The following is a 56,986-nucleotide window of genomic DNA, read 5'->3' on the forward strand; positions in this document are numbered from 1 at the left end:
GCCAAGGCTCTCGGCGGCGGCACCACGACGGGAGAATGGGGCACCGCCCCGGCCGGGGACATCGTCATCGTGGCCCTGCTGTACGACGGTGTCGTGCCGGCCGTCGCCCAGTACGGAGACGCTCTCGCGGGCAAGGTCATCGTCGACATCAGCAACCCCTTCAATTCCACGTTCGACGGGCTGGCCCACCGCGAAGAGACCTCGATCGCGCGGGAAGTCGATAAGGCCGCCCCGGCCAGCGCCAACGTGGTGAAGGCGTTCAACACCGTCTTCCGCCATGTCCTGGAGAAGGGTCGGCCCGACGTCTTCCTCGCCGGCGACAATGCGCAGGCCAAGGCACGTGTGGAGGCGTTCGTCGAGAGCCTCGGGCTGCGCCCGCTGGACGTCGGCGGCCTGAAAATGGCGCACTGGCTGGAAGGAGCGGGCGTAGTCACGGTGGGCCTCGCCAACCACGGGGTGGGGAACGTGAACTTCGCCCTCAGCATCACCGAACTTCCCGCCTGAGCAAACGATTGACCGAGCCTTTTCGGAGCGGCTGCCGATCGGGGGACGGAGCCGGCGTGAGGGCGGGGTGCGCAACGCACAGGGCTCCCGTGCCGTTGAGGGAGGTGTCCGTAGCCTCGGCTCAGCAGCACAGGAGCCCTGTTGGTTCCCTACGCGGCCGCACTCGACCTCCCGCACACCCTGGCCGTGTGGGTCACGATGCTCATCGTCACCCGTGAGGGTGACAGGCGCTGCACACTCCCGCCGCAGCGGCGCGCACTCATCGCGCCGGTGTACCTGCACCCCACGGCACCCTCGCCCGGATCGCGGCCGGCTTCGGGAAATCCGTCGGCACCGCCCACGCCTACGACCACCGTCACGGGCCTGCTCGCCGACCGGGCCCCGGGCCTGCGGAAGACGCTGCGCGAGTACGGTCCCGAGTTCGTCCTTCTGGACGGCACCCTCGCCGAGTGCGACCGCGTCGGCGGCAGCCGCGCTGATTAACCCGTTCCAGTCGTTCGTGCGTCCAGATCACCCGAGCGGCACGTGAACGTATGGCGTCCACTCATACATGCGGTTGTCCCGGTGCAGGACAATCAACTCGGCCAGGACCGCCCGATTGAGCATGATCGCCACAGCCGGATCATGCCACCTGCCAGCAACGACGCCTCACCCGCTGTCACGCACCAACTCGTTGGTCCGCGGCTTAGTCCGCTGCTGGGTGGCAAGCCGTGCCGGCGGCGGTCCAGGGTCCGCCCGTTCACATCGGCCTGCCGGGCATGGACGTTGTCCGCGATTGCCTTCCGGATGCTGGACGGCTCGCTTCCCCGGGGAGCGGCACCCCGTAGGCTGGGAGGCGCAGCTGGTTCGCCCCGTCCGCCAGGCGGGATGCGTCGTAAGAGGGAACCCGGTGGGAATCCGGGACTGCCCCGCAGCGGTGAGCGGGAACGACCGCCGTCATAGCACTGGGTCCGACGTACAGGGTCTGGGAAGCGACGGCCAGTAGGTGTCTCGTACGACAGAGACGTGCCCGCGAGTCCGAAGACCTGCCACTGCCCGCGTGCGGACCACTCCGTGCGCGGACATTCCGGTGACCTCGTGGGCGGGTCGGCGTACCTGTCGGGCGGATGACCGCGCTGTGCGCGGGATCGTTTCCGTCCGGTTCGGCACCGCTCCGCGCTCGCGTCCGTCTCCGGGATCTCAGGGATTCATCTCGCGAAGGAGATCTCCGTGACAGCGAAGTCCGCAGCCGCGGCAGCACGGGCCACCGTGCACGGCTACCCCCGGCAGGGCCCGAACCGGGAACTGAAGAAGGCGATCGAGGGCTACTGGACGGGCCGCGTCACCGCGGACGCCCTCCGGGCCACCGCCGCCGAACTGCGCCGAAGCAACTGGCAGCAGCTCACCGAGGCCGGTATCGACGAAGTGCCCACCGGCGACTTCTCGTACTACGACCACGTCCTGGACACCACCGTCGCGCTCGGCGCGATCCCCGCCCGCCACCGGGCCGCCGTCGAGGCCGACGCCCTGGACGGCTACTTCGCCATGGCCCGCGGCACCCAGGACATCGCGCCGCTGGAAATGACCAAGTGGTTCGACACCAACTACCACTACCTCGTCCCGGAGCTCGGCCCGGACACCGTCTTCACGGCCGACCCGGCGAAGCAGGTCGCCGAGCTGAAGGAGGCCCTCGCCCTGGGCCTGACCGCGCGGCCGGTCCTGGTCGGCCCGGTGACCTACCTCCTGCTCGCCAAGCCCGCGCCCGGCGTCGCCGCCGGCTTCGACCCGCTCACTCTGCTCGAACGTCTGCTGCCCGTATACGCGGAGATTCTCGCCGGCCTCCGCGCGGCCGGCGCCGAGTGGGTGCAGCTCGACGAGCCCGCCCTCGTCCAGGACCGCACCCCGGCCGAACTGAACGCCGCCGCCCGCGCTTACCACGACCTCGGCGCCCTCACCGACCGGCCCAAGTTGCTGGTCGCCTCGTACTTCGACCGGCTCGGCGAGGCACTGCCGGTGCTGGCCAAGGCCCCGGTCGAGGGGCTGGCGCTGGACTTCACCGAGTCCGCGGCCGCCAACCTGGAGGCGCTCGCCGCCGTGGGCGGACTGCCCGGCAAGCGGCTGGTCGCCGGTGTGGTCAACGGCCGCAACATCTGGGTGAACGACCTGGGGAAGTCCCTGGCCACCCTGGGCACCCTGCTCGGGCTGGCCGGCCGCGTCGACGTCGCCGCCTCCTGCTCCCTCCTGCATGTGCCCCTCGACGCCGCGCCGGAGCGGGACATCGAGCCGCAGATCCTGCGCTGGCTCGCCTTCGCCCGGCAGAAGACCGCCGAAATCGTCACCCTCACCCAGGGCCTCACCCAGGGCACGGGCGCGATCACCGGCGAACTCGCCGCCAACCGGGCCGATCTGGCCTCCCGCGCGAACTCACCCATCACGCGCGACCCCGCCGTACGGACCCGCGCCTCCGCCGTCACCGACGCCGACGCCCGCCGCTCCCAGCCGTACGCCGAACGTGCGGCGGCGCAGCGCACCCACCTCGGTCTGCCCCCGCTGCCGACCACCACCATCGGCTCCTTCCCGCAGACCGGCGAACTGCGCACCGCCCGCGCCGACCTCCGCGCGCGCCGGATCGACACCGCCGGCTACGAGGAGCGCATCAAGGCGGAGATCCAGGAGGTCATCTCCTTCCAGGAGAAGACCGGCCTGGACGTCCTCGTGCACGGCGAGCCCGAACGCAACGACATGGTCCAGTACTTCGCCGAGCAGCTCACCGGCTACCTCGCCACGCAGCACGGCTGGGTGCAGTCCTACGGCACCCGTTACGTCCGCCCGCCGATCCTGGCCGGCGACATCTCCCGCCCCGAACCGATGACGGTGCGCTGGACGACGTACGCCCAGTCCCTCACCTCACGGCCGGTCAAGGGCATGCTCACCGGGCCGGTCACCATGCTCGCCTGGTCCTTCGTCCGCGACGACCAGCCCCTCGGCGACACCGCCCGCCAGGTCGCCCTCGCCCTGCGCGACGAGGTGAACGACCTGGAGCGGGCCGGGACTTCGGTCATCCAGGTGGACGAACCCGCGCTGCGCGAGACGCTCCCGCTGCGCACCGCCGACCGCCCGGAGTATCTCGCCTGGGCCACCGAGGCGTTCCGGCTCACCACGTCCGGCGTACGGCCGGACACACAGATCCACACGCACATGTGCTACGCGGAGTTCGGTGACATCGTCCAGGCCATCGACGACCTCGACGCCGACGTCATCAGCCTGGAGGCCGCCCGCTCCCATATGCAGGTCGCCCGCGAACTGGCCGCACACGGCTATCCGCGTGAGGCGGGCCCGGGCGTGTACGACATCCACTCCCCGCGGGTACCGAGCACCGAGGAGGCGGCCGGACTGTTGCGCGCCGGGCTGAAGGCCATTCCCGCCGAACGGCTGTGGGTCAACCCCGACTGCGGGCTGAAGACCCGCGGCTGGCCCGAGACCCGCGCCTCGCTGGAGCACCTGGTCGCCGCCGCCCGCACGGTCCGTGAGGAACTCTCCGCGTCCTGACGGCCCCGCCAGTCGGCCGGGGGAGGAAGCACGTGGCGTCCTCCCCCGGCCGAGCGCGGGAGCCGACCGGGTTTCCTCGATCGGGCACCCTCCGCCTGGCCGGCCTCCGAGTCCCGCTTGCTACGCTGCGCCTGCCTCTCGTGGGGGAAGCCGGTGGGAATCCGGCGCTGTCCCGCAACGGTGTGCGTGGCCTGCCCAGGTCGCGCGAGTCCGATCACCCACGGCAGGTGTGCGACCCGTCGACCGCCCGCCGTGGACTGCGAGCAGGGACCGCCAGAACCCCCCGGGGTTCTCTGGTGCCCCGCGCGTGCTGCCGGTGGCGCCAACCCCGAGGATGTGCGCCCCTCTTGCCCCGCACCGCCGCTCCCCCTTCCGCCACAGGCGCTCCGCGTGGACACATACCCACTGCGTCTCTGGTCGTCGGACTCACACTCGTGCTGGTCGTCTCGCTGGTGTGCGGGGTGGGGCTCGGAGCGACGGGAATGGGCTGGGGGCAGGTGCTGCGGCTCATGTGGGCCGGCCTGAGCGGCGGAAGCCTGGGCACCGACGACGCGGGGGCCTACACCGTCGTGTGGGAGATCCGCTTTCCACGTGTCGTGCTCGCCGGCGTGGTCGGCGCGGGGCTCGCCGCGGTCGGGGTCGGGGTGCAGGCGTTGGTGCGTAACGCCCTGGCCGATCCCTTTGTGCTCGGCATCTCCTCCGGCGCCGCCGTCGGCGCCAACGCGGTCATCCTGTTCGGCGCGCTCGCCGGCCTCGGCGTCTGGGCGCTCTCCTTCTCCGCCTTCGTGTCGGCGCTCGCGGCGACCTTCATCGTGTACGCGGTGGCCCGCTCCCCGCTCGGGCTCAGCCCACTGCGGCTTGTTCTGACCGGCACGGCGCTCGCCTACGGCTTCCAGGCCATCACGACCGTCATGGTCTTCGGCGCCGAGCGGGGCGAGGCGGCTCGCGCGGCGATGATGTGGCTGCTCGGCAGCCTGGGCGGGGCGACCTGGCCGAAGGTTCCGCCGGCGGCCATGACGGTGCTGGCGGGCTGGCTGTGGCTCAGGCTGCGGGCCGGCGCGCTGGACGCGCTCTCCATGGGCGACGAGACGGCGGCGGCCCTGGGCGTGCCGCCCGACCGGCTGCGGCGTGAACTGTTCGTCGTGACCGCGGCCGTCACGGGCACGGTGGTCGCCGTGAGCGGGGCGATCGGTTTCGTCGGGCTGATGGTCCCGCACCTCGTACGCATGCTCGTGGGCGCGTCCCACACGCGGGTGCTCGCGGTCGCGCCGCTCGCCGGGGCGGTCCTGCTCGTGTGGGCCGACGTGCTGTCACGGGTGCTGCTCGCACCGACGGAACTGCCCGTCGGCGTGGTCACGGCCGCCCTCGGCGTACCCACGTTCCTGCTGCTCATGCGGCGCGGGGGCCATGCGCTGACGGGGCGTTGAGCCCGTGCCTCCCGCAGCACCACCCGTATCTGTCCCCGTACCGATGCTTGAAGTGAAGGAGGAGTTGTGCGGCTCGACGTCGAAGGCGTTTCGGTCGAGGTGGCCGGCACCCGGCTCGTCGACGAGGTCACCCTCGACGTGCCCGCCGGAACCTTTGTGGGCCTCGTCGGCCCCAACGGCAGCGGGAAGTCGACGTTGCTGCGGTGTGTCTACCGGGCCCGACGGCCCGACTCCGGAGTCGTCAGGGTCGAGAGCGAGGACGTGCACCGTATGCGGCCCCGGGCCGCGGCGCGCCTGCTCGCCGCGCTACCGCAGGAGTCGGCGGCGGACTTCGACTTCACGGTCACCGAGGTCGTCGCGATGGGGCGCCTGCCGCACCGCGAGCGCACCGCCGCGCGCGACGGGCAGATCTGTGAGCGGGCCCTGGAGCAAGCCGGGGTGGCGCACCTCGCCGCACGCGGCTTCCTGTCGCTGTCCGGCGGCGAGAAGCAGCGGGTGCTCATCGCCCGCGCGCTCACCCAGGAACCACGCGTCCTGGTCCTCGACGAGCCCACCAACCACCTCGACATCGCGCACCAGCTCGACGTCCTGCGCCGGGTCCGCGCCAGCGGTCCGACCGTGCTCGCGGCCCTGCACGACCTCAATCTCGCCGCCGCTCACTGCGACCGGCTGCACGTACTGGACGGCGGGCGCCTCGTCTCCTCGGGTCCCCCGGACGAGGTCCTCTCCCCCGAGCTTCTCGCCGACGTCTTCCACGTCCGAGCACACCGGGTGCGCCACCCCGAGACCGGCGCCACCCAGTTCCTCTTCGATCCACTGGCACCCTGACCCCCTCTCCGGAAGGCTCCCGTGCGCAAGCTCATCTCCTCCGCCTCGCTCGGCCTCGCCGCCGCTCTCACGCTGAGTGGCTGTGGCGCGAAGGTCGCGTCCGACGCCAAGGCCACGAAGTCACAGGCGGTCACCGTCACCAACTGCGGTACGAAGGTCACCTACGACCAGCGCCCCGAGCGGGTGGTGACCAACGATGTCGGCATCACCGAGCTCATGTTCGCGCTCGGCCTGGAGGACCACATGGCCGGCTATGTCATGCCCGCGGACAAGGGCTCCCTCGACGGCCTGCCGTACAAGGCCGCGTACAACAAGGTGAAGTGGCTCTCCAAGGACCGCATCACCAAGGAGACAGCCCTCGACGCACGCGCCGATCTCGTCTTCGCCGGCTGGAACTACGGCTTCAACGAGAACGCGCTGACGCCGGACGACCTGCACAAGGACGGCATCGACACCTATCTGCTCACCGAGTCCTGCCGCAACGCCCGCACGAGCACCTCGCGCGGCATCATGCCGCCGCTCGACGCGCTCTACACGGATCTGGAGAACCTCGGCCGGATCTTCGGTGTCGAGAAGCGCGCACAGAAACTGATCAAGCAGTACAGGGCAACGGTCGCCGACGTCCGCGCGAAGGCCCCCAAGGGCGCGGACAAGCCCTCGGTCTTCCTCTACGACAGCGGCCAGGACCAGCCCTTCACCTCCGGCCGCTACGCCGCGCCCGAGCAGATCATCAGCGAGGCCGGAGGCGTCAACCTCCTGCACGACCTTGCGGACTCGTGGACGACAGTCGGCTGGGAGACGGTCGTGAAGAGGGATCCGGACGTCATCGTCATCAACGACTACGGCTCCACGAGTGCGGAGCAGAAGAAGGACTTCCTGCTCTCCTACCCACCGCTGCGGAACGTCTCCGCCATCAAGCACAAGCGGATCTACACCCTCGACTACGCCGACCTCGTCGAGAGCCCGCGCAACCCCTCGGCGATCGAGCGGCTCGGCGCCTACCTGCGCCGGGGGGCTGCCGGTTCCTGAGGATCGCGAGGGTTGTCCGTGGTCCGCTCAACAGCCGGTCTCCACCGAGGAGGACGTCATGGTCGGGAGATCCCGTGTGACGGTTCGTGGGTTTCCTCGGCAGGTCGGTCCGCGGGTGCGGGCCAGCAGCAGGGCGACGTCGTCCTCCGACGCCTCCGACAGCACGGCGTCGGGGAGGACGGTCTCCGATTCGCTGCGGGGTTTCATGGTCATCGCCGTGATCACCTCGGTGCAGAGGCACTCCAGCGGGACCTCGGGATGGGCGAGGGCCGCACCCAGCCGGCGCAGCCCGTCGTCGAGATCGGCCTGACGGGACTCGATGAGCCCGTCGGTGTACAGGGCGATGACACTGCCCTCGGGCAGTTCGACGGAGAGGGATCCGTACGAGCTGAGTCCGGTGCCGATCGGTGTCCCGGCGGGCAGGTCGGGGAAGACGACACTGCCGTCGGGATGGACCACCGCGGGCGGCGGGTGCCCGGCCCGTGCCATGGTGCAGATCCGGGTGGCGGGGTCGTAGACGACGTAGACACAGGTACCGCCCATGGCCTGGGACCAGAAGCCGGGCCCCCCGATTTCCTCCCGGTCCTCGCCGCCGTCCTGCTCGGTCAGACGCACCACGAGGCTGTCGAGCCTGGAGAGCAGTTCATGGGGCGGCAGATCCAGCTCGGCGAGGGTGCGGACGACCGTGCGGAACTGTCCCATCCGTGCCGCGGCGTTGATCCCGTGCCCGACGACATCCCCCACCACCATCGCGATCCGGCCGCCGGGCAGGTCGATCACATCGAACCAGTCGCCTCCGACGCCCTCGTGCGTGTCCGCCGGCAGATAGCGCGAGGCCAGCTCCATCGCCGCTCCTCCCTCCAGATTCCGGGGGAGCAGATTCCGCTGGAGTGCGAGCGAGGCGGCCCGCTCGCGGGTGAATCTGCGGGCGTTGTCCAGACTCAGCGACGCCCGTCCGGCGAGTTCCTGGAGCAGCAGCAGTTCGTCCGGGGAGAAGGAATGGGGGTTGTCGGTGCGGACGAACACGGCTTCGCCGAGGAGCGTGCCCCGTGCCTGGAGCGGGACGATGATCAGGGAGTGCATCCCGGTCGCGCGGATCTTCCGCAGCCGGTCCGGGTCCTGGTCGACCCAGGTGCCGGGAGAGGTGTCGAGGACCGGCTCGTAGTGCGGCTCCCGCGAGTACAGAGCGCGGGTGAAGGGGGACGACGAGGGGACGAAGACCGCGTCCCCTATGTTCCACAGGGCCTCCGGTTTCTCCGGATGGATCGAGGCCACCCCCGCGCGGCGGAACACGGGGACACGCTCGTCCGAAGAGGTCAGCCGCTGGAGGGGCTCACCGCCGAGCGGAACCGATTCGGCCAGGTCGACCGTGATGTAGTCGGCCAGCCGGGGCACCGCGAAATCGGCCAGTTCCTGGGCCGTCTTCAGGACGTCGAGGGTGGTACCGATGCTCTTACTGGCCTCGCTGAGCACATGGAGGTGCCGATGGCTGTCGGACCTGCTGATGTCCGCGGCCATGCAGCACACACCCTGGGGCCCGCCGTGCTCATCTTCGAGGCGGAAGTACGTGCAGGAGAACACGCACTCCTCGTCCGTGTCCGGCACGGGCCACCGCTGTTCACGCTCGATCACCGGGACACCGGTCTCGAACACCTGCCGGACCAGGGCCACAACGGCCCTGCTCTCGTTGCCGGGCCACAACTCCGTGAGCACGTGCCCCACCCGCTGGTAGTGCATCAGCCGGTCCCAGCGCGCGGCTTCCTCGTTCCTCCAGAGGTATCGGCCGTCCCCGTCACAAATCGACACCGCGATCGGTGAGCGGGCCAGTGCGGTCCCGAGAGGGATCTGCGGTGGTTGGCGAGGCGATGCCGATGTGACGGTGACGGCCGTAACCGTCACGAACCAGTCCGTTCTGCCGCCGCCGGACAGAGGGAGAGCGTCGATGGACGCCCGGACGCCCGTCCCGTCCCTCCGGCGCAGTGCCGTCGTTCCCGACCATGGCTCCCGCAGCCGTGCCCGCCGGGCCCACTCGGCCCGGCCCCGGGCCGCGAGGCGCGGCTCCAGCAGCCTCGCGGCGGAGCGGCCGACGACCTCCGCGGCGCTGTATCCCAGAAGCTCCCCGGCCCCGTCCGTCCAGCCCGTGACGGTTCCCTGCGCATCGATCGTCGCCGCGACCGCGCTCATCCGAGAGGGCTCCGATGATCCGGCTGGGAAATTGATCACTAACCGGCCTCCCCTCGTCGAAGGCCGCCGCTGGTCGGCCCTCCCCCGGGAGCAGGTGTCGGCATGGACGGCCCGGAGGTTCCTCTCCCGAGCACCATCCGCCGGCCACCGGCGTGGGTGAGGCTTGTCCGGCGACGCGGCTTCGACGTGGGGATCCCGATCACTTCTGACTCGGTCCGCTGACAGGGCTCTGATGCCGGTCGGGCAGGCTGAAGAGCTCGAAAAACACCCGTGCGGTATCGGGCTCGCCCTCCACGGTGAGTTCCCCCGCGGCCATTGCGCGCTCCACCGTCATCCGGCCCCTGGCAAGGACATTGAAGGTCTCCTTGTCGCAGGTCAGCCGAAGATCTGGGGTGATCGGTGCGACTCCGACCTCCACCCGGATCCGATTGCCGTCGCCGTGCAGCCACAGCATCTCATCACCCACGACGAGTTGCGTGAGTGCGTCAAAGTCGACCGCCTCCTCGGGGGCCGTAAGGCGCATTGCGACCATGCGCCAAGCGGTCCGGCTGGTGTACTCCGATGACGGTTCTTCAAGGCCGGCCCCCCAATCCACCAGCGCCTTCAGGACCGGTATCAGAGCTTCCCCGCGTTCGCCCAGCTCATAGGCTCCGATATGGTCCGGGCCGCCCAATGTCGTCCGACGCACGACATGGTGTTTCTCCAAGTGCTTGAGACGAGCCGCGAGAAGGCCGTTACCAATGCCGGGAAGAGCGTTGAGGAGTGCGCCGTAGCGACGAGGCCCCAATACGAGTTCCCGCAGGATCAGCAAAGTCCACCGCTCGCCCAGCACATCGAGTGCGCGGGCGATAAAGCACGTCTGTTCGTAAGACCGGGTCATCGGCTCAAGCCTCCCTGGCGACCGGTGCCGGCCGGAAGCGTCAGCGAATGGTGCCAGACGGGTAACGGCTGAGACAGCGCGACGCAGCCCATCGCATCAATGATGAACCGCCGCACCTGCCCCCAGCACCAGCTCAATTCCGCACCGTTCTCGCCTCCCTTGCACGCGCAGGCATTCTCAACCGTCTCCCTGACCACCGACCGGGCTTCCTCGCCGGTGGAAACCGCGTCCACCACATAAAAATGCCGGACCAGCCGCCCTGCGTCCGAGCTGAGGCACACCTCCACCAGCCACTTGTCCACGATACCCATGAAGCTCCTTCGGGAGTTCAAATTCAAGTGGCCGACACTACTCCTTTCTGCACCACCCCTCGCTCACAATCATCTCTGCGCAGGTGACGGCGACTGCGTACACGAAGACACACGGTGGACCGCGCCATAAGCGCCACGCATCTGTCCCGCCACCATCGGACGGTGACCGGCAATGGCCGGAGAGTGAGGCGCCGAGGCGACGGGAAAGGGGCGACAGAAATCGCACCGAAACTCAACGGGAACCGCTCCTGGACGCTTTTCCGCACACGCTGTGGCCCACCAGGAGCCTGTCGGCCACGGAAATGATGGGAGCGGGTGCGGTCAGAAGTGGCGGGGCAGACGGATGGAGCGGCACGCACGACCCATCGGTGTTCGCCGCACCGCCGTGCGATGTCGTTCAGCCGCCCTGGGACGAGAGCGCCCGACAGCGCCCCCACCAGCCCGACAGCGCCTCCACCATACTGGCGATATGGCTACTACCACCGTGAACCAGGATCAGTCGGATGCGTGGAACGGATACGAGGGCCGGCACTGGGCCGATCACGCCGAGCGTTACGACGCCCTGAACGAAGGCGCGGACGAACTGCTGCTCGACGCGGCAGGCGTCCGGGCCGGCCTTCGTATTCTCGACATCGGATGTGGCACCGGTCAGCTCACCCGCCGGGCCGCCCTGCGGGGAGCCGAGGGTCTCGGCCTCGACCTGTCGGCTCCGATGCTGGAGGCCGCGGCGGACACCGCCGCCAAGGCCGGCCTGGAATCGGTCTCCTTCGTCCGTGGGGACGCGCAGGTCTTTCCGTTTGACGAAGCCGCCTACGACGCGGCCGTGAGCCGCTTCGGTGTGATGTTCTTCGCCGATCCCGTCGCCGCCTTCGCGAACATCCGGCGGGCGCTGCGGCCGGGCGGACGCCTCGCCTTCGTCTGCTCTCAAGGGCACGCCCAGATGGACCAGACGGTGATCTACCGGGCGATCGGCGCCCGCATTCCCGTACCGGACTTCACTCAGCACACCGGGCCCGCGTCCTTCGCGGACCCGGCCAGAAGCCAACAGGTCCTGAGCGAGGCCGGTTTCACCTCCGTCACCGTCGAACCGTTCACCCTGGCGCAGCACTGGGGGGCCGATCCGGACGACGCGGCCGGCTTCCTGACGGACTGGGGCCCTGTCCGCCACTGGATGCGCGAGGCACATGCCGACGACGCCGTCCGCCGCCAGGTGCGCGCCGCCGCGGCCGAGGCGTTCGCCGCCTATACGACGGACGACGGCGTCACACTCTCGGCCCGCGTATGGCGCGTCAGCGCGGACCGCCCCTGAATCGCGTCCCCCACCGAACCCCCCGCGCGGCGGCCCCCTGGCCGCCCGCCCACCGCCCCACAACAGACCGGAGAGCAGCGTCTTTCCGAGCCCCCTTCCCCCTGGACGAGGGCCGCGCCGAACCGGGCGAACAGCGATCGCGCGACGGCCTTCGGCGCCGCGCCTCCCGAGCTCTGGCCCCCGGACCGACAGAAACTGAGGCCCTGGCCTCGGCCGGACTCCCCGGGCAGGCCGTCGAGCAGATCAAACGCGATAACGCGATGAGACCGCTCGCATCCCGCTGGGCCGTCGCGGCAACGCCGACGCCGTGGGTGTGTTTCTCGTTCAGGACGGGGTGACACTGTGGATGTCGAGGGAGACGATGACCGGCCCTTCGGCCGTGGTGTTGTCAGGGTTGCGGGGCACGACCCGTCGTCGGGTGGGAAAGGCGGCGCGGTCGGGAGACCGCCGACGGCGCGCGTTCAGCGCACGACTGGTTCGAGAAGTCGTCGCGGTGTGTTGATCGCGGTGGACACGGGATCGAGATCAGTTTTCGCCGTAATGAATCCGGGTCCGGGTTCGACCCGGATCTCCGCGACCGGCACAGCCGCGCCGCAGTCCTGGCAGCGCCCCTCGTGGTCGAGCGCGCCGCCGTCCTGATCATGGAGGAGGACGCGCTTCGCTCCGTCCGGAGAGTAGAAGGTCTCCCCCCAGTTCATCAGGGCGCGCACAACCGGCCACAGCGCGACACCCTTGGGGGTCAGCCGGTATTCGACACCCGCCGCCGCCTCATCGTCACGAGCGAGCACGCCTTCCTGCACGAGGGCCTTCAGCCGGCTGGTCAGAACGGCGCGCGGAATCCCGAGCTGAGTGGCGAAGTCGCCAAACCTGCGCACTCCGTAGAACGCGTCTCGGATGATCAGGAGCGTCCACCTCTCTCCGACGACCTCCAGCGTTCGAGCGAGCGGGCAGTTCCGGTCCGCGTACGTGTTGGGAAGGGTCATATCCAGATTCTACCAGCAGAGTTCACTCATTGAACTGAGGCATGTTACGGTGTCGAACAGGAGCAGTTCAGTCAGCGAACCGGCTGTGCGTCGAGCTGTCACCTCCTGATGAGGCGCCCCGCCACGCCCACCGGGTCATTACGGGAAGGCGCCCCGCGCCATGAGCAAGATGTCCCCTCGGCGAATTCTTTTCCATTGACCACCTGCCGCGGCGACGGCAGAGACATACAGAAGATTCCCAGGAGGTACGAGTGGCTGATGACCAACGGGTCTTCCTGATCACGGGTGCGGCCGGAAAAACGGGACACGCCGGCGTCGAGTCACTCCTGGCGCGCGGCCATACGGTCCGCGCGCTGGTCCGGCAGGACGACGACCGGGCGCGGTCCCTGGCCGCGGCGGGCGCGGAACCCGTCGTCGGAGATCTGCTCGACCTCGATGACATGAGCCGCGCCATGCGCGGGGTGAGCGGGGCCTACTTCTGCTACCCGATCCGCGAGGGACTGATTGAGGCGACCACGGTCTTCGCGCAGGCCGCGGTGGAGGCGGGCGTCCGGTCCGTCGTCAATATGTCGCAGATCTCCGCCAGGCGTGAATCAAAGAGCAACGCCGCACGCCAGCACTGGCTCAGCGAGCGACTGCTGGACCGGACAGACATGCTCGTGACCCATGTGCGCCCCACATTCTTCACCGCGTGGCTCGTGGACTGGTGGGAACGCAGGGACGGTGAGGGCGCACTGCGGCTGCCGTTCGGACATGGACGCCACGCGCCCGTCGCGGAAATTGACCAGGCACGTGTGATCGCGGCGGTGCTGGCCGATCCAGAACCGCACAACCGCGAGGCCTACACCCTGCATGGGCCGATCGAGATGGATCACTACGAAATCGCTGACGCCGTATCCGGGGAGCTGGGCATTCCAGTCCACTACGAGCCGATCAGTGTCGAAGAGTTCGCAGCCGCCATGACGTCTCGTGGGCTGCCTGCCCACCTGGTCCAGCACCTGAGCAATGTGGCCGTCGATTATCAGCAGGGGATTTTCGCCGGCACGAACAACGTCATCGAGGACATCAGCGGCAGCGTTCCCCTGACGGTGGAGCAGTATGTCGCCGGCCGCAGGGAGGATTTCCGCACCAGCGGCCCCAACTTCGTACCGAGGCCCTCCGCCTGAGCTGCCGCAAGGGCGCAGGTCACTCCGCTCGCGCCCGCCCATTGTCTGTCCGGGCTCGGCCTCGTCCTCTCCCCCCGACCGTTTTGACCGCGCCCCGTCGATGGCCATCGACGGGCCGCGAGAGCTGCCCGTCCGCCGAACGCCGTCAACACCCCACCGCGGTCGGCCGGAGGGCGAACAACAACCGCGGCACCCCGTCGCCGGCTTGTCGGGATCGCTGAACAACACAAACCCATCCGTATGTGATGACGCTCCATGGAGTCGATATGACGCTCTTCACCACCCCCTTCGGTATACGCGCCACAGCCGCGGACGTTCTGGCGGGGGTCGATCTGTCCGGACAACGCATCATTGTCACGGGAGGCGCTTCAGGGCTGGGGACCGAGACGGTCCGCGCTCTCGCCGGTGCGGGTGCGCACGTCACCATCGCCACGCGTAACCCCGCAATCGCCAAGACGATCCTTGAGGAATTCCCGGACACCGAGGCCGTCGCACTCGACCTCGCGGATCTGCGCTCCGTTCGGGCGTTCTGCGACAACTGGGACGGGCCGGTGAATGCCATTGTCGCCAATGCCGGCGTGATGATGCTGCCCACTCATCAGGTGAACGCGCAGGGCTGGGAGATGCAGCTCGCCATCAACTACCTCGGGCACTTCGCCCTGGCGCTCGGGCTGCACACCGCCCTCAAGGCCGCGGAGAAACCTCGCGTGGTCGTCGTCAGCTCCGGTGCACAACGCCTGGGCGGCTTCGACTTCGACGACCCGCAGTTCGAGCGGCGCCCCTACGACCCCCTCACTGCCTACGTGCAGTCGAAGACGGCCGACGTGCTGCTCGCTGTCGGGCTCAGCCGTCGCTGGGCCGAGGACGGCATCAGCGCCAATTCCTGTGAGCCGGGATGGATCCACACCAATCTGTCGCGGCATATGGACAAGGCCACCATGCAGGCGCTGGGCTCCATGGACGACGAGGGGAACCTCATCACTCCCGACTACTTCAAGAACCCCGAGCAGGGGGCCGCCACCAGCACACTCCTTGCCGCCTCGCCGCTGCTGGACGGTGTGACCGGCCGGTACTTCGAGGACAACCACGAGGCCGAGGTCGTCGAAGGCGGCCCCGAGCTGACCATGGCAGGTGTCGCCACGTGGTCGATCGATCCAGCCGCCGCGGACCGACTGTGGGAGTACGCGCTCCCTGTTGTGCGGGATGCCGTGTAGGGGCCGGCGCTCACCGCTCGCAGACGTGGGACCGGGGGCCCGCCGGACGCCGTCGCGCGTCCCCCGCACGGCCGGCCGTTGTGTTCGCCGGCACGTGACGCTCGCGTGATCGCGGCCATTCGCGCCGTCGAGCTTCGAGCCGTGCCCATCCCGGCCCCTCCCCTACCCTCCGATTGAGGAGTCACCCATGTCCAGCCGTATCCGCCTAGGACCCAAGGCGTCCTTCGCCCTCCTCGTCTCCATAGTCCTGACACTGCTCGCGGCGTCCACCGCGCCGACCCCGCTGTACGCGGTCTACCAGCGGGAATGGGGCTTCTCCCCGATCACCACCACGGTGGTCTTCGGGGCTTATGCGCTCGCCGTGCTGGTCGCGCTGCTGGTCTTCGGCCGAGTCTCCGACCACATCGGCCGCCGCCCCATGCTCTTCGCCGCACTGGCCGGGCAGGTTGTCGCGATGGCGGTCTTCAGCACTGCGGACAGCGTGGGCGCCCTGCTCATCGCCCGGGTGATCCAGGGACTCGCCACCGGCACCGCCGTCGGTGCCATCGGAGCCGGCATGCTCGACCTCGACCGGGTACGCGGCGCGCTCGCCAACTCCTTCGCGCCCGTCCTCGGCACGTCCCTCGGCGCCCTGCTCTCCGGCCTGGTCGTGCAGTACCTGTCCTGGCCGACCCATCTGATCTACCTCGGGCTGCTGACCGCTTTTGCCCTTGAGGCCCTGGGCCTGACCCTGATGCCCGAGACGGTGACCACCAAGCCCGGCGCCCTCGCCAGCATGAAGCCCGAGATCAAGCTGCCGCGTGCCGCCCGCGGCCCGGTCGCTGTCGCGGCTCCCGTGATCTTCGCGGTCTGGGCGCTCGCCGGCTTCTACGGAGCCCTCGCCCCGGGGCTGACCGGCACCCTGGTCCACTCCCACAACGCCGTGTACGGCGGGCTGGGCCTGTCCACCCTTGCCGGAGCCGGTGCCGTCGCCGTGCTCCTGCTGCGCAAGGCAGCGGCCCGTACGGTGATGCTCATCGGCGTTCCCGCACTGGTGGCCGGAATCGTCGTCACCTTGGTCTCCATCGGCTCCGGCGCGGGCGGCGCGGCCTCGGTGACCGGGTTCTTCGTGGGCACAGCCGTCGCGGGTATCGGTTTCGGGGCCGGCTTCCTGGTCGGCATCCGGCTGGTGGTCCCCGTCGTCGAGGCGCACGAGCGCGCCGGCGTCCTGTCGCTGCTGTATGTGGTGACCTACCTCGGCATGGGTATCCCCGCGGTCATCGGAGGCGTGCTGGTCGTCCACGGCGGCGGCCTGATAGACACCGCGCGGGAGTACGGCATCGCCGTGATCGTGCTGGCGTTGCTCGCCCTCACCGGACTGCTGCTCAGCGGTCGCAGGCTCCAGCCGGCCGTCACTCCCCGGGTCGTGGTCGCCGATTCCTCCGGCCCGCACGTCCAGAACGTCGCCGAGGCCGGGGCCTCCCCGGCACCTGCGGCCTCGCCGCGCAGCGGCGGCGAGGCGACCTAAACTGAGGGCTGTCCACGTTAGTCAGACCTGTCTGATCAGATGACTGGATGCATTCCATGCCGACCAAGGCCACACGTTCCCCCCGTCCCGTCAAGCCGTCCGCCCGGGACCGGCTCCTCACCGCCGCGAGCGAGCTTTTCTACGCCGAGGGTGTGCACACCGTCGGCATCGACCGGATCATCGAGCAGGCAGGCGTCGCCAAGGCGTCCCTCTACAGCACCTTCGGCAACAAGGAAGGGCTGGTGAGTGCCTACCTCGACGGCCGCCATGCGATTGCCCGGGAACGCGTCGAACGGACCCTGGCCCGCTTCCGCACCCCCCGCGAGCGGCTGCTCGGCGTCTTCGACGAGGTGGGGGAGCAGGTCACGCGCCCCGGCTTCAACGGCTGCGCCTTTGTGGCCGCCAGCGCCGAGTCCCATTCAGGAGGAGCGGTCGAGGTCGCCGCCGACCACCACCGCGCCTGGATGCGCGGCTTCCTCGCCCAGTTGGCCGCCGAGGCGGAGGTCGCCGACCCGGAACGCCTGGCCCATCAGTTGCACATGCTGTACGACGCCGCGGTGCTCTCCGGCCGGATGGACCGCGACCCCTCGGCGGCGACCAGCGCCCGCGACGCGGCGGCCGTCCTCTACGACGCGGCCCCGAAGACCACGCCCGCCACCGCCCGGTTGGTGCCCACGGCTCCGACGGGCGGGGTCGCCCGGTCCGATGGGGCGGCGCCGGTGGAGTCGTGACCGAAACCGCCCGTGAGCCGGCTGGGGCAGCGCCGGTCCGTCGGCTGCCGTGCCCCTGGCGCGGCGGCTGCCCCGGCGGCTCCGGCAGAAGCGGTGGTCAGCGCCGGGAAGCGGCCGTGGAGTACTGATCGGCGGCGATGAGCGAGGCGCCCCGCTCGGCGATGCCGTAGACGGCCGCCATGGTGTTGGCCGCGGAGATGGACGGCATGACGGACGCGTCGGCCACCCGGAGACCGGTGGTGCCGTGTACGCGGAGGTCAGAGTCGACGACGGCCATGGCGTCCGTGCCGATCCGGCAGGTGCCGACGGCGTGCCAGTACGGGCAGTAACTGTCCCTGAGGTAGGCGCGGAGCGCGCCGTCGCCGGTGATCTCCGGACCCGGGTGGACCTCTCGTAGCCGCCACGGGTCCAGCGCGTGTGCCGCGCCGATGTCCCGAGCGATCCGCAGGTTGGTGAGCATTCTGTCGAGATCGAACGGATCGCTGAGATAACGCGGCTCGACGCGTGGGGCGGCGTCCGGTGCCGGGCCCGTGAGCCTGACCGTGCCCCGGCTTCTGGGGTTCATCACGGAGAAGGCGACTGTGTAGCCGTTCTCGGGCCCGAAGTACGGCGGGAGGGGGCGGGCGCTGCTGAACATGATGAATTGCAGGGTCGGGCGCGGCCGGCCGGCCCACGCCGGATACTCCGGGTGCTCGGGATCGGGGATGACTCCGCTCGCCTCGGCGTGGTTGTTCTCTCCTGGTGGCACCGGTCGCGCCGCTTCGTAGGAGACACCGGTGAGCGGGTGGTCGTGCAGATTCGCGCCGACGCCGGGGAGATCGACGACCGTGTCGAGCCCGACCTCCCGGAGATGGGACGCGGGGCCGATCCCGGAGCGCAGCAGCAGTTGGGCGCTGCCGACGGTGCCCGCGGTGAGGACGACTTCCGCCGTGCACCGCGCGGTGCGGACGGCCGCGCCGCCTCGGCTCTGGGCGCCCCGCTCGCCGTACGCGACTCCGGTGCACCGGCCGTTTTCGGTGAGCACCCGGTGCACCTGGGCATCGGTCACGATGGTCAGGTTGTCCCGGCTCCGGACCTCGGGCGTCAGATACGCCCCGGCGGCGGTGACGCGGCGGCCTCGCGCGATGGCCAAGTCGTGCAGGCCGAGCCCCTCTTCGAGACCGCTGCTGGGATCGACGGCCCGGGGCAGACCGGTTTCCCACGCCGCGTCGAGCAGTGCCGCGGTGACGGGGTTGTGGTCGGCGGCGGCCCGTACGGTGACGGGGCCGTCGGTCCCCCGGGCGCCCGCGTCCCGTCCGATGGCGTTCTCGGAGCGCTTGAAGAAGGGCAGAAGGCCCTCGAATCCCCACCCCTGAGCGCCTTCGTCGGGCCAGACGTCATAACCGCTGCGGTGCCCACGCACAAACACCATGCCATTGATGTCGGTCGAGCCGCCGAGCCCGCTTCCCCGCGACAGCATGGTGGGGCGCTTGGTCATCTCGTCGAACACCAGGTCGCCGCAGTCGCCGGGGCCCCCGATCAGGTCGGTCCAGGCGCGGGGGACGGTCGCCTCTTCCGGTATGTCCCCGGGTCCCGCCTCGACCAGCAGAACGCGTGCCGCGGGATCTTCCGAGAGCCGTGCGGCCAGTACACACCCGGCTGTTCCGCCGCCGACGACGATGTACTCGTATTCGCGCTCCGCCTGTCGCACCACTGAACCCTCCGGTTTCCGCGGCTCCCGCACCGCTCCCCGAGGCTTGAACGGACATTCCAGCCCACGAGCTGTCCCGTAAGCCCTGGCGGGCTCGCGGCGACGGCATGCCGCCGCGGTGTCGGAACGCCCCCGTACGCCCAGTATGAGGACGCCCCGCCGCCTTCGCCTTGCGACCCACCACATCGGCACGGGGCGCGCCGTCCCGCCGGACGCGGTCGCTTCCGCTCAGCGTATTCAGCTAACCGGATGGTTGGCAACAGGTCGATCGACCGCTCCCGGCTTGGCATTCTGCGGGACTCGGGCATGCGACTAACCGTCTAGTTGACATACGGAGGGCCTCTCGCTTCAATTCAACTATCCGGTTGGTCGACAGGACCGACCGGGTGCGGCCCGATGGGCGGTGCGTGCCATGACGTGGTCATGGCCGTGCGTTCCACCAGCGAAGAATGGGAAGAAGCAGATGCCTACGAAGACCGCCCGGCGCCCCCTGGGACGCATCCTCGGCACGACCGCGGCGCTGGCCACCGCAACGCTGGTCGTCACCGCGTGCTCGTCCCCCGCCGCCACCACATCCGCGGCATCCGGCGCCGCGCCGACGCCGGAGCGGCCCCGCGTCGGGGTCATCCTGGGAGGCGGCGGGGAGAGCGGGGTCGCATGGGAAACCGCCGTGCTCGCCGCGCTGAAGGACAAGGCGCGGCTGACCCGCGACAACGTCGATGTCGTCGTCGGCACCTCCGCCGGCGCGATCGCCGGGGCCTACTTCAGCGCGGTGGACGACCTCGACCAGGTCGTCGAAGCCCAGCGGGCCGGGAAGGGCGTCTCCGCACCGGTGCCGGCCGGCAAGGGCGACCCCATACCCAAGGACGTCATGGCCGCCCTCGGTTCCACCCAGGGAACCATCGAGGAACGGGGCAGGAGGATCGGAGCAATGGCGATGAAGGCCAAGACCCCCATCTCCAGCCAGGACCTGGTCACCTACGTCGGTTCGGCGCTTCCCGCCAAGGACTGGCCCGCACTCGACTTCAGGGCCACATCCGTCAATGCCGAGACCGGCAGGACCGTGCTGTGGAAGAAGAGCGACGGCGTCCCTCTCGGCGCGGCGGTCGCCTCTTCCGCCGCGGTTCCCGGCTTCCTGCCCGCCATCGAGATCGACGGGCAGCACTACACGGACGCGCCGCGTGCCACCTTCTCCGCCGAGCTGGTCAAGGAGAAGAAGCTCGACGCCATCGTCTACATCGGCATGCCCACGCCCAGCCTGTCGAACACGGTTGAGGAGGAAGCCCTCGCCGCGCTCGAAGACAACGGTCTGAAGGTTGTCCGGATCACCGGTGGCGAGGGCACCGACAAGCTCATCCGTGACGCCCTGAACCCGAAGATCAAGCCGCTGGCGGTCACCTTGGGACTGCGGGACGGCGCCGACGCGGCCAAGAACGTCGCGGCACTGCTGGACAACTGACGGTGTTCCGCCGGGGTCGGCCCGGTCGCGGCCGGCCCCGGCGGGAGCCGCGTACGGACACGGCACCCCACCTCCTCCGCACCCGGCCCGATCCATGCCGCGCCCGGCGCGGAGCGGACCCGTCGCTCCCCCTGACGGCCGGGAGGCGGTCGGGGCACAGCGGGCCCCGGCCCCGCCCTCACACAAACACAGACGTGAAAGGACGCACCATGAATTCCACCTCCCGCGCCTCCGCCACCCCCTGGACACCGGACGCGATTGCCGACCAGCGGGGCCGGACCGCCCTGATCACGGGCGGCAACAGTGGCATCGGCCTGGAGACCGCCCGCGTACTGGCCCGTCACGGCGCGCGCGTGATCCTCGCCGGACGCAGCCGGCACAAGCTTGACGAGGCCGCCGACGGGCTTCGCGGTGCGCAGCCCGACGCGGAGGTCGCGACGGCGGTCATCGATCTCGGCGACCTCGCCTCACTCCGGCGGGCAACCATGGCCCTGGCCGAGACGGAGACCATCGACCTGCTGTTCAACAACGCGGGCGTGATGAACATCCCCGAGCGCCGCACCACCAGCGACGGCTTCGAGCTCACCTTCGGCACCAACCACCTCGGGCACTTCGCCCTCACCGCGGGGCTGATGCCGGCCCTGCGCCGGTCACCGGCCGCACGGATCGTCACGGTCAGCGCGATCGCCGCGACCTGGCGCATGGGCCGCCTGGAGGACCTGATGAGCGACCGCCGCTACGGAGCGATGAGCGCCTACGCCAAGTCCAAGCGCGCCAATGTCGTCTTCACCCAGGAACTCGCCCGCCGCCTGGACGGCACCGGTGTCGAGGCCCTCGTGGTCCACCCCGGCTCCGCCATGACCAACCTCCAGCGCCACAGCCAAGGTGCCCTGTCGAAGCTGGTCGTCGCCCTCACCTCGCGCACCGTGATGGGCTCGGCGGAAGGCGCGGCCTGGCCCTCGCTGTACGCCGCCACCAGCCCCGACGCCCACAGCGGCCAGTTCATCGCGCCGGCCGGCCGTGATCAGACCGCCGGCACCCCCAAGGCCGTCCCGCTCCCGCACGGAGCCGACGATCCTGCCGAGGGCGCCTTCCTGTGGAGCGAGAGCGAACGCCTCACCGGCATCCGCTTTCTCTCCGACCCCTCGGTGCCCCGCTGACCGTCCCCTACGGAGAGGGCCTCGGGGTAGTGGGCCTCGGGGAGAGGGCCTCGGCAGGACCTGCCCGGGATTCCGGCGCGCCTCGCGCCTACGGATCCCGGGCAGGTCCTGTCCTGTCACGGCACGTCTGTCCGCTGCCGACGGCGTGGCGGGTTGCCGCCCGTGGTGCGCCCTCAGGTCCGGGACCGGTCGCGCTCGCCGGCAGGCGGGTCCGGTGCCGGTCAGTGAGCGCGGCGGGCGGCGGCGAGCATGTCGAGGGAGACCTGCCACAGGCGCGCCGCCTTCTGCCCGTCCAGGGCGTGGGCGGCCACGCCGCGGCGGACGCCCGGCTGGTGCGGGCCGGCCTCGTCGCAGTCCTCGAAGTACCGGCCGGTGACACCCTCGACCAGCGGCGAGGCCGCGAGCAGTACGGAGGTGGCGGCACCCTGCTCGGTGTTCTTCACCGACACACCGTCGCTCCGTCCGGGCTCGAAGGAGGCAGGGGCGTTGAGGGCCGAACCGATGTGCCGGGAGAGTTTGGTGTCGGCGATCCGGCCGGGGTTGAGTGCGTTGACGCTGATGCCGTCGGCCGCCCAGCGCCTGGCGGCCTCGACCGCGAACAGGATGTTGGCGGTCTTGGACTGGCTGTAGGCGGCCCACGCGTCATACGGCTGGTGCTCGAAGTTGATGTCGTCGAAGAGGACCTCGCCGTTGATGTGGCCGACCGAACTGACCACGGCGACCCGGGCGTCCCCGGCCGCCTTGAGGGCCTCGTGCAAGCCCGTGGTGAGGGCGAAGTGGCCGAGGTGGTTGGTGGCGAACTGCAGCTCCCACCCCTCGGCGGTGCGTGTCTCGGGCGAGGCCATGACGCCGGCGTTGTCGACCAGGATGTGCAGCGGACCCTGCCACGCGGCCACGAACGCGGCGACCGACTCCTGGTCGGACAGATCGAGCGGCGCGACCAGGACCCGGCCATTGCCCGTGGTGCTGGTGATGTCGGTGGCGGTCCTCGCGCCTGCCGCCGTGTCGCGGACGGCCAGAGTGACCTCGGCGCCCGCGGCGGCCAGAGCCCGCGCGGTCTCCACGCCGATACCCGAGGAGCCCCCGGTGACCACCGCGCGGCGGCCGGCCAGGTCGACGCCCGCGACGACCTCCGCGGCGGTGGTTTGTGCGCCGAACGGAGTGGTGACGCGTCCGTGATCGGTCATGGGATCGGCCTCTCTGTACGTCCCGCCGCCCCCGGCGGGAGGGGATCTGCTCTTCTGTTCCAGACAAGCAGCCGAAGCGGCTGGTCAGAGCGTCGGAAGAGGCATGGCCCAGCCGGGGGTCCGGCAGTACCCCTTTACGGTCGAAACCGGCGCGGTGGGCGCCGTACCGTGAAGACATGGATGACCACCGGCCCACGCCAAGCAGCCGGAGCACCGAGCTCGGCGAGTTCCTGCGTACCCGCCGCGCCAAGATCACCCCCGAGCAGGCCGGCCTCACTCCCACGCCGACGGTCCGCCGGGTGCCGGGCCTGCGCCGGGAGGAGGTCGCCCAGCTCGCCGGTGTCAGCGTCGACTACTACGTACGACTGGAACGCAGCCGCAACGTCAACGCCTCCGAGGCCGTGCTCGACGCCATCGCCCGCGCGCTGCGGCTGACCGGGGACGAGCGCAGCCATCTGTTCGCTGTGGCCAGGCCCGCGCGGACCCGGCCCCGCCCGCTGGCGCCCCAGCGGGTCCGCCCCGGGCTGTACCGGATCCTGGAGACACTGAGTGAGGTCCCGGCGCTGGTCGTCGGGCGCCGTACCGACGTCCTCGCCACCAATGCGCTGGCCCGCGCCCTCTACACCGACTTCGACGCCCTGCCCCACCGTGAGCGGAACATGGCCCGCTTCATCTTCCTCGACGAGGGCGCCCGCACCCTCTACCAGGACTGGGAAGGCATCGCCCGCACCAGTGTCGCCACCCTGCACCTCTACGCCGGACAGCATCCGCACGATCCCCAGCTCGCCGAACTCATCGGCGAACTCTCGCTGCGCGATCCCGACTTCCGTACCTGGTGGGCCGATCACGACATCCAGCGCCGCACCTACGGCTCCAAGCACTTCCACCACCCGCTGGTCGGCGACCTCAGCCTCGACTACGAAGCCCTCGCCGTCACCGGCGACCACGACCAGGTCCTCGGCATCTACACGGCCGAACCCGGCACCCCCTCCGAGCAGGCCCTGAGCCTGCTCGCCGCATGGACCGGCGAGCCGGCCGCACCGCATCGCCCCCACCCGTCCGCACAGGACTGAGCGGCCGCCAGGGCGCCGGGCTCACACAGAGGCGTCACCCGTCGCCACCTCAGGGAAGGACACCCGCGGTGGCGGGCACGGCATGACGCAGCCCAGCGGCGTCCTGGCTGGGGGGTGCGCCGAACTGGCGGCGGTATTCCCGGCTGAACTGAGACGCGCTGTCGTAGCCGACCCGGTGACCGACCCCGGTGACATCGTTGGGACGGGTGGCGAGCAGCAGCCGGGCCTGCTGGAGCCGGATCTGCTTCTGGAACTGGATGGGGCTCATCGCGGTCACCGCCTGGAAGTTGCGGTAGAAGGCCGAGACACTCATGCCGGAGAGCTGCGCCACATCCTCGACCTTGAACGGCTGCGCGTAGTGGTCGCGAATCCACCGCACCGCGCGCGCGATGTGGCTGAGGCTGCTGTCGGCAAGGCCGAGCTGGCGCACGATGTGGCCCTGTTCGCCGGTGATCAGCCGCCACAGGATCTCGCGTTTGACCAGCGGCGCCAGCACCGTACGGTCGCGGGGCTCGTCGAGCAGCCGCAGCAGCCGGACCACGGCGTCAAGCAGATCGTCCGGTGCGTCGCTGACGGCGATGCCCGGCACCGCGCTGCCGCCGGCGCGCGGAGCGTCTCCCGGCCCGGCCTGGAGCAGCAGCTCGGCGACGGCGGACGGTTCCAGCGTGAGTCCGAACCCGATCGCCGGGTATTCCGGGCTGGCCTCGGTGAACTGACCGGTGACCGGCAGGTCGACCGAGGCGACGAGATACTGCCCGGCGTGGTATTCGAAAACCCGGTTGCCCAGCGCGAGGCGTTTGGCGCCCTGGGCGATGACCGCCAGCACCGTGCCGGACATCGACGGCGCCGGCGGATCGGGCCGCTCGACCTTTGAGATGAGCACGCCGTCGATGGCGGTGGTCCAGTCGGGCCGCGCGTGCCGGGTCAGCAGGGTGCGGAGCTCGTCGAGGTACATGCCTCAATTGCAGCACACCGCCGGTCCTTCACTCCCGTACCGAAGAGGATCGTGCAAGTCCCCGCGAGCATCGTTCTATCGTTTCCGCAGGTCAAGCGGGTTGAATGGAATCACTGGAACCCGGGGCGGACCCCAAGAACTCCCGCCCCTGGACCACATACGCACATTCCGCCGACCACAGGAGAAGGTAGCCGTGAACGCCGCCTATGGATTCAACGCCACATTGACCGCCAAGCCCGGACTGGGTGATCAGCTCGTCGATCTGCTGCTGACCGGCCTGGACGAGGGCAGCCCCGGCGCGAGCGAATACTGCGTCGTCTATCTCGTCTCCCGTTCGGCGTCCAGCCCCGACGTGGTCCACATCACCGAGGGCTGGACCAGCGAGGAGGACCACCACCGGATCTTCGCCGGTGAAGCCGCCCAGAGCATCGTGTCGCGGATCGACGGGATGCTGGCCAAGGAGTCCGAGTACACCGACTACGTACCGGTCCGCGGCAAGGCCGCCTTCTGAGTCCCGGAGCCCGGCCGGCCGCTTCTCCCGCGCCGCTCAATCCCGCCTGACGGCCCCGCAGCCGTCCTCTCCCCGCACACGAAAGGTGACCACCATGACCCTGGCACGACCCGAACTGGACCCCGAACTGCGCGCGCTGCTCGCCGAGATGCCGCTCATGGCCGAACTCAACCCCGACGTGCTCGCACAGCTCCGCCTGCTCCCGCCGACGCCGGTGGAGCCCCTCCTCGAAGGACGCCGGGTCGACCGGCGCGAGGTCACCGTGTCCGGCGCGGACAGTACGCCGATCCCGCTGTCGGTCCTCAGCCCCGCCGGGACCGGGCGCTCCACGCCGGCGCCCTGCGTCTACTGGATGCACGGCGGCGGGATGGTCATGGGGGATCGTTTCTCGCAGATCGACATCCCGCTGGAATGGCTCGACCTGTTCGGCGCCGTCGTCGTCTCCGTGGACTACCGGCTGGCGCCGGAGGCCACCGGTACGACCCTGGTCGAGGACTGCTACCAAGGTCTGCTCTGGATCTCCGAGCACGCCGATGAGCTGGGTGTGGACCCCGCTCGCATCATCGTCGCGGGCGTCAGCGCCGGGGGCGGCCTCGCTGCCGGAGTCGCCCTGATGGCGCGCGATCGCGGCACCCCGGCGGTCGCGGCCCAGATGCTGATCTGCCCCATGCTCGACCACCGCAACATCACCGTGTCCAGCCGGCAGTACTCCGGCACGCCCGGCGTGTGGACCCGCGAGATGAACGAGTTCGGATGGCGGTCCGTGCTCGGTGACCTCACGGACGAGCAGGTGCCCGGCCATGTCTCGCCCGCCGTGGCCGACAGCCTCGCGGGCCTGCCGACCACCTATGTCGACGCAGGTTCGGCCGAGGTCTTCCGCGACGAGGACATCGCCTATGCCACCCGTATCTGGGAGGCCGGCGGCCAGGCGGAACTCCACGTCTGGGCGGGCGGGTTCCACGGATTCGACGCGCTCTTCCCGCAGGCCCGGCTCTCGGCCGAGGCGCGCCGGACGCGCAACGACTGGCTCGCCCGGGTCCTGGCCCCGGCTACCGGCGTATAGCGCTGCCCCGCCGGATGCCGGAGACCGGCTCATCAGGTCCTGTCCGGCCTCCCGGGCGTCCCGGCTGCACAACAACTCCCGGGCCACACACAGCAATTCCCATGTGCCCACCGTCCTGCCGGTGCCCCGGCAGAGGCTTCACCACACAGGAGGAACAGCATGAAGGTCGCTCTTGTCACCGGCGCCAGCTCCGGTATCGGGCGGAGCGCGGCGATGCAGATCGCCAAGCGCGGCGCCGGAGTGATTCTGACCTACGGCAACAACGCGCGAGGAGGGCTGGAGACCGCGGCCGCGATCGAGAAGGAGGGCGGCACGGCCGTCGCACTGAAGCTGGACGTCGGTGAGACGAGCACCTTCCCCGCCTTCCACGAGACCGTGGCCGGCGTGCTGCGCGACACCTGGGGCCGCGCCACATTCGACTACCTGGTCAACAACGCCGGTTTCGCGCATATGGCGTTGCTGGAGGACACGGCCGAGGAGACGTTCGACAGGCTGATGCGCGTCCTGCTGAAGGGCCCGTACTTCCTGACCCAACGCCTGCTGCCGCTGCTGGAGGACGGCGGCGCCGTCGTCAACACGAGCAGCAACTCGGCGATGGCCTCCGGTCTGGAGCCCGGCTATTCGGCCTACGCGTCGATGAAGGGCGGCCTGAATGTGCTGACCCAGTACATGGCGAAGGAGTTCAGCGGGCGGGGCATCCGCGTCAACGCCGTGTCGCCCGGTTCGACACGGACCCGGATCGGCGACGACGCCTTCGACCGGTTTCCCGAGGTCATCCCGGCCCTCGCGGCGAAGACCGCCCTCGGCCGGGTCGGTGAACCCGACGACATCGGCGCGATGATCGCCACTCTGCTCTCCGCCGAGAGCGGCTGGGTCACCGCCCAGAACATCGAGGTGTCGGGCGGCTACAACTTGTAGCCCGGGACTCGCCGGTGAAACCCGGGGCGCCCACCGGCCGGAGAGGCGGCCTCGCGACCTGCCGCGAGCCCGCCTCCCTTACGGCTGGGCCAGGACTCGGCCCGGCGCACCCCGCCGTGTCAGCGGCTGGCGATCTGCTGGAGCGCCGCACCCTGGTAGCGGGCACCGGCGTTCCAGAGGATGAAGGAGTCCATCTTGTTGGCCGCTGCGGCCTTGATCTGTTCGGCCACCTGGGTCGGCCCGTAGGTGCTGCCCATCGAGAAGTCCTGGAGCCACGGGACGATCGCGGTCTGGGTCCCCTTGGCCTGGCGGGCGAAGTCGGCGAGCGAGCGCTGCACGATCGCGTAGGGGGCGGTGTCGGGGTTGGCCACGCCGTACTCCCCCGGGCCCCAGTGGGACGGATAGACCATCGGCGCGATGTAGTCACTGACCTTGACCAGCGCCGCGATGTCCTGGGCGATCTCGGTGGGCCGGGTGGCGGCTATGCCGAAGACCGAGACGCCGAGGTACTTGGCGTGCGGGCGCATCGCGGTCCGGGTGTCGGCGACGAAGGAGGTGATGGACTGCTCCGGTGTGGCGGTCCCGATGCCAGGGAAGCGCATCTTCGACAGCGGTCCGTCGGGGCGGCGCACGTAGTCGTAGAGGATGTCGTCGAAGCCGAGCTTGGACGCTTCGACGGCGAGGTCCTGGTTGTACTTGCGGACCGTGACATCGGCGAAGTTCGTGAAGGCCAGGGCTCCGTAGTGGCCGCCGGCGCCGTAGGGCTGGCCCTCGGGCGTCAGCACGACCTGGTTGTGCTTGCCGGCCTTCCAGGCGGCCGTGGCGAGCTTGGGGTCGCGGAAGGCGACGATACGGCCGATGACCTGGGCGCCGGCCGCGTGGATCTCGGCGATCGCCTTGCGGGCGTCGTAGTAGCCCTTGGCCGCGCCGATCTGACGGGCCAGCGGCACCTGGGAGGCGTATCCGACCTCGCCGTCCTCGTCCTTGACGTCCAGTTGCACGGCGTTGAGCTTGCCGCTGCGGACCAGGGCGAGGATGTTGCCCCGCAGGGTGTCGTTGCCCCAGCCGATGGCGGTGATGTGCGCGGCACGGATCATGGGGCGGCGGCCCCGGGCGGACACGGCCTTGGTGGTGGTGTTTCCGGCCCGGTCCACCGCGGTGAACTGCACGACGGGGGTGCCCTTGGGTACCGTGATCTTGAAGGCGCCGGCCTTGTCGACGGGCACCTCCTTGCCGTCGACGGTCACCTTGGCATCGGTGGCGGCCTTGCCGGTGATGGTCACGGGGCCGGTGACGTTCTTGACGTCGGGGTCGGCCACCTTCAGATCGGGAGCGGTGGTGTCCACCGTGAAGTCCACGGTCTCCCGGTACGAGGCGAAGGGGAGGCTGCTCGCGCCCTCGACCACCAAGGTGTGACGGCCCTCGGCCAGAGGCGGGAGGGCGAGCTTCAGACGGGCGCCCTCGGGCTTGACGGCGACCACCGCTCCGTCGAGGGTGGCGCGCACCTTCTCCTGGGCGCCGGCTCCCTTGGCGTCGAGGTAGGCGCTGACCCGTGCGGCCCTTCGCCCGTCGAGGACGGCACCGTCGTTGAGACCCTGCACGCCCGGTCCGGATACGAGGAAGGTCCATCCCACTCCGCCCACTGCGAGCACGACGGCCGTCGCTATGAGGGCGCGCCGGCGAGCCGGCCGGCGGTGGCGGTAGGAGTAGTCGGAGTGCGGTATGTGCTTCTTAGCCATCGTGACGCCCTTCGTGCTGTGGCGGGGTGGTCTCTCCATTGATTGCCGTACGGCGTGTCGGTCCTCCTGTTCTGACCGGATTTCACACGAACAGCCGTGTTCGGCCCCGGCGTGGTGACTGGGCCATCCAGGGGACGGTGCGGTACGGGGGCACCCGCGGCCGGTAGGGATGGCGCGACACGTTCGCCTTGGAGGTCCTTCATGCGCCACCCACTCGTCCCGCTCTGCGCCCTGGCAGGCGCCGCCCTGCTCGCCTCGGGCTGCTCCTCGGGATCGTCACCGGTCACCTCACCGGCGGCGTCCAGCCCCGTCGCTCTGAAAAACCCGGCGGAGGTCGGCGCCGACGAGCTCGGCCAGGTGCCGGTGCTGATGTACCACCAGCTCACCGAGAAACCGGCCAGCGTCTACGACCGCACCCCGGCCGATTTCCGGGCCGAGCTGGAACGCCTCGCCCGGGAGAAGTACGTGCCGGTCACCGCCCGGGACTTCCAGACGGGCCACATCGACATCCCGGCCGGAACACACCCGGTGGTCCTCACGTTCGACGACTCGACCAACAGCCAGATGCGCCTGGGCCCGGACGGCAATCCGGCACCGGACACGGCCGTCGCGATCCTGGCGGAGACGGCGAAGAAGTACCCGGCGTTCAAGCCGGTGGCGACCTTCTTCGTCAACGCGGACGCCTTCTCGGCCACCGGTTCCGCCAGAGCGCTGACCTGGCTGAAGGCGCACGGGCACGAGGTCGGCAACCACACCGACCGCCACCAGAACCTGCGCTCCCTGGACCAGGCGGGCGCCTCGGGAGCCATCGCCGCCGGACAGCAGGCGATCGAGAAGGCGGCGCCGGGGACCCGGGTCACCTCCCTCGCCCTGCCCTTCGGAGCCATGCCTCAGCCGGCCGAGGTCGCCGCGCGGGGCACGGGCTACCGCTACGACGGGGTGTACCTCGTGGGGGCCAACCCCTCGGTCTCGCCGTTCGCCAACGCCTTCACACCGAACGCGATCCCGCGGATCCGCTCGGCGGGGCCCAAGGACCCGGACGCCGAGTTCGGTTCGTCGCGCTGGCTGGACAAGATCGCCGCTGCCAAGAACTGGTACGTCTCGGACGGGAATCCGAAGAAGGTCTCCTTCCCACGCGCCTCGCAGGACCAGATGGCACCGGCCTTCGCGTCGCGGGCCCAGCCGTACTAGGGCTTGTTTCGATCGTGCCGGAGGCCCCAGGCCATTGGCAGACCGTGTGGCACCCGGCCCGGTGGAGGCTCCGAACCGCCTCGGAGGCTCCGCCGGGCGGTCACCGTTCAACGGCGTCACAACGGCCACGCCGATCTGCTCCGCGAGCGGATCGACGGAGTCACCGGCGCACAGCCGCGTCCTCCGGGCGCGTTCAGTCACCGTGGCGACGGCATCGCCCGGCCCGCTTCAGCCTCGGTATGCCTTCAGCAGATACATCCACACTTCGCTGATGGTGGGAAAACACGACACGGCGTGCCAGAGCCGGGAAATGGGCACCTCACCCGCGACCGCGACGGTCGCCGAGTGAAGCAGTTCGCTGACACCGGGGCCGACGAAGGTCACACCGAGCAGCACTTCACGGTCGAGGTCGACGACCATGCGCGCCCGGCCCCGGTAGCCGTCGGCGTAGAGGTTGGCCCCGGGGACGGAGGCGAAGTCGACATCGACCGCGCGTACCCGGTATCCCGCGTGGGTCGCCTCCTCGGTGGACAGGCCGACCGCGGCCGCCTCCGGGTCGGTGAAGAAGATCTGCGGGACGGCATGCTGGTCGGCGGTGGTGGCGTGGGCGCCCCAGGGTGTGGTGTCCAGTGGCTGTCCGGCCGCGCGGGCGCCGATGGCGTCACCGGCGATCCGGGCCTGGTACTTGCCCTGATGGGTGAGAAGGGCATGGTGGTTGATGTCACCGAGCGCGTACAGCCACTGCCCGTCCACGTCCCGGACGGCACCTGTCTCGTCGACGTCCAGCCACGACCCGGGCGTCAGGCCCAGGGTCTCCAGACCGATGTCCGCGGTGCGTGGAGAGCGGCCGGTCGCGAAGAGGATGTCGTCGACCTCCAGCCGTGTGCCGTCGTCCAGTACGACAATGAGCGGCCCTGCGGGGTCGGGACGGTGAAGCGCGTCGACGGACACCCCGAGACGTACGTCCACACCGGCGTCCTCCAGCCCCGCTGCGACCAGTTCACCGGCGAAGGGCTCCATCCTCGGCAGCAGCGCCCGGCGGGCCAGCAGCGTGACCGAGGAGCCCAGGCCCTGCCAGGCCGTGGCCATCTCGACGCCGACTCCTCCCCCGCCGACAACGGCGAGCCGTCCCGGCACCGAGCTGGAATCGGTCGCCGTGCGGTTGGTCCACACCCGGGCCTCGGCGATACCCGGAACATCGGGCACCACCGCGTCGCTGCCGGTGCACAGGGCGACCGCGTGCCGTGCCACGAGCACCCTCTCCCCACCGCCCGCGGTGCTGACGACCACGCGGCGGGGGCCGTCCAGCCTGGCCTCGCCCCGCAGCAGATCGGCGCCGGTGCCTCTCACCCCGTCGGCCTGGCCGGTGTCGTCCCAGTCGGTCACGTACCGGTTCCGCCGGGCGAACACACCGGCCGTATTGATGGGCCCGGTGACCGCGTCGCGCGCCCCGTCGACTCTCCGGGCGTCAGCCACCGCGATCACCGGACGCAACAGCGCCTTGCTGGGTACGCACGCCCAGTACGAGCACTCGCCACCGACCAGTTCACGCTCCGCCACCGCGACGCTCAACCCCGCGGCGCGGGCACGCTCCGCGACATTCTGTCCGACCGGACCGGCGCCGATCACCACGACGTCATACGTTCGCTCTGCCGCGTCCTTGGCTGAATCGCTCATCCAGCCATCGCATCACGAGCGGTCGCGCACTTCGGCGCGGTGCCCGCTGACACGCCTTACGGCCTCCTCCCGAACACCCCACTGGCACCGTGTCCACCGCCCGGTGCCGGGCTGCGGCACGTATCGCCGGATCCGCGTCAGCGGGCGCCGTCGTACCCGTCCTTCAGTGTGTGCTGGTCCACGCGTGCAGCTTGTCCGGGTTGACGATCAGCCACAGGTCGGTGATCAGGCCGCCGTGGACGTCCATGGCGAGGACGGCGACGGTGGTGTCCGCCATGCGGACCGCCAGGCCGGGGGCGCCGTTGACGTCGTCCTCGACGAGTGTCACGCCGGGTTCCTTGCGCATGAGGCCGAGGAGGAGTCGGGCCACCTTGTCCCGGCCGACGACCGGGCGCAGAGCCGCCCGTACCTTGCCGCCTCCGTCGCTGCGCGACTCGACGGCGGGATCGAGCAGCGCGACGAGAGCGTCGAGGTCGCCGCTCTCGCACGCCTCGCGGAACGCGGTGAGGGCCCGCCGGTGTTCCTGCGCCGTACTGCTGCCGGGCCGTCGGTGGGTGAGGCGTGCACGGGCGGAGACGGCGAGTTGGCGGCAGGCCGCCGGAGTGCGGCCCACCGTCTCGGCGATCTCGGTGAACGGCATGCCGAAGACGTCGTGGAGGACGAAGGCGACGCGTTCGGCGGGCGTCATCGTTTCCAGGAGCACCAGCATCCCCATGCCGACCGATTCGTCGAGGGTGATGCGGTCGGCGGGATCGTCCCCGCCGGTGCCTCCGGTGCCGGCCCACGGGGTGCTGTGCCGGACGGGCTCGGGCAGCCATTCACCGGTGTAGCGCTCCCGGCGGACCCGCGCCGAGCCGAGGTGGTCGAGGCAGATCCGCGAGGCGACCCGGGTCAGCCACGCCAGCGGGGCGTCGATCGCCCGCTGTGCCTCCTCCGACAGGGCGTACCAGCGGGCGTACGTCTCCTGGACGACGTCCTCGGCGTCCTGTACGGAGCCGAGCATGCGGTAGCCGAGGTTGAGCAGCCGGCGGCGTTCGGCCATGAGCGAGCCGAGGCTGGGGTCCCGGTCGGGTCCTGACGGCGAAGACACGGCGTGGTCATCCTCCCTGGGCGGTGTGGCCGGCGAGCCATTCGCCGAAGGTCTGGCTGCCCCGGGGCCCCTGTCCCGCCGGCAACTGGCCGTCGCCGGTCATCGCGGCGCCCGTGGCACCGGGGAGCCTGACCGGCAGCAGCAGGCGGCGCTGGTGCCGGGCCCGCAGCAGCCCGCGCACCATATCGACGAGTTGCTCGACACGCGGTCCCGCGAGCTCGGGAGCCATGCCCTGCGCCGGGGCCAGGGCAAGGCGCACCAGGTGCTGGGCCACCTCGCGGGCCGCGACCGGCTGAGTCCGCATCCGGGGCACCACGGCGAACGGTTTCGGCACCCGGTCGAGGGTCTGCTCCGCGAACTCGTGGAACTGCGTGGCACGCAGCACCGTCCATGGCACAGGTCCGTCCGTCACCACCTCCTCCTGGCGCAGTTTCCCCTGGTAATAGCCGAGACCGACCCGGTCAATACCGACGATCGACAAGGCGACGTGGTGTCGTACCCCGGCCCGCGCACCGGCGTCCAGGAGGTTGCGGCTGACGCTTCCGAAGAACGAGATCGCCTTCTTGCTGTTCACAGTCGTCGTGTTGCTCACATCGACGACCGTGTCCACGCCTGCCATGGCCGCGTCCAGTCCCGCCCCCGAGACAAGGTCCACGCCCCGGGACCGGGCCAGCACCACTGGGTCCTGGCCTGCCGCGGCGAGCTCTTCGACCACCAACCGTCCGACCAGTCCGGTCCCGCCTGCCACCGCCACCCGCATGCCGGGCCTCTCTTTCCGGCTCGTGTCGCCGTTGTCTCGATTGTCGCGGTAGTTGTGTGTGCCGGTGTATGTCATCGTCCGCCGCCCCGTCGCACATCGGCGACCGGCACCAGCAGCAGGGCCGACAGCACGACGAGTGCGGTCAGGGACACAACGTTGAGTACCTGGTCACGCGTCTCGTACATGTCGAGGTGCTGCATGTGATAGCTGAAGTGCAGCACGTTGAAGACCAGCCAGGCCGTGCCCGTGGTCTGCACCAGCCGGGTGTTCCGCACCGAACGCAGGGTGATGATCGTCAGGATGGCCATCGCCAGGAACATGGCTCCCGCGTCCTTGGCGAGGTGCTCGTTGTAAGGGCCAAGCTGAGGCAGCCAGCTCAGGCCGAAGCCGGGAAAGTTCCCGTGCCACTCCTGCGGAAAGAAGTAGGCCCAGACGCCTGTGTACAGGGCGACCAGGGCCAGCAGACCGAGATTGGCGTACCGGATTTTTGTGTTCATGCCCCTATGACGAGACAGCGCCCCCGGATGTGAGGCGAGCCGTTGCGGCGCGCCGGTGAGGCGCAGTCATGGCGACAGGGGGGCGGGAGCGGTGGCACCACGACGCACGACGCCCACGCGGCGGGTCCCGAGGATTCCCCCGCTGGGACTCGACGGCCCGGCCCTCCCGCGGGAAAGCCCCCGCTTCGAGAAATCGCGTGTCGTCTGAACATCGCGGCTTCCGTCCCCGTACCTCCTCATGAACCGCCCGGCGAAGAGCCGGCATCGAAAGGGGACGTGGTATGTCGGGAACGCAGGGGACCGCACGGATCGTGACGCGCCGGACTGTGGTGGCCGCGGCCGGAGCGGCAGGGCTGGGCGCGGCACTCGTCGCGTGCGGCGGATCGGACTCGGACGCCCCGGCGGGCTCCACCGCCGACAAGCCGGCGTCCGGCGGGGACGGCGGTGGCGCGGGCGAGATCCTCGCGAAGACCAGCGACATCCCCGAGGGCGGCGGCAAGGTCTTCGCCGATCAGGGGGTGGTCGTCACCCAGCCCGCGGCCGGCGAGTTCAAGGCTTTCTCGTCCACGTGCACACATCAGGGCTGCGCCGTGAAGGACGTCTCCGCCGGGATCATCCACTGTCCCTGCCACGGCAGCCAGTTCAGCGCGGCGGACGGCAGTGTGAAGGCCGGGCCCGCGACCCAGCCGCTGCCCGCCGCCTCGATCAAGGTGGCGGGTGACGCGATCACGCTCGGCTGACCGGTTACGGCCGCCCGGCCGCGGGTGAGCGTTCCGGGCGGTGGCCGGCCGCCGGTGAGGTCCTTCAGCCGGTCACCGCCCGGGCCGCCTCGCCCAGTGCCCCGACCGCCGCCCTGATCGAAGGGCGGCGGTCCGCGTCCGTGCGCCACACGGCGTAGACGTGCCGGCGCATCGTCTGCCGTACGGGGACCACCGCGACGCCGTCCGGGACCGGCCCCCGGCCCAGTCGTGGCGCGACACAGACACCGAGTCCCGCCGCGATCAGCGCGAGCTGGGTGTGATACTCCCCCGCAAAATGCGAGATCCGCGGTTCGAAGCCCTTCGACCGGAGGGTGAACATCAGCCACTCATGGCAGAACTCGCCCTCCGGCCAGGACACCCAGTCGTCGTCGGCGAACTCCTCCAGATCCACTTCCGCCCGGTCGGCGAGCGGATGGTCCACGGGCATCGCCACATCGGCGGCGTCGTCCAGGAGATGCGCCGTCGCCAGGCCGCCGGGTACCGGCAGCCGCTTGTTGCTCCAGTCCAGCACCACCGCGAGATCGAGATCTCCCCTGATGACGCCGCGGATCCCGGCCTCGGGCTCCAGTTCCCGCGATCCCACCCGCAGCTCGGGATGGCTGGACCTCAGGGCGCGCACGGTGACGGGGAGGAGCCCGCGGGCCGCCGTCGGAAACGCCGCGATCCGCACCTCGCCCACCACCCGGCCGCGCTGCGCCTCGATGTCCGACTGCGCGACCTCGACCTGGGAGAGGATCCGCGCGGCATGGTCGGCGAGCAGCCGGCCCGCGTCGGTGAGGCGGACCCCGCGCCCGTTCCTGGCCAGCAGTTGCTGACCCACCTCGCGTTCGAGCTTGGCCAGTTGCTGGGAGACGGCCGAGGTGGTGACATGCAGCCCCTCGGCGGCCCCACCGACCGAGCCGTGGCGGGCCAGGGCATCCAGCGTCCGCAGGCGCTCCAGATTCAACATGTAAGCAATACTAATCAGACGAGTGGAGATAATCTCGCTTGTCCTACAAGGTTGTACACTCCATCGTTAGCCGTATGAGCACCGCCACCCCTCCCCGTCCCGGGCCGGCCGCCGTCTCCGTGCCCGCCCCCGCCGTCGCCGCCGATGCCCAGGCACCGGCGCGCACCCGCACCCGTTCCGGCCCCCTTCTCGACTGGCGCGTCCGGTTCGCGGCGCTCTCGCTCATCTGGGGCTTCAGCTTTCTGCTCATCAAGGTCGGCACCCACGGTTTCGCCCCCTTCCAGGTCACCTTCGGCAGGCTCTTCTTCGGCACGGCGGTGCTGGCGGTCGCGATGGCGGTGAAGCGCGAGCGGCTGCCGCGCGGGCGCCGGACCTGGGTCCATCTCACCGTCGCGGCCTTCTTTCTCAACGCACTGCCGTTCTCGTTGTTCGCCTACTCCGAGCTGACGATTCCCTCGACGCTCGCCGGAATCTGCAACGCCACCTCCCCGCTGTGGGGCATGGCGCTGTCCCTCGTCGCGCTCTCGGAGGACCGCCCCACCAGGCGCCGGGTCGCCGGGCTCGGCCTCGGCTTCCTCGGTGTGCTGACCGTCCTGGGCGCCTGGCAGGGCTTCTCCGGGCTGGACTTCACCGGCACTGCCATGGCCCTGCTGGCCTCGTTGAGCTACCCGGTCGGCTGGATCTACGTACGCCGCACACTGGCGGGCAGCAGCAGTTCCCATCTCTCCCTGACCGGGGCGCAGCTCTTCCTGGGCACGGTCCAACTGGCCCTGGTGACACCGCTCTTCACGACCCTGCCGGCCTCGCTTCCGGTGGGTCCGCTACTGGCCGTGATCGTGCTCGGCGCGCTCGGCACCGGGCTCGCGATCCTGCTCCAGTACGGAGTGGTCGCGGAGGTCGGCCCGACGACCGGCCAGATGGTCACGTACTTCATCCCGGTCATCGCCACCGCCGCCGGTGTGACCCTGCTCGGCGAGGAACTGAGCTGGAACACGCCCGTCGGGGCCCTGATCGTTCTCGCCGGGGCGGCGCTCACCCAGAGCAGGGCGAGGAAACCGGCGGACCGTCAGCCGTAACCGCGCGCGGGTGCCGGGCCGGCCGCCGCCGCCACCGCGTCGGCGACCGGCCCGATGTCGTCCGCCGTCATCTCCGACACCGTCAGCCGTACGCCCGGTGGCGCCGCCACCCGGAAGCGGGCTCCGGGCGCGACCGCCCACCCCGCCTGGAGCAGCCGCGCCACCGCACCGGTCTCGTCGGCGACCGGCACCCAGACGTTCATACCGCTGCGGCCGTGCGCCTCGACGCCTCGCTCCGCCAGGGCCCGTACCAGCGCGTCCCGGCGCGCTCCGTACGCCCGGGCGACGGTGCGCGCGTCCACGGCGTCCGAGGTCCAGAGCTGGACGACGGCCCGCTGGAGCAGCCTGCTGACCCAGCCCGGCCCGAGCCGCTGTCGCCCCGTCACCCGGTCCACGGTGACGGCGTCCCCGGTCAGCACGGCGAGCCGCAGATCCGGCCCGTACGCCTTCGCGGTGGAGCGTACGAGCGCCCAGTGCTCCGTGACCCCGGCGAGCGGATACAGCGGGAGGTCCACGATGCGGTGGCCGTGGTCGTCCTCGACGACCAGCACCTCGGGACTGTCCGCGAGCAGGGCGCGCAGCTCCGCGGCGCGGGCCTCCCCGACCGAGGCACCCGTGGGATTCTGCGCCCGGTCGGTGACGACGACCGCCCGGACACCCGCCCGTAGCGCGCGCTCCAGTTCACCGGGGAGCGGCCCGTCGTCGTCGAGCCGCATCGGTACGGAACGCAGCCCGAACGCGGGCACCAGGTCCAGCAGGCCGCCCCAGCCCGGGTCCTCGACGGCGACGGCGTCACCCGGCCTGAGGTGCGCGGCCAGCACCCGCTCGATGGCGTCGAGCGCTCCCGACGTGACGGCGACCGGTCCGGCCGGGACACCGTCCGCGTCCAGTCCCACGCGGGCGAGCCGCGCGAACTCCGGGTCGACGGCGGCCTGTCCGTACAGCCCGGGATGCTCCGCGTGGTGGCGCGCGGCAGCCGCGAGAGCCTCGTGCAGCGGAGGCAGCAGGGCCGGATCCGGGTTTCCGGCGGACACGTCGCGTACGCCGGGCGGCGCGTCGACGCCGATGGACCCGCGGGCCGTGGTGGCGGGACGGGGCCGCACCCGGCTGCCCCGGCGTCCGGCCGTCTCGATGATCCCGCGCTCGCGCAGCGTGCGGTAGGCGGCGGCGACCGTGTTCGGGTTGATCCCGAGACCGGCCGCCAACTCCCGCATCGGCGGCAGCGACTGGCCGGGGGTCAGCTCGCCGGAGCCGACCGCCCGCTCCACGCTCGCGGCGATCTCAGCGGCACGCCGCCCCACAATCCGATACTCTCCTAGCACAAAGAACACTATGCACTAGTGCAATGGAGACCGCAATGCCGGAGACCGCACCTCATCAGGAGAGCACCGCCTACCGGCCGACCGGACGCACCGTCCCCACCCGCTCGCGGGAACGGGCCGGATACGACCGGACACTGGTGCACGGCATACTCGACGAGGCGTATGTCTGCCATCTCGGTTTTGTCCGCGACGGTGCTCCCGTCGTGCTTCCGACGCTCTACGGACGCGTCGGCGAGCGACTGTATGTGCACGGCTCCACCGGATCGCGCCCGCTGCGCATGGCGGGTCACGGCGAGGACGGCGAACAGCATCCGGGCCTCGCCGTCTGTCTGACCGTCACCCATGTCGACGGCCTGGTACTCGCGCGCTCCGCCTTCCACCACTCCATCAACTACCGCTCCGTGGTGGTCCACGCCATCGCCCGCCAGGTGACCGACCCCGAGGAGCGGCGCAGCGCCCTCGACGCGATCGTGGACCATGTCGTCCCCGGCCGTTCTCATGACGCCCGCCCCGCCAACGCGCGGGAACTCGCGGCGACCGCGGTGATCCGCCTCGATCTCGACGAGGTCTCCGCCAAGGTCCGTACGGGCGGCCCCAACGACGAGCCCGAGGACATCTCGCTCCCGCACTGGACCGGAGTGGTACCCGTCGTACGCGGCTACGGCACACCGGTACCCGCCGACGACCTCGATCCCGCCGTCGCCCTGCCCGATTACCTCACCGTGCTCTGAGGGCCCGCCCGGTGCTCGTGCGGCGCGGGCTCCCCGGGATTCGCGGTGCCGCCCGCCGTCGGCCCGGACGGCGCCTTCGGCGTGGCGGACTGCGCGATGAAGGCCCCGATGAGCACCACCGCGCCGCCGGCGATCTGCGGCGCCGCGAGATGCTCCCGCAGCAGCACCCACGCCAGCACCGTCGCGATCACCGCCTCCAGACAGGCGACCACGCCCGCCACCTGGGGCGAGAGCTTGCGTACGGAAACCACCCCGGTCGCATAGGCGAGGACGGTCGCGATCAGCACCACCCAGCCGAGCAGCAGACCGGCGGCGATCTCTGTCCCGCCCAGGTCGGCGCTCCCGGCGAGCAGTGACCAGTCCATGCCCCACGGGCGGGTGACGGCGGTCAGCGCGACGGATCCGATGAGCAGCCCGAAGGCGATCACCCCCAGCGGGTCCGCCGCGTCCTCGGCGCCGCCGCCGTGGTCGGACAGGATGAAGTAGCTGACCTGGCAGCAGGCTGCGGCGAGTCCGAACAGCACTCCGATCGGGTCGAAGCTCAGTCCGGCCCACACCTCGACGACACAGGCGAGACCGCCCACCGCCAGCACGACCCCGATGGCGGCGGCGCGGGAGACGTGCCGGCGCTGGACGAAGCGGACCCAGAGCAGCACCATCGCGGGCGCGAGATATTCGATGAGCAGCGCCACACCGACCGGGATCCGGGAGATCGCGGCGAAATAACACGCCTGGACGCCCGCCACGGCCAGCAGGCCGAATCCGGCGAGCAGCGCGGGCTTGCGGCGCAGCAGTGAGCGGTGCCGCCAGGCCACCGGAAGCATGACCACGGCGGCGCCGGTGACCCGCAGCCAGACCACATGGAGCGGGTCGAGGCCCGCCTCGATGAGCGGCTTCGCCGCGACACCCGAACCGCCGAACGCGAACGCCGACGCCAGGGCGATGCCCAGGCCGACGCTCCTCCCCTGAGACGCGTGCATGACGCCATCATGACAGGCCGCGTCAGGAGCTACATCCCCATCACACCTGTCGAGATACGTGGTTCAGCCGGCCGGAGAGCGATCGTGTGTCCACTCCCGCGCGTTCCAGCACCTCAACCGCGCGGCAGGCCCCGTCACAGGCGAGCGCGGCGAGGAGATCGAGCCCGCCCGCCCGCTCCTCCCCGCGCAGCGCGGCATGTTCCGGTGCGCGCTCCATGGCGGTGACGGCAGCGGGCGACCAGCCGGTCACGGCGTGGTCGCGCACCACGGGAAGGGCCCCGGAGTCCTCCACCGTGCCCTGCCAGCGCAGTCCGTAGCCGATGCTCCGCTGGACGAGATAACCGAGCACCCGGGCCACCTGCGGACCACCGGCGAAAGCGGCTCTCACCTCGGGATCCGCTTCCAGCAGGGAGTGCAGGAGATGGGCTGTGTCGATCTGCGCGTCGCCGTCGCGAAGCGCTCTCCGGCGCGCGCCGGAGACAACTGCGGCGAGTTCCGGCGTGAGCCGGGCATCGATACCGGCCGGCGCGGGCACGGAGTCAGCCGGCACAGCGTCAATCGGCACTGCGGCAATCGGCACGCCGTCAGCGGGCACGGCATCGACCCGTACGGAATCCATCGGCTCGGAATCCACGTGAGGCGGTACGGGATCGGTACGGGCCGCGTCGGGATCGGCGCGGGTCGGGGCGGGCCGGTCAGGCACCCGCGGTGGGGGGCTTTGCACCCTCCTACCCCATCAGTCCTGTCCTGCCGAAGGCATCCCCGGTGGGAAGCATCTTCGGATCCCACCGGAGTTGGGCACATGTGGACGGGTTCTCCTCCTTGCGAATGAGATTGCCCTCCTTCTCTCCGGAGTAGCACGCGCCGCCTTGCCTTCCCATGCCCGGGGCAACCACTTCGGAGGGGACCCGGAGCCGCCGGTCGGCCCGGTACATGCGGGGCCCCTGCGGCCACAGCCGGGGACCCGCACACCGCCGGGTCGATCCTGACGGAGGATCAGTCCTCGTCCGCCAGGATCAGATACATCTTCTTGCGTGCCTCATTGGTGACCGCCAGAGCCTTCTGCCGCTGTTCGGGCGTGCCGGTCTTCCAGACCTGCGCGAACGCCTCCATCAGCCCGAAGCCTGCCTGACGGATCTCATTGACCGTCTCCCAGTCGATGCCGCGCCCGGCCTCTTCCCACGGGGCCTCGGGCCCCGATTCGGCCTCCGTACGTCCGGTCCCGGTGAGCGTGAACAGCTTCTTGCCGCCCTCGCTCTCGCTGACGATCAGCCCCTCGTCCTCAAGGAGCTGAAGCGTCGGATAAACCGAGCCGGGGCTGGGGCGCCATGCCCCGCCGCTGCGCTCGCCGATCTCCTGGATCATCTCGTACCCGTGCATCGGCCGGTCCTTGAGCAGCGCCAGGATCGAGGCACGCACATCACCGCGCCGTGCGCGCCCCCGGCCACCGCCGCGCCCCCTGCCGCCGCCTCCGAAAGGACCGCCGAAGGGCGGACCGAACGGGCCGAAAGCCCCACGCCGCCCCTCGAAGCCGCCCCGGCCCTGGTGACCGGGGCCGCAGTGACCGGCTCCCGGCCCGTGCTGGTGTTCATGTGAACGCATCGCTACGCTCCCTTCAGCGTTGATCTGTCGCGATGCTTCAACGATATATCGGAAGCTATCGCATGACAACACGTCGCCGGACGCTTCCCGTTCCGGGACTTCCACCGACCGCCGAAGGGGCGCCGACCAGAAAGTTAGCCCAATCTGTACAAAGCTGCGGGCCCTAGTCTGCGACGCATGAACGAGAGCCCGCGCCTGTCGCCCTCAGCGGTTCAGGCTTCGCGAGAGGTCCGTACGGTCATCAGCCGCCTGCGGCGCCGCATCCTGAACGCCGCCGAGGCCGAGGACATCACTCTTGGGCAGGCGTCGGTCCTGACTCGCCTGTCCGGCAAGCAGGGCGTCACGGCCAGCGAGCTGGCCTCGGCCGAGGGAGTGCGCCACCAGTCGATGACGGCGACGGTCGCGGCGCTGACCGCCCTGGGGCTGGTGGAACGGCGGCCCGACCCCGACGACGGGCGCCGTCTGCTGATCGCGCTGACCCCGGAGGGGCACCGGCGGGTGGCGGAGGGGCGGCAGGCCCGGCAGGAATGGCTAGCCGGTGAGTTGCAGGAGAAGTGCACGGAAGAGGAACGGCGCGCCGTGATCGCCGCCATGGCGATACTGGAGCGCCTCACCCATGACTGATCAGAAGACAGCGGGGCTCGGCGGGGCGGCGACGGCTGGCTTCGACCGGCGGCTGCTGCCGCCGATGATGCTGGGCTCGGTCCTGAACCCGGTCAACTCGACGATCATCGCCGTCACGCTCGTACCCCTCGGGAACGCGTTGGGCGCGCCGCCCTCGCAGACAGCGTGGCTGGTCTCCGCCCTCTACCTGGCCACGGCCCTCGGGCAGCCCGTCGTGGGCCGGCTCATCGACATCTTCGGGCCGCGCAGGCTCTTCCTGGTCAGTACGAGCCTGGTCGGGGTGGCCGGTGTCGTCGGCACCCTGGCGCCGAACCTGGGGGTGCTGATCGCCTCGCGGGTCCTGCTCGGGTTCGGCACCTGCGCCGGGTATCCCGCCGCGATGGCGCTGCTGCGCAGCGAGGCCAGGCGCACCGGGCGGGACAGTCCCGGTGGGGTGCTGACCGCCCTGGCCGTCGCCAACCAGACCATCGCCGTGATCGGCCCTCTGCTGGGGGGCCTGCTGATCGCACTGGGCGGCTGGCGTGCCACCTTCGCGCTGAACGTGCCGCTGGCCGTCGCGGCCGTGCTGCTGGGGCTGCTCCGGCTGCCGAAGGATGCCGTTGAAGGGGAAGCCGGCACAGGGGAAGCCGGTCCGAGGAAAACCGGCACAGAGGGCCTCGGTTCACGGGAGCCCTCGCCGCCTGGCCGCCTCGCCGCCCAGCTCGACCTGCCCGGCATGGCGCTGTTCGCCGTGATGCTCGTCGCGCTGCTGCTGTTCCTGATGAATCCGTACCTGCGCGACTGGTACCTGCCGGTGATCGCCGTCGCCGCGAGCGCCGCGTTCGCGGTGCGGGAGCTGAGGGCGTCCACCCCGTTCATCGACCTGCGGGTGCTGGGCGGCAACACGCCACTGCTGGTCACGTACGGGCGCGCGCTGGTCGCCTACGTCGTCGCCTACTCCTTTCTCTACGGATTCACCCAGTGGACCGAGGAGGGCTTCGGGCTCTCGCCCTTCCATGCCGGGCTGGTGCAGATCCCCATGTTCCTGGTGGCCATCGGTATCTCGATCGGAGCCGGGCGGCGCGAGGGCGTGCGCGGCAAGCTGCTCGTCGGCGCGCTCGGGCAGATCGTCGCCTGTGGGGTGATGCTGACGCTCACCGGCGACAGCCCGGTGTGGACACTGGTCCTTGTCGCGCTGGTCTTCGGCGTCCCCCAGGGACTGAACAACCTGGCCCTGCAGAACTCCGTCTACGTCCAGGCCGATCCCGAGCGCACCGCCTCCTCAGCCGGCCTGCTGCGCACCTTCGCCTACGTCGGCTCGATGGTCGCCTCGTCCACAACGGCCGCCTCCTTCGGGCAGCGCGCGAACACCGGCGGCATGCACCACCTCGCCTGGATCATGCTCGGCGCGGGCGTGCTCTACCTCCTCCTGAACCTCTTCGACCGCACTCTCAGGGCTGTCGCGTAATCCCTGGCGGCCGTGCGCTCACCGTCCACCCCGCGAGCGCCCCACCACCCCGGAACAGCACATACGGCCGGGTGTGGCGGGGCAAGGCGAAGGAGCCCCGGACGCGCTGTGCGAGGCTGGTCGGATCGAGGCCGACGACGCCGACGGAGACCGCGAACGCGGTCCCGCCCAACAGATGGGGACACGACCAGCATGGCCATGAGATCGGACACGCAGTCTCCCGCGCCGCACACCGCCGACAGCCACGACCTGATCCGCGTGCACGGCGCGCGCGTGAACAACCTCAAGGACGTCAGCATCGAGATCCCGAAGCGCCGGCTGACGGTGTTCACGGGTGTCTCCGGCTCGGGCAAGAGCTCACTGGTGTTCGGCACGATCGCCGCGGAGTCGCAGCGGCTGATCAACGAGACGTACAGCGCCTTCGTCCAGGGCTTCATGCCGGCGCTGGCGCGCCCCGAGGTCGACGTACTCGAAGGGCTGACCACGGCGATTATCGTCGACCAGCAGCGGATGGGTGCCGACGCCCGCTCCACCGTCGGCACCGCCACCGACGCCGGCGCGATGCTGCGCATCCTCTTCAGCCGGCTCGGGCAGCCGCACATCGGCTCGCCCAACGCGTTCTCCTTCAATGTCGCCTCGGTCCGGGCGAGCGGCGCGATCACGGTCGAACGCGGTGCCGGCAAGACCGTGCGACAGACCTTCACCCGCACCGGCGGTATGTGTCCGCGCTGCGAGGGCCGGGGCACGGCCTCCGAGATCGACCTCAGCCAGCTCTTCGACGACTCGAAGTCGCTCGCCGAAGGCGCGATCACCGTCCCCGGTTACAAGTCGGACGGTCACTGGACCGTACGCATCTTCACCGAGTCGGGCTTCCTCGACCCGGAGAAGCCGATCCGCGACTACACCGAGACCGAGCTGCACGACCTCCTCCACCGCGAGCCGACCAAGGTGAAGGTCAACGGCATCAACCTCACCTACGAGGGGCTGATCCCGAAGGTCCAGAAGTCGTTCCTCGCCAAGGACCGGGAAGCGATGCAACCGCACATCCGGGCGTTCGTGGACCGGGCGGTCACCTTCACCGCCTGCCCCGAGTGCGGTGGCACCCGGCTCAGCGAGGCGGCCCGGTCGTCGCGGATCGGCGGGGTCAACATCGCCGACGCCTGCGCGATGCAGATCAGCGACCTCGCCGCATGGGTCGGCGGCCTCGACGAGCCGTCGGTGGCGCCGCTGCTCACCACACTGCGGGGGACCCTCGACTCATTCGTGGAGATCGGGCTGGGCTATCTCTCACTCGACCGGTCGTCGGGCACGCTGTCCGGCGGTGAGGCGCAGCGCGTCAAGATGATCCGCCACCTCGGCTCCTCGCTGACCGACACCACCTACGTCTTCGACGAGCCCACCACGGGGCTCCACCCCCACGACATCCAGCGGATGAACAACCTGCTGCTGCGGCTGCGGGACAAGGGCAACACGGTGCTCGTCGTGGAGCACAAGCCGGAGACGATCGCGATCGCCGACCATGTGGTCGACCTCGGCCCCGCCGCCGGGGCGGCGGGCGGGACCGTCTGCTTCGAGGGCACCGTCGAGGGGCTGCGCGCCGGCGGCACGCTCACCGGACGCCATTTCGACGACCGGGCCGCTCTCAAGGAGAAGGTGCGGACGCCCACGGGGGAGCTGGAGGTCCGCGGTGCGGCGGCGCACAACCTCCGCGATGTCGACGTCGACATCCCGCTCGGCGTGCTGACCGTCGTCACCGGCGTCGCCGGCTCCGGCAAGAGCTCGCTGATCCATGGCTCGGTGTCCGGGCGGGACGGGGTTGTGTCGATCGACCAGGGCGCGATTCGAGGCTCGCGGCGGAGCAACCCGGCGACGTACACGGGACTGCTCGACCCGATCCGCAAGGCGTTCGCGAAGGCCAATGGCGTGAAACCGGCGCTGTTCAGCGCCAATTCCGAGGGGGCCTGCCCGAACTGCAACGGCGCCGGCGTCATCCACACCGATCTGGCGATGATGGCCGGCGTCGCCACCACCTGCGAGGAGTGCGAGGGCAAGCGGTTCGAGACATCGGTACTGGACTACCACCTCGGCGGCCGTGACATCAGCGAGGTGCTCGCGATGTCGGTGACCGAGGCGGAGGAGTTCTTCGGCGCCGGTGCGGCGCGCACCCCGGCCGCGCACGCCGTCCTGAAGCGGCTCGCCGACATCGGGCTCGGTTACCTCAGCCTCGGCCAGCCGCTCACGACACTGTCCGGCGGCGAGCGGCAGCGGCTCAAGCTGGCCACACATATGGCCGAGAAGGGCGGTGTGTACGTCCTTGACGAGCCGACCGCCGGCCTCCACCTCGCCGACGTCGAGCAGTTGCTCGGACTGCTCGACCGGCTCGTCGACTCCGGCAAGTCGGTCATCGTCGTCGAGCACCACCAGGCGGTCATGGCGCATGCCGACTGGATCATCGACCTGGGCCCCGGCGCCGGCCACGACGGCGGCCGGATCGTCTTCGAGGGCACACCCGCCGATCTCGTCGCCGCCCGCTCCACCCTCACCGGCGAGCACCTCGCGGCCTACGTCGGCGCCTGACCGGGGGCCTTTCGGGGGCCGCCGGAGCCCGGCCGCCGGGCGCACTGCCGTCCTCCGGGCCCCGGATCCAGAAACCGGGGCCCGGTGTTCCTCACTCACCAGTCGTGGACGGTGCCGTCCTGGAGACGGTTGACCGGCAGATAAGCGGCCTTGTACTCGTGCGCCGCGGCGAGGTCCTCATTGAGCTCCACACCGATGCCGGGGGCTTCGCCGGGGTGCAGATATCCACTGGTGAAGGTGTACGCGTGCGGGAACACCTCTTCGGTCAGCGCCGTGTACCCCGAGTACTCCTGGATGCCGAAGTTGTGGATGGCCAGGTCGAGATGGACGGCGGCGGCCATACCGACCGGCGAGATGTCCTCCGGGCCGTGGATGCCGCTCTTGATCTGGTGCTGTGCGGCGAAGTCGAAGAGCTTCCTGAGCGGCGAGACACCGCCGAAGTGGGTCACCGCCGAGCGCACATAGTCGATCAGCTTCTCGCTCACGAGCGTCTGATAGTCGTACAGAGAGTTGAAGACCTCACCGATCGCGAGCGGCGTGGTCGTGTGACCGCGGACCAGACGCAGGGCGTTCTGGTCCTCGGCGGGGGTGCAGTCCTCCAGCCAGAAAAGACGGTAGGGCTCAAGGTCCTTGCCGAGCTGCGCCGCCTGGATCGGCGTCAGCCGGTGATGCGCGTCGTGCAGCAGGGGCAGCTCGGGGCCGAACTCATTGCGGACCGCCTCGAAAACCGTCGGCATGTGCCGCAGATAGGCTGATGTGTCCCAGTCCTCCACCAGCGGCCGGGCCCCCTGGTGAGGGATCGGGGCGCCGTCCACCGCGTGGTCGGCGGTGTGGACACCGTAGACGGCCTTCAGGCCCGGGATGCCCGTCTGGATCCGGATGGACGGGTAGCCCTCGGCCAGCCGGGCGCGGATGGAGTCGAACAGCTCGGGGATGTCCTGCCCGCTGGCGTGTCCGTATGTCCCGACGCGCTCCCGGCTGGCACCGCCGAGGAGTTGGTAGAGCGGCAGGCCGGCCGCCTTCGCCTTGATGTCCCACAGAGCGACGTCGACGGCGGCGATCGCGGCCATCGTCACGGGGCCGCGCCGCCAGTAGGCGCCCCGGTACAGGGACTGCCAGGTGTCCTCGATGCGGTGCGGATCGATGCCGATGAGCAGCGGCGCCACATGGTCCCGGAGGTAGCTGGCGACGGAGAGTTCCCGTCCGTTGAGCGTGGCGTCGCCGAGGCCGGAGATGCCTTCGTCCGTTGTGATCTTGAGGGTGACGAAGTTGCGGCCCGGGCTGGTGACGACGACCTTCGCGTCGACGATCTTCATGAATACGCTCTTCCTCAGCTTGCGCTGCTGACATGGTGACGACGGGAGAAACAGACGAGGGGACAGGGCGCGGACAGCGGCCCCGGCGAGGTCAGCCCTTGGTGGCGCCCGAGGTGAGTCCGGCCACGAGGTACTTCTGGCCGAGGATCGCGGCGAGCAGGACCGGCAGTGTGATGAGGGTGGCGGCGGCCATCAGGCCGCCCCAGTCGGTGCTCGCGTAGGAGATGAAGTTGAACAGGGTCACGGGCACGGTCTGAGTGTGTTCGTCCGCGAAGATCAGCGCGAACATGAAGTTGTTCCAGCTGAAGACGAACGCCAGCAGGGACGCGGTGGCGGTGCCGGGTGCCGCCAGGGGCAGCGTGATCCGCCAGAACGCGCCGAACGCCGACAGTCCGTCCGTACGTGCGGCCTCCTCCAGTTCCACGGGCAGTCCCTCAAAGAAGCTGATCATGATCCATAGGATCAGCGGGACCGAGACGAACATATGGCTGAGGACGAGCACGGTGTAGGAGCCGACCAGGCCGGCCTGCGCGAACACGTAATACCAGGGGACGAGCAGCGAGATGCCGGGGATGATGCGCGCCACGAGGATGAGCGAACCGGCGCGGTGCATGCGGAACCGTCCCACCGCCCAGGCGGCCGGTACGGCGATGATCGCGGAGAGCAGGGTGGACAGGAAGCCGACGATCAGGGAGTTGGTCATCGACCGCAGGATCTGGCCGGCTTCGAGGACGCTGCGGAAATTGTCCAGGGTGGGTGAGAACCACAGGCCGACGCTCGGATCGGTGACCTGGACGTTCGTCTTGAACGCGGCGGCGAACATCCAGATGATCGGCAGCGCGAAGACGAGTGCCACCACCGTGATGGCCGTGCCCCTCAGCCAGGCCCGGTTCCGGCGCCGGTGGGCACCGCCGGGCGGCGTCGCGCGGGGACCGGTCGTCTTCCGGGGGGAGGCGGAGACGGTGACGCTCATGCGGACTTCCTTCCGGCCCGGCGGCGGAGCAGCAGCACGACGCCGATGATGAAGAGCGTGAACAGGACCAGGACGGCGGAGGCGAGCCCGTATTCCTGGTAGTCGAAGGTGAGGCCGTAGGAGTAGACGTTGAGGGTCTCCGCCTCGAAGTCCGAGCCTCCGCCGGGGCCCTTGGTGGCGTAGAGAATGTCAAAGGTCTTGAGCGCGTCGACGGAACGCAGCACCAGCGCGGTGGCCAGGGTGGGGCCGAGCATCGGCAGGATCACATACCGGAAGCGCTGCCACGCGGTGGCTCCGTCGACCCGCGACGCCTCTTCGGGCTCCTCCGGGAGAGTGGTCAGACCGGCGAGCAGCAGCAGGGTCATCATCGGTGTCCACTGCCAGACGTCAATGAGCATCAAGGTCGGCAGCGACTGGCTCACCGAGCCGAGGAATTCCTGTGGCGGCAGCCCGGCGGAGCTGAGCAGATGGTTGGCGATGCCGTTGGTGGGATCGAGGATCAGCAGCCACAGGATGCCGATCGCGACCGGTGTGGTGAGGAGCGGGATGATGAGGACCGTACGTACCCAGCGCATGGCGCGGAACGGCTTGCGCATGAGCATCGCCAGGGCGAGACCGAACAGGGTCTCCAGCACCACGGCGCCGACGGTGAAGATCAGCGTGCGCCGGGCGGCGGGCCAGAAGCGGCGCGCGTCGCCCAGCGCGTCGGTGAAGTTCCGCAGACCGACGTAGCCCTTCTCGGCGTTGACCGCGCCGAAGGCGTCGGTGAAGCTGAGGTTGAGCGTGAAGACCAGCGGAAAGATGATCATCAGGCCCACGAAGATCAGCGCCGGTGCGAGCATCGCCCACTTCAGCCGCCGGTTGGCCTGTTCGAACGTGCGGGGAGCCCGGGTGCGGGGGCCTGTCTCGCGGCCCGCTCCGGCCGTGCGGCCGGGCGCCGTCGTGGAGACCTCGGTAGTGGACATCAGGACTCCCGGTGGCGGTTGTCGCGGACAAGGAAATCGGCGAACTCCGCGTCGGCGTCGCGGGCTGTCGGCTCCACCGGGTTGCCGAGGATCCCGGCCACCAGCGGACGGCCGATGATGTCGCGGGCCCGGCCGACCTGGAGGACCGAGGGCCTGTCATGGCCGATACCGCGTTCCGCGTTGAGCCGCATGGCCTCCGCCAGTTCGGGCGGGAACGAGGCGAGAGTCCTCGGGTCCGACCAAGCCGACTGGCGGGCGCCCGGGATGCCGGACGCCTGGAGTTCGGCCGCCATCTCCGGGCTGGACGCCCACCGGATGAACTCCCAGGCGTCGTCACGCAGCAGGGAGAACCGGTTGATCCCCAGGCTCCAGGACGGGATGTTGTGCGGCCGGGCCCCGGCCGGCCCTGCCGGGAACGGGGCGAAGCCCACCCTCTTGCCGAGCGTCGAGATCTTCGGGTCGAGGAAGTTGCTGTAGACGGCGTCGGCGTCGATGAAGAACGCCGCCTTGCCCTGGGCGAAGACCGGCAGGGACTGTTCGAGGCTCATATTGGTGGCACCGGGCGGGCCCGCCTGCTTGAGCAGCTTGCCGTAGAACTTGTACGCGGTCAGCGCCTCCGGCGAGGCGATGGCGGACTTCCCGTCGACGACGAAGTCACCGCCGAAGGAGTACAGGAAGCTCGACCACTGGCTGACGGCGCCATTGCGCTGCCCCCGCCCGACATAGCCGTAGAAGCCCTTGCCGCGGTCCGTGAGACCCAGCGACATCTCCATCAGATCGTCGAGGGTGCGAGGCGGACCGCCGAGGTCCTCGACCAGGTCCTTGCGGTAGTAGAGCGCCGGGCGTTCGGTCACCACCGGCACGCTCAGGACCTTGCCCGCGGTGATCGACGCCTCGCGCGGGGCCTCCTGGAAGTCGGACCAGCCGTACGCCCGGTCACCCCGTACCCGGTCGGTGAGATCGGTGAGCCAGCCGTTGTGGGAGAAGACCAACTGCTCCTGGAGCGCCCGGACCATCATGATGTCCACGTCGGTGGCGGACGCGTTGAGTTTGACGTTGTAGCTGCTGGCGAGCTGGTCCGCGGTGAGCAGGGCCATGGAGACCTTGCGTCCGATCCGGTCCTCGAACTCACCCAGGCGGCGTTTGACCGCCAGCGACCAGACGTGGTTGATCGCCATGATCCTGAGCGGTGCGTCCGGGGAGGCGGTGCCGCCACGGGCCGAGCAGGCGCCGAGCGACCCCGTGCCCGCGGCGGCGGCGACGCCGACGGCCAGCTTGGCGAAAGAGCGCCGGCTGACGAACTGGCTGCTCGTGGACATCGTTGTCCTCGTCCTTCTGATCTGGTGCGTCCCGATTATCTGGTCCAACTGGTAGGACCAGATGGACCGTAACAGCAGACATCGCACCCTGACCAGCCTCTGCTGCCCAATAACGGGCTACACGAACGGGCAGGCGCGGAAAGAGCCAGGGCGGGACAGAGGGACGCACCACGGGAGCAGGCGGCACGAGCGGCCCGGGCACCGCGGCTCGGCACGGCCCCGGCATCGCCGCGCGCACACCGCGGGCGATCGGCCAACTCCGGTTCGGTACGGATGCGTTGAGGCCGGCGTCGGACCTCCTGCGCGCATCACGTCCTCCGGGCGGACGCCGCTACCGCCGCGACGCGCTCCGGCCCCGGCCGCCGGACTCGCCGAGCAGCGTCTCGATGTGCTGCAACGCCATCACATTCAGGTTGAGATCAAGGTCCGCGCCGTAGGTACGCAGACCGAGCACGAGATGCGCACGCATACGCTCGCACGCCAGCTCGACATCGCGCGCCGCGATCGCCTCGAAGATCTCGGGATGCTTCGCACCGCCCGGCTCACTGATCGACGGATCGGAGTTCGAGCGGAGCATCATCTCGAACATCATGCCGCTGATCGACGACAGCATGATCCGCAGCACGGGATTGCCGCTCGCCGCCGCAATCGCATCATGGAAATCGACATCCGCCTGCGCCTTCACGACAACATCCGTCGCCGTTTCCAGAGCGTCCCTGGCCGCGCGAATCGCTGCGAGGTCCTCCGCGCTCGCCCGCTCCGTCGCCAGCCTGACGGTCTCCACCTCAAGCGGGATACGCGCCTCTATGAGCTGCCGGACCGTGGGCCGCCCCGCGCGGTACAGCGCGTCATAACTGCGCGCCTGCTGAGACGTCTGTTCACATACGAACGATCCCCGGCCGGGCGCGACCTGGATCAGATGCTGGGCCTCCAGCCGCCGCAGCACCTCACGCACCACATTCCGGCTGGCGTGGAACTGGACGGCGAGCTCACGCTCGGACGGCAGCTTGGCCCCGACGGCGATCTCTCCGGACCGGATGTCGTGCTCCAGCTGACGCGCGATGCGCTCGGTCAAGAGTCCGCGCTGAGCGGGAGGTACGACACGGCCCGCCTGTGAGATAGGGGCAGCTGGCATGCGAAAGAGGATACAGGCCGACGCTCCACCCCATGAGCGGCTTCATTGGGACGTGGCATGATCCTGGTGGACCGGCGCCACGGCGAACGGGCGTCCCCACCCGGGGTGGATGGGGGTGTTTTGACCACGCGGCGAGGTGCCGTGACTGTCGTCGCACGCCCGCCGGGGACGACGGGACGGCCCTTAATCTCGGTCCATGCGGATTCGAATCGTCGACGCCTTCACCGACCGTCCCTTCGCCGGAAACCCGGCCGGAGTGCTCCTTCTGGACTCCGGCGCCTTCCCCGACGACACCTGGCTCCAGCGGGTGGCGGCGGAGGTGAATCTCTCGGAGACCGCCTTCGCCCACCCCCTGCCGCCCGGCGGCGACGCCGACTGGGCGCTGCGCTGGTTCACCCCTGCCGTCGAGGTGGACATGTGCGGCCATGCCACGCTGGCCACCGCGCATGTGCTGCGCTCCACCGGACTGGCCTCCGGCCCCGTACGCTTCGCCGCCCGGTGCGGGATCCTCGGCGCCACCGCGCACGCGGACGGCACCCTCACTCTCGACTTCCCGACCTCCACGCTGACCCCCGTGGAGGTCCCGGGCGGGATGGCCGCCGCGCTCGGCGCCGAGCCGGTCTCGGTGCACGACACCGCGGAGCACATCGGTGATCTGCTGGTCGAGCTGGCCGACGAGCGGACGGTACGGAGCCTCGCCCCCGATTCCGCCTCGCTCGTCGCGCTTGCCCGGCGGGGCATCATCGTCACCGCCGCCGCCGAGGAGCCGGGCCGCCACTACGACTTCGTCTCACGGGGCTTCTTCCCGGGTGTCGGCATCGACGAGGACCCGGTGACCGGCAGCGCCCACACGGCCCTGGCCCCGTTCTGGTCCGCGAAGCTGGGCCGTACCGAGCTGACCGGCCTCCAGGCGTCCGCGCGCACCGGACTGGTACGCACCTCGCTGCGCGGCGAACGGACCCTGCTCACCGGCCACGCGGTCACCGTCATCGACGGCGAGCTGCTCAGCGCGCCATGACCCGGGACGTACCGGCGGGCTCTACGGCGTGGGCAGCCAGCCGACCTTCCCCGCCAGCAGGGCGTACCCGACGAACGCGCCGATGTCGAGCAGCGCGTGAGCGGCCACCAGGGGGCCGACCCGCCCCCAGCGCCGGTACAGCAGCACGAACACGACGCCCATCACCATATTGCCGAGGAAGCCGCCGATGCCCTGGTACAGGTGGTAGGAGCCCCGCAGCACCGAACTCGCCGCCAGGGCCGCCATGGGCGTCCAGCCGAGCTGCCCGAGTCTGCGCAGCAGATACCCGACGACGATGACCTCCTCCAGTACGGAGTTCTGCACCGCCGAGAGAATCAGCACCGGGAACTTCCACCACACGTCCGGCAGCGATTCCGGCACCACCGTCAGATTGAATCCGACCGCCTGCGCCACCAGATAGAACGCGAGTCCGGCGCTGCCGATACCGGCCGCCACCAGCGTGCCGCGGCCCAGATCGGGCCCCGGCCGCCGCCGGTCGAAGCCGATGGCGGCCAGTCCGCTGCCCTCCCTCAGCAGCAGGTGCGCGACCAGCGCGACCGGCACCAGCGCGGTGCTGATCCCGAAGAGCTGCCAGGCCAGATCGAGCCAGGGCCGCCCGGGGGCGGCCGACGCGTTGAGTGTGGCCGCCTGGTCGCGCAGCGCCTCCGGCCTGGTCAGCGAACCCACAAAGCTGATCAGCGCCGATACGCCGCTCGCGCCGAGCGAGAGCGCCAGCACAAGGACCGTCTCGGACCGGAGAGTCCCCCGTGAGATCGTCTCCCGGGAAAAAGCACCGGCCTCGCGTCCCGCCTCCTCCTGCACACCCGCCTCCAGTTCGCGTGCGACATGACGTCACAGCTTGCCCGACGAGTATGTGACGGGCGCGGGCAGGGCCCGTTCGCCACGCATGGCGGTGGGGACGGGCCGGCTCGGGAGGACGGGGCGCGGGCGGCCACGACAGCCGCGGCGCCGCACGGACGGGTCAGCCCCGGGCCCGTGCGGCGCTTCTCAGGCCGCGCCCCCGGCGGACGCCGGCGGAAGCCCCACCGGCCAGGTGTGCACCGGCTCCCCCTGGTGCATCAGCTCGCTGTAGCGGCGAGTGGTGGCCGCGAGCGCCGCGTCCCGTCCCAGCCCCGCCTCCAGCGCCCGGTGGAAGGTCTCGACCTGCCACGATGCTCCGTTCACCCGGCGTTTGCAGCGCTCCTCGATCACCTGGAGATAGAAGTCGCGGTCGGCGGGCGCGATGTTCCACGCGTCGAGCCCGGCCGCGGCGAGCGGCAGCAGTTCGTCGCGTACGAGCTTCACGACCGGCACGGTGGTGGTGCCGGCGGCCCGGCCGGGGCGGGGCCACCGCAGCTCTGCGTCGATGCCGTGACGGCAGGCGACATCGAAGTTCTCCGCGGCATCCTCGAACGACAGCCTGTGCCACACCGGCCTGGTGTCCTCGGCGAGCGCCCGCACCAGACCGTAGTAGAAGGCGGCGTTGGCGATCACATCGGTGACCGTGGGACCGGCCGGCAGCACACGGTTCTCCACGCGCAGATGCGGTACGCCGTCGGCGACCTCGTAGACGGGCCGGTTCCAGCGGTACACCGTGCCGTTGTGCAGGACCAGTTCCTGGAGGCCCGGCATGCCGCCTTCGTCCAGGACACGCATCGGATCCTGGTCGTCGCAGATCGGCAGCAGCGGAGGGAAATACCGCAGATTCTCCTCGAACAGGTCATAGGCGGAGTCGATCCAGCGCTCACCGAACCAGGTCCGCGGGCGCACGCCCTGTGCTTTCAGCTCCGGTGGGCGGGTGTCGGTGGCCTGTTCGAAAAGCGGCGGCCTGGACTCCCGCCACAGCTCCCGGCCGAACAGGAACGGCGCGTTGGCACCCAGTGCCACCTGCACGGACGCCATGGCCTGAGCGGCGTTCCAGACATCCGCGAAGCGGTCGGGGGTGACCTGGAGATGCAGTTGCACGGAGGTGCAGGCGGCTTCCGGAGTGATCGACGCCGACGCGGACGTCAGCCGTTCGACGCCCTCGATGTCCAGGGTGAAATCCTCGCCCCTGGCCGCGACCATCTGCTCGTTGAGGAGCTTGTAGCGGTCGACGTCCGAGAGATTCGCGGAGACCACATCATGCTGGCCGAGCGTCGGGAGAATTCCGATCATCACGATCCCCGCGTCCACCTCGCTCGCTTTGCGGTGGGCATATCCGAGGCCGGTGCGCAGTTCCTCGGCAAGCTGATCGAGAACACGGCCGTCCAACCGGTGCGGGGCGACATTGACTTCCAGGTTGAACATTCCGAGTTCGGTCTGGAAATCACCGCTCGCGATGCGCTTCAGAACCTCCGTATTCATCATGCGGGGCATGCCGTCGGAGCCCGCCAGATTCAGCTCGATCTCCAGACCCATCAGGTTTTTGGGCCGGTCGAACCTCTCCTCCGCCAGGAGTCGCTCCAGCACCGCCAGGCACTGCTGCAGCTTCCTGCGGTACTTCCGCCGATCGGACAGGGCTGAACCGCTCGTCCCGACCTTCTCCCCCATCGAAGTGTCCCTCCTCGAGTGGGCAACCCGCGGCCTTGGCCGCTCGCGTCACGATCGATAATGCCCACACAGAGTGATCCGTAACGTCCCACGGACGTCTGACGCCCGGTAGAGTGCCGGCAGCGGTCGTGCGGCACATTCCTTTGGCATGACGCGGCGATGTTCCGTTACGGGCATATGACCGTCGTTGAAAAAGCCAACGAGTTTCGGCCGACCCCGTCGGACGAATCGACGCAGGCCAGGCGCCTGCGTTCACTGTTTATCGACGGAAATTTCGCGGGAGAAGGACCTGATAGTGACTTGCCCGCAATATCCATGAACGCTAGAAGAAACATGATGTGAACACGTGTCGTATAAACTGCGGTACAAGGCAGAGAGCCCGCGTCCGGCCGCACAGCCCTGACGCCTACCTCCGACCCCGCATATGCCGACAGCGACGTCCGCACACGCCCATGCTCCACCTCACGCGTCACCCTGTCTCCTGAGTGAGAGGCAACCCACCATGCCGCTGCATGTCTCCCCGGCCCCCGCGCCCGCCCTGCGCAGCGTTCTCGCGGCACTCGGTTCCCCCACGGCCGTCCGCGACGCCCACACGCCCGCTCTGCAGTCCGTCCAGGGACCGCTGAGCCCCGAGCTCCCGCTTCCCGTCCATGTACTCGACCAGGTCACCCCGGCCGGCCGGACGGCCACGCCGGAGGGCCGCGTCCCGCGGACCAGACTGGTCGGCTGGCGTTTCCTGATCCGCGCCGGCGACCACGCCGTGGCCGCAGCCGACACCATGCTCACCCCGGACGGCTGGGCCTTCTCGCGCTTCTTCGAGGGCCCCTACGTCACCGCCACCGAACGCGCCGTACGCCAGGCGGAGAGCCTGGGCACCGCCTATCAGCCCCGGCTGCTCTCGGTGCCCGAGCTGTACATGCTCACGCTCTGGCTGCACACGGACACGGAGGCGGACGCCTCCACCGGTTCGCCCACGGCCTCCGACGTCCTGGTGCCCCTGGCCCCCGCCCCGCCGGGCATCGCGGCGCACCGCCCGCATCGCGTCGCCGAGCTGCTGCCGGTGATCGGGCTGCGGCTCACCCCGGCGC

The 56,986-nt window shown here is 70.2% G+C and carries 49 protein-coding genes, 1 pseudogene and 2 riboswitches (2 of these 52 only partly in view); of the genes and pseudogenes, 26 read left to right on the plus strand and 24 right to left on the minus strand.

Annotated features, from left to right (window positions below):
- The 6 genes and pseudogenes from ABZ707_RS29345 to ABZ707_RS29370 form a co-directional block, all read left to right on the plus strand.
- Positions 1-504, plus strand: the 3' portion of a protein-coding gene (locus tag ABZ707_RS29345; RefSeq protein WP_360180640.1) for an NAD(P)-binding domain-containing protein. It extends 120 nt beyond the left edge of the window; the window shows 504 of its 624 coding nt (coding positions 121-624); its start codon lies off the left edge, out of view; it ends in the stop codon at positions 502-504.
- A 141-nt stretch (positions 505-645) separates the two neighbouring features.
- Positions 646-984: pseudogene (locus ABZ707_RS29350) on the plus strand (transposase family protein); the annotation flags it as partial.
- Positions 985-1,346: 362 nt separating this feature from the next.
- Positions 1,347-1,535, plus strand: a riboswitch (cobalamin riboswitch).
- Positions 1,536-1,713: 178 nt separating this feature from the next.
- Positions 1,714-4,032 (plus strand): 5-methyltetrahydropteroyltriglutamate--homocysteine S-methyltransferase, encoded by a 2,319-nt coding sequence (gene metE, locus ABZ707_RS29355; RefSeq protein ID WP_360180642.1) that lies wholly within the window; start codon positions 1,714-1,716, stop codon positions 4,030-4,032.
- A gap of 143 nt (positions 4,033-4,175) precedes the next feature.
- Positions 4,176-4,252: riboswitch (cobalamin riboswitch) on the plus strand.
- A gap of 178 nt (positions 4,253-4,430) precedes the next feature.
- A complete protein-coding gene (locus tag ABZ707_RS29360) occupies positions 4,431-5,459 on the plus strand; it encodes an iron ABC transporter permease (RefSeq protein ID WP_360180754.1) in 1,029 nt (342 codons plus the stop codon).
- 66 nt (positions 5,460-5,525) lie between these two features.
- Positions 5,526-6,287 carry an ABC transporter ATP-binding protein gene (locus ABZ707_RS29365; protein ID WP_360180644.1) on the plus strand — a complete coding sequence of 254 codons (762 nt, stop codon included), beginning with the start codon at positions 5,526-5,528 and terminating at the stop codon, positions 6,285-6,287.
- A 21-nt stretch (positions 6,288-6,308) separates the two neighbouring features.
- Complete coding sequence (locus ABZ707_RS29370) at positions 6,309-7,316, plus strand: ABC transporter substrate-binding protein (protein WP_360180646.1); 1,008 nt, start codon at positions 6,309-6,311, stop codon at positions 7,314-7,316.
- Positions 7,317-7,343: 27 nt separating this feature from the next.
- Here the strand turns inward: ABZ707_RS29370 and ABZ707_RS29375 are convergent, their stop codons facing one another.
- The 3 genes from ABZ707_RS29375 to ABZ707_RS29385 all read right to left on the minus strand — a co-directional run bounded on the left by ABZ707_RS29375 (position 7,344) and on the right by ABZ707_RS29385 (position 10,691).
- A complete protein-coding gene (locus ABZ707_RS29375; RefSeq protein WP_360180648.1) occupies positions 7,344-9,500 on the minus strand; it encodes a SpoIIE family protein phosphatase in 2,157 nt (718 codons plus the stop codon).
- 199 nt (positions 9,501-9,699) lie between these two features.
- A complete protein-coding gene (locus ABZ707_RS29380; RefSeq protein ID WP_360180650.1) occupies positions 9,700-10,380 on the minus strand; it encodes a winged helix-turn-helix transcriptional regulator in 681 nt (226 codons plus the stop codon).
- A complete protein-coding gene (locus ABZ707_RS29385; protein WP_360180652.1) occupies positions 10,377-10,691 on the minus strand; it encodes a hypothetical protein in 315 nt (104 codons plus the stop codon). Before ABZ707_RS29385 ends, ABZ707_RS29380 begins: the two co-directional genes overlap by 4 nt.
- Positions 10,692-11,160: 469 nt before the next feature.
- Here ABZ707_RS29385 and ABZ707_RS29390 point away from each other — a divergent pair, with 469 nt between their 5' ends.
- Entirely contained in the window at positions 11,161-12,000 is an 840-nt protein-coding gene (locus ABZ707_RS29390) for a methyltransferase domain-containing protein (RefSeq protein WP_360180654.1), read from the plus strand.
- A gap of 461 nt (positions 12,001-12,461) precedes the next feature.
- On the opposite strand, the gene ABZ707_RS29395 is transcribed toward ABZ707_RS29390, so the two are convergent.
- A complete protein-coding gene (locus ABZ707_RS29395; RefSeq protein ID WP_360180656.1) occupies positions 12,462-12,983 on the minus strand; it encodes a helix-turn-helix domain-containing protein in 522 nt (173 codons plus the stop codon).
- Positions 12,984-13,234: 251 nt separating this feature from the next.
- On the opposite strand from ABZ707_RS29395, the gene ABZ707_RS29400 reads away from it, so the two are divergent.
- The 4 genes from ABZ707_RS29400 to ABZ707_RS29415 all read left to right on the plus strand — a co-directional run bounded on the left by ABZ707_RS29400 (position 13,235) and on the right by ABZ707_RS29415 (position 17,601).
- Positions 13,235-14,149: an NAD(P)H-binding protein gene (locus ABZ707_RS29400; RefSeq protein ID WP_360180658.1), complete on the plus strand. Its 915-nt coding sequence runs from the start codon at positions 13,235-13,237 to the stop codon at positions 14,147-14,149.
- Between the two features lie 266 nt (positions 14,150-14,415).
- Positions 14,416-15,363 carry an SDR family NAD(P)-dependent oxidoreductase gene (locus tag ABZ707_RS29405; protein ID WP_360180660.1) on the plus strand — a complete coding sequence of 316 codons (948 nt, stop codon included), beginning with the start codon at positions 14,416-14,418 and terminating at the stop codon, positions 15,361-15,363.
- Positions 15,364-15,550: 187 nt separating this feature from the next.
- Entirely contained in the window at positions 15,551-16,870 is a 1,320-nt protein-coding gene (locus ABZ707_RS29410; protein WP_360180662.1) for an MFS transporter, read from the plus strand.
- A gap of 47 nt (positions 16,871-16,917) precedes the next feature.
- Entirely contained in the window at positions 16,918-17,601 is a 684-nt protein-coding gene (locus ABZ707_RS29415; RefSeq protein ID WP_360180664.1) for a TetR/AcrR family transcriptional regulator, read from the plus strand.
- Between the two features lie 97 nt (positions 17,602-17,698).
- On the opposite strand, the gene ABZ707_RS29420 is transcribed toward ABZ707_RS29415, so the two are convergent.
- Positions 17,699-19,291 (minus strand): GMC family oxidoreductase N-terminal domain-containing protein, encoded by a 1,593-nt coding sequence (locus ABZ707_RS29420; protein WP_360180666.1) that lies wholly within the window; start codon positions 19,289-19,291, stop codon positions 17,699-17,701.
- A 463-nt stretch (positions 19,292-19,754) separates the two neighbouring features.
- On the opposite strand from ABZ707_RS29420, the gene ABZ707_RS29425 reads away from it, so the two are divergent.
- On the plus strand, positions 19,755-20,750 hold the full coding sequence (locus tag ABZ707_RS29425; protein ID WP_360180668.1) for a patatin-like phospholipase family protein: 996 nt from the start codon (positions 19,755-19,757) through the stop codon (positions 20,748-20,750).
- Positions 20,751-20,959: 209 nt separating this feature from the next.
- Entirely contained in the window at positions 20,960-21,910 is a 951-nt protein-coding gene (locus tag ABZ707_RS29430; protein ID WP_360180670.1) for an oxidoreductase, read from the plus strand.
- A gap of 221 nt (positions 21,911-22,131) precedes the next feature.
- Here the strand turns inward: ABZ707_RS29430 and ABZ707_RS29435 are convergent, their stop codons facing one another.
- Complete coding sequence (locus ABZ707_RS29435) at positions 22,132-23,097, minus strand: SDR family NAD(P)-dependent oxidoreductase (RefSeq protein ID WP_360180672.1); 966 nt, start codon at positions 23,095-23,097, stop codon at positions 22,132-22,134.
- Positions 23,098-23,273: 176 nt separating this feature from the next.
- On the opposite strand from ABZ707_RS29435, the gene ABZ707_RS29440 reads away from it, so the two are divergent.
- Complete coding sequence (locus ABZ707_RS29440; protein ID WP_360180674.1) at positions 23,274-24,170, plus strand: helix-turn-helix transcriptional regulator; 897 nt, start codon at positions 23,274-23,276, stop codon at positions 24,168-24,170.
- A gap of 49 nt (positions 24,171-24,219) precedes the next feature.
- Here the strand turns inward: ABZ707_RS29440 and ABZ707_RS29445 are convergent, their stop codons facing one another.
- Positions 24,220-25,125 carry an AraC family transcriptional regulator gene (locus ABZ707_RS29445; RefSeq protein ID WP_360180676.1) on the minus strand — a complete coding sequence of 302 codons (906 nt, stop codon included), beginning with the start codon at positions 25,123-25,125 and terminating at the stop codon, positions 24,220-24,222.
- 193 nt (positions 25,126-25,318) lie between these two features.
- Here ABZ707_RS29445 and ABZ707_RS29450 point away from each other — a divergent pair, with 193 nt between their 5' ends.
- The 3 genes from ABZ707_RS29450 to ABZ707_RS29460 all read left to right on the plus strand — a co-directional run bounded on the left by ABZ707_RS29450 (position 25,319) and on the right by ABZ707_RS29460 (position 27,617).
- Positions 25,319-25,636, plus strand: coding sequence for an antibiotic biosynthesis monooxygenase (locus ABZ707_RS29450; RefSeq protein WP_360180678.1), 318 nt, complete (start codon positions 25,319-25,321; stop codon positions 25,634-25,636).
- A 94-nt stretch (positions 25,637-25,730) separates the two neighbouring features.
- Positions 25,731-26,699 carry an alpha/beta hydrolase gene (locus ABZ707_RS29455; protein WP_360180680.1) on the plus strand — a complete coding sequence of 323 codons (969 nt, stop codon included), beginning with the start codon at positions 25,731-25,733 and terminating at the stop codon, positions 26,697-26,699.
- A 159-nt stretch (positions 26,700-26,858) separates the two neighbouring features.
- Positions 26,859-27,617 (plus strand): SDR family oxidoreductase, encoded by a 759-nt coding sequence (locus tag ABZ707_RS29460; protein WP_360180682.1) that lies wholly within the window; start codon positions 26,859-26,861, stop codon positions 27,615-27,617.
- 119 nt (positions 27,618-27,736) lie between these two features.
- On the opposite strand, the gene ABZ707_RS29465 is transcribed toward ABZ707_RS29460, so the two are convergent.
- Entirely contained in the window at positions 27,737-29,356 is a 1,620-nt protein-coding gene (locus ABZ707_RS29465) for a putative glycoside hydrolase (protein WP_360180684.1), read from the minus strand.
- A 201-nt stretch (positions 29,357-29,557) separates the two neighbouring features.
- On the opposite strand from ABZ707_RS29465, the gene ABZ707_RS29470 reads away from it, so the two are divergent.
- Complete coding sequence (locus tag ABZ707_RS29470) at positions 29,558-30,547, plus strand: polysaccharide deacetylase family protein (RefSeq protein ID WP_360180686.1); 990 nt, start codon at positions 29,558-29,560, stop codon at positions 30,545-30,547.
- Positions 30,548-30,775: 228 nt separating this feature from the next.
- Here ABZ707_RS29470 and ABZ707_RS29475 read toward each other — a convergent pair whose 3' ends face one another.
- The 4 genes from ABZ707_RS29475 to ABZ707_RS29490 all read right to left on the minus strand — a co-directional run bounded on the left by ABZ707_RS29475 (position 30,776) and on the right by ABZ707_RS29490 (position 34,571).
- Positions 30,776-32,224: an NAD(P)/FAD-dependent oxidoreductase gene (locus ABZ707_RS29475; protein ID WP_360180689.1), complete on the minus strand. Its 1,449-nt coding sequence runs from the start codon at positions 32,222-32,224 to the stop codon at positions 30,776-30,778.
- Between the two features lie 163 nt (positions 32,225-32,387).
- Positions 32,388-33,314, minus strand: a complete 927-nt coding sequence (gene sigJ, locus ABZ707_RS29480) for an RNA polymerase sigma factor SigJ (RefSeq protein WP_360180691.1) — start codon at positions 33,312-33,314, stop codon at positions 32,388-32,390.
- A 7-nt stretch (positions 33,315-33,321) separates the two neighbouring features.
- The gene (locus tag ABZ707_RS29485) at positions 33,322-34,149 is read right to left on the minus strand and encodes an NAD(P)H-binding protein (protein WP_360180693.1); all 828 of its coding nucleotides are present in this window, start codon (positions 34,147-34,149) and stop codon (positions 33,322-33,324) included.
- Positions 34,146-34,571, minus strand: coding sequence for a hypothetical protein (locus ABZ707_RS29490; protein WP_360180695.1), 426 nt, complete (start codon positions 34,569-34,571; stop codon positions 34,146-34,148). The genes ABZ707_RS29485 and ABZ707_RS29490 overlap by 4 nt, the downstream gene beginning before the upstream one ends.
- Before the next feature lie 281 nt (positions 34,572-34,852).
- Here ABZ707_RS29490 and ABZ707_RS29495 point away from each other — a divergent pair, with 281 nt between their 5' ends.
- Positions 34,853-35,311 (plus strand): Rieske (2Fe-2S) protein, encoded by a 459-nt coding sequence (locus ABZ707_RS29495; protein ID WP_360180697.1) that lies wholly within the window; start codon positions 34,853-34,855, stop codon positions 35,309-35,311.
- 64 nt (positions 35,312-35,375) lie between these two features.
- Here ABZ707_RS29495 and ABZ707_RS29500 read toward each other — a convergent pair whose 3' ends face one another.
- Positions 35,376-36,281 (minus strand): LysR family transcriptional regulator, encoded by a 906-nt coding sequence (locus ABZ707_RS29500; RefSeq protein WP_360180699.1) that lies wholly within the window; start codon positions 36,279-36,281, stop codon positions 35,376-35,378.
- 38 nt (positions 36,282-36,319) lie between these two features.
- Between ABZ707_RS29500 and ABZ707_RS29505 the strand changes: the two genes are divergently transcribed.
- Positions 36,320-37,357, plus strand: coding sequence for a DMT family transporter (locus ABZ707_RS29505; RefSeq protein ID WP_360180701.1), 1,038 nt, complete (start codon positions 36,320-36,322; stop codon positions 37,355-37,357).
- On the opposite strand, the gene ABZ707_RS29510 is transcribed toward ABZ707_RS29505, so the two are convergent.
- A complete protein-coding gene (locus tag ABZ707_RS29510) occupies positions 37,348-38,679 on the minus strand; it encodes an aminotransferase class I/II-fold pyridoxal phosphate-dependent enzyme (RefSeq protein ID WP_360180703.1) in 1,332 nt (443 codons plus the stop codon). The genes ABZ707_RS29505 and ABZ707_RS29510 overlap by 10 nt on opposite strands.
- Before the next feature lie 35 nt (positions 38,680-38,714).
- On the opposite strand from ABZ707_RS29510, the gene ABZ707_RS29515 reads away from it, so the two are divergent.
- A complete protein-coding gene (locus ABZ707_RS29515; protein WP_360180705.1) occupies positions 38,715-39,410 on the plus strand; it encodes a pyridoxamine 5'-phosphate oxidase family protein in 696 nt (231 codons plus the stop codon).
- Here the strand turns inward: ABZ707_RS29515 and ABZ707_RS29520 are convergent.
- From ABZ707_RS29520 to ABZ707_RS29530, 3 genes are all read right to left on the minus strand, one after another.
- Positions 39,392-40,390, minus strand: a complete 999-nt coding sequence (locus ABZ707_RS29520) for an EamA family transporter (protein WP_360180707.1) — start codon at positions 40,388-40,390, stop codon at positions 39,392-39,394. The two genes, ABZ707_RS29515 and ABZ707_RS29520, sit on opposite strands and share 19 nt — an antisense overlap.
- A gap of 40 nt (positions 40,391-40,430) precedes the next feature.
- The gene (locus tag ABZ707_RS29525; protein ID WP_360180709.1) at positions 40,431-40,940 is read right to left on the minus strand and encodes a Clp protease N-terminal domain-containing protein; all 510 of its coding nucleotides are present in this window, start codon (positions 40,938-40,940) and stop codon (positions 40,431-40,433) included.
- 446 nt (positions 40,941-41,386) lie between these two features.
- The gene (locus ABZ707_RS29530; RefSeq protein ID WP_360180711.1) at positions 41,387-41,992 is read right to left on the minus strand and encodes a PadR family transcriptional regulator; all 606 of its coding nucleotides are present in this window, start codon (positions 41,990-41,992) and stop codon (positions 41,387-41,389) included.
- 177 nt (positions 41,993-42,169) lie between these two features.
- On the opposite strand from ABZ707_RS29530, the gene ABZ707_RS29535 reads away from it, so the two are divergent.
- From ABZ707_RS29535 to ABZ707_RS29545, 3 genes are all read left to right on the plus strand, one after another.
- Positions 42,170-42,616, plus strand: coding sequence for a MarR family transcriptional regulator (locus ABZ707_RS29535; RefSeq protein WP_360180713.1), 447 nt, complete (start codon positions 42,170-42,172; stop codon positions 42,614-42,616).
- Positions 42,609-44,063: an MFS transporter gene (locus ABZ707_RS29540; RefSeq protein WP_360180715.1), complete on the plus strand. Its 1,455-nt coding sequence runs from the start codon at positions 42,609-42,611 to the stop codon at positions 44,061-44,063. Before ABZ707_RS29535 ends, ABZ707_RS29540 begins: the two co-directional genes overlap by 8 nt.
- A 192-nt stretch (positions 44,064-44,255) precedes the next feature.
- A complete protein-coding gene (locus ABZ707_RS29545; protein WP_360180717.1) occupies positions 44,256-46,640 on the plus strand; it encodes an excinuclease ABC subunit UvrA in 2,385 nt (794 codons plus the stop codon).
- A 95-nt stretch (positions 46,641-46,735) separates the two neighbouring features.
- Here ABZ707_RS29545 and manD read toward each other — a convergent pair whose 3' ends face one another.
- From manD to ABZ707_RS29570, 5 genes are all read right to left on the minus strand, one after another.
- A complete protein-coding gene (manD, locus tag ABZ707_RS29550; RefSeq protein ID WP_360180719.1) occupies positions 46,736-47,956 on the minus strand; it encodes a D-mannonate dehydratase ManD in 1,221 nt (406 codons plus the stop codon).
- Between the two features lie 91 nt (positions 47,957-48,047).
- Positions 48,048-48,929: a carbohydrate ABC transporter permease gene (locus ABZ707_RS29555; protein WP_360180721.1), complete on the minus strand. Its 882-nt coding sequence runs from the start codon at positions 48,927-48,929 to the stop codon at positions 48,048-48,050.
- Entirely contained in the window at positions 48,926-49,894 is a 969-nt protein-coding gene (locus ABZ707_RS29560; RefSeq protein ID WP_360180722.1) for a sugar ABC transporter permease, read from the minus strand. Before ABZ707_RS29560 ends, ABZ707_RS29555 begins: the two co-directional genes overlap by 4 nt.
- Positions 49,894-51,213, minus strand: a complete 1,320-nt coding sequence (locus ABZ707_RS29565) for a sugar ABC transporter substrate-binding protein (RefSeq protein ID WP_360180724.1) — start codon at positions 51,211-51,213, stop codon at positions 49,894-49,896. Before ABZ707_RS29565 ends, ABZ707_RS29560 begins: the two co-directional genes overlap by 1 nt.
- Before the next feature lie 331 nt (positions 51,214-51,544).
- On the minus strand, positions 51,545-52,348 hold the full coding sequence (locus ABZ707_RS29570) for a FadR/GntR family transcriptional regulator (protein WP_360180726.1): 804 nt from the start codon (positions 52,346-52,348) through the stop codon (positions 51,545-51,547).
- A 196-nt stretch (positions 52,349-52,544) separates the two neighbouring features.
- Between ABZ707_RS29570 and ABZ707_RS29575 the strand changes: the two genes are divergently transcribed.
- Complete coding sequence (locus tag ABZ707_RS29575; RefSeq protein ID WP_360180728.1) at positions 52,545-53,366, plus strand: PhzF family phenazine biosynthesis protein; 822 nt, start codon at positions 52,545-52,547, stop codon at positions 53,364-53,366.
- A 21-nt stretch (positions 53,367-53,387) separates the two neighbouring features.
- On the opposite strand, the gene ABZ707_RS29580 is transcribed toward ABZ707_RS29575, so the two are convergent.
- Positions 53,388-54,188, minus strand: coding sequence for a CPBP family intramembrane glutamic endopeptidase (locus ABZ707_RS29580; RefSeq protein WP_360180730.1), 801 nt, complete (start codon positions 54,186-54,188; stop codon positions 53,388-53,390).
- Positions 54,189-54,374: 186 nt separating this feature from the next.
- Positions 54,375-55,898, minus strand: coding sequence for a glutamate--cysteine ligase (locus ABZ707_RS29585; protein ID WP_360180732.1), 1,524 nt, complete (start codon positions 55,896-55,898; stop codon positions 54,375-54,377).
- Between the two features lie 502 nt (positions 55,899-56,400).
- On the opposite strand from ABZ707_RS29585, the gene ABZ707_RS29590 reads away from it, so the two are divergent.
- Positions 56,401-56,986, plus strand: partial view of a hypothetical protein gene (locus ABZ707_RS29590; protein ID WP_360180734.1) — the 5' portion only. It continues 23 nt past the right edge of the window; only the first 586 of its 609 coding nucleotides appear in the window; its start codon is at positions 56,401-56,403; its stop codon lies beyond the right edge, outside the window.

Source organism: Streptomyces sp. NPDC006923 (assembly GCF_040635655.1).
GTDB lineage: Bacteria > Actinomycetota > Actinomycetes > Streptomycetales > Streptomycetaceae > Streptomyces.

Coding starts and splice junctions, on each gene's coding strand:
- ABZ707_RS29440 (WP_360180674.1), top strand. CDS start 23,274: ATGGATGACCACCGGCCCACGCCAAGCAGCCGGAGCACCGAGCTCGGC.
- ABZ707_RS29560 (WP_360180722.1), bottom strand. CDS start 49,894: ATGTCCACTACCGAGGTCTCCACGACGGCGCCCGGCCGCACGGCCGGA.
- ABZ707_RS29460 (WP_360180682.1), top strand. CDS start 26,859: ATGAAGGTCGCTCTTGTCACCGGCGCCAGCTCCGGTATCGGGCGGAGC.
- ABZ707_RS29530 (WP_360180711.1), bottom strand. CDS start 41,992: ATGCGTTCACATGAACACCAGCACGGGCCGGGAGCCGGTCACTGCGGC.
- ABZ707_RS29385 (WP_360180652.1), bottom strand. CDS start 10,691: ATGGGTATCGTGGACAAGTGGCTGGTGGAGGTGTGCCTCAGCTCGGAC.
- ABZ707_RS29520 (WP_360180707.1), bottom strand. CDS start 40,390: ATGCACGCGTCTCAGGGGAGGAGCGTCGGCCTGGGCATCGCCCTGGCG.
- ABZ707_RS29380 (WP_360180650.1), bottom strand. CDS start 10,380: ATGACCCGGTCTTACGAACAGACGTGCTTTATCGCCCGCGCACTCGAT.
- ABZ707_RS29425 (WP_360180668.1), top strand. CDS start 19,755: ATGCCTACGAAGACCGCCCGGCGCCCCCTGGGACGCATCCTCGGCACG.
- ABZ707_RS29535 (WP_360180713.1), top strand. CDS start 42,170: ATGAACGAGAGCCCGCGCCTGTCGCCCTCAGCGGTTCAGGCTTCGCGA.
- ABZ707_RS29465 (WP_360180684.1), bottom strand. CDS start 29,356: ATGGCTAAGAAGCACATACCGCACTCCGACTACTCCTACCGCCACCGC.
- ABZ707_RS29575 (WP_360180728.1), top strand. CDS start 52,545: ATGCGGATTCGAATCGTCGACGCCTTCACCGACCGTCCCTTCGCCGGA.
- ABZ707_RS29555 (WP_360180721.1), bottom strand. CDS start 48,929: ATGAGCGTCACCGTCTCCGCCTCCCCCCGGAAGACGACCGGTCCCCGC.
- ABZ707_RS29415 (WP_360180664.1), top strand. CDS start 16,918: ATGCATTCCATGCCGACCAAGGCCACACGTTCCCCCCGTCCCGTCAAG.
- ABZ707_RS29375 (WP_360180648.1), bottom strand. CDS start 9,500: ATGAGCGCGGTCGCGGCGACGATCGATGCGCAGGGAACCGTCACGGGC.
- ABZ707_RS29545 (WP_360180717.1), top strand. CDS start 44,256: ATGGCCATGAGATCGGACACGCAGTCTCCCGCGCCGCACACCGCCGAC.
- ABZ707_RS29485 (WP_360180693.1), bottom strand. CDS start 34,149: ATGACATACACCGGCACACACAACTACCGCGACAATCGAGACAACGGC.
- ABZ707_RS29455 (WP_360180680.1), top strand. CDS start 25,731: ATGACCCTGGCACGACCCGAACTGGACCCCGAACTGCGCGCGCTGCTC.
- ABZ707_RS29435 (WP_360180672.1), bottom strand. CDS start 23,097: ATGACCGATCACGGACGCGTCACCACTCCGTTCGGCGCACAAACCACC.
- ABZ707_RS29540 (WP_360180715.1), top strand. CDS start 42,609: ATGACTGATCAGAAGACAGCGGGGCTCGGCGGGGCGGCGACGGCTGGC.
- ABZ707_RS29430 (WP_360180670.1), top strand. CDS start 20,960: ATGAATTCCACCTCCCGCGCCTCCGCCACCCCCTGGACACCGGACGCG.
- ABZ707_RS29515 (WP_360180705.1), top strand. CDS start 38,715: ATGCCGGAGACCGCACCTCATCAGGAGAGCACCGCCTACCGGCCGACC.
- ABZ707_RS29495 (WP_360180697.1), top strand. CDS start 34,853: ATGTCGGGAACGCAGGGGACCGCACGGATCGTGACGCGCCGGACTGTG.
- ABZ707_RS29405 (WP_360180660.1), top strand. CDS start 14,416: ATGACGCTCTTCACCACCCCCTTCGGTATACGCGCCACAGCCGCGGAC.
- ABZ707_RS29500 (WP_360180699.1), bottom strand. CDS start 36,281: ATGTTGAATCTGGAGCGCCTGCGGACGCTGGATGCCCTGGCCCGCCAC.
- ABZ707_RS29395 (WP_360180656.1), bottom strand. CDS start 12,983: ATGACCCTTCCCAACACGTACGCGGACCGGAACTGCCCGCTCGCTCGA.
- ABZ707_RS29585 (WP_360180732.1), bottom strand. CDS start 55,898: ATGGGGGAGAAGGTCGGGACGAGCGGTTCAGCCCTGTCCGATCGGCGG.
- ABZ707_RS29445 (WP_360180676.1), bottom strand. CDS start 25,125: ATGTACCTCGACGAGCTCCGCACCCTGCTGACCCGGCACGCGCGGCCC.
- ABZ707_RS29490 (WP_360180695.1), bottom strand. CDS start 34,571: ATGAACACAAAAATCCGGTACGCCAATCTCGGTCTGCTGGCCCTGGTC.
- ABZ707_RS29475 (WP_360180689.1), bottom strand. CDS start 32,224: ATGAGCGATTCAGCCAAGGACGCGGCAGAGCGAACGTATGACGTCGTG.
- ABZ707_RS29570 (WP_360180726.1), bottom strand. CDS start 52,348: ATGCCAGCTGCCCCTATCTCACAGGCGGGCCGTGTCGTACCTCCCGCT.
- ABZ707_RS29565 (WP_360180724.1), bottom strand. CDS start 51,213: ATGTCCACGAGCAGCCAGTTCGTCAGCCGGCGCTCTTTCGCCAAGCTG.
- ABZ707_RS29470 (WP_360180686.1), top strand. CDS start 29,558: ATGCGCCACCCACTCGTCCCGCTCTGCGCCCTGGCAGGCGCCGCCCTG.
- manD (WP_360180719.1), bottom strand. CDS start 47,956: ATGAAGATCGTCGACGCGAAGGTCGTCGTCACCAGCCCGGGCCGCAAC.
- ABZ707_RS29410 (WP_360180662.1), top strand. CDS start 15,551: ATGTCCAGCCGTATCCGCCTAGGACCCAAGGCGTCCTTCGCCCTCCTC.
- ABZ707_RS29390 (WP_360180654.1), top strand. CDS start 11,161: ATGGCTACTACCACCGTGAACCAGGATCAGTCGGATGCGTGGAACGGA.